55 protein-coding genes and 1 riboswitch (1 of these 56 running past the window's edge) are annotated in these 57,671 nt (G+C 36.3%); of the genes, 34 read left to right on the top strand and 21 right to left on the bottom strand.

From position 1 onward, the window contains the following. The 3 genes in view from FG384_RS13030 to FG384_RS13020 are tightly spaced (at most 13 nt apart) and all read left to right on the top strand, a layout consistent with a single transcriptional unit that may run on beyond the window. Positions 1-399 carry the 3' portion of a DEAD/DEAH box helicase gene (locus tag FG384_RS13030; protein ID WP_142643044.1) on the top strand. It extends 753 nt beyond the left edge of the window, so only the last 399 of its 1,152 coding nucleotides appear in the window; the start codon falls outside the window, past its left edge; its stop codon occupies positions 397-399. Between the two features lie 3 nt (positions 400-402). Further along, entirely contained in the window at positions 403-1,632 is a 1,230-nt protein-coding gene (locus tag FG384_RS13025) for an aminopeptidase (protein WP_142643043.1), read from the top strand. 13 nt (positions 1,633-1,645) lie between these two features. Further along, the gene (locus FG384_RS13020) at positions 1,646-2,515 is read left to right on the top strand and encodes an SGNH/GDSL hydrolase family protein (RefSeq protein ID WP_142643042.1); all 870 of its coding nucleotides are present in this window, start codon (positions 1,646-1,648) and stop codon (positions 2,513-2,515) included. Between the two features lie 671 nt (positions 2,516-3,186). Here FG384_RS13020 and FG384_RS13015 read toward each other — a convergent pair. The 3 genes from FG384_RS13015 to FG384_RS13005 all read right to left on the bottom strand — a co-directional run bounded on the left by FG384_RS13015 (position 3,187) and on the right by FG384_RS13005 (position 6,069). Beyond that, a complete protein-coding gene (locus FG384_RS13015; RefSeq protein ID WP_142643041.1) occupies positions 3,187-3,831 on the bottom strand; it encodes a hypothetical protein in 645 nt (214 codons plus the stop codon). A gap of 777 nt (positions 3,832-4,608) precedes the next feature. Continuing rightward, positions 4,609-4,944, bottom strand: a complete 336-nt coding sequence (locus FG384_RS13010) for a magnetosome magnetite crystal formation protein family (protein ID WP_142643040.1) — start codon at positions 4,942-4,944, stop codon at positions 4,609-4,611. A 57-nt stretch (positions 4,945-5,001) separates the two neighbouring features. After that, positions 5,002-6,069, bottom strand: coding sequence for a M20 family metallopeptidase (locus FG384_RS13005; RefSeq protein WP_142643039.1), 1,068 nt, complete (start codon positions 6,067-6,069; stop codon positions 5,002-5,004). 106 nt (positions 6,070-6,175) lie between these two features. Then, positions 6,176-6,267, top strand: a riboswitch (TPP riboswitch). Between the two features lie 63 nt (positions 6,268-6,330). Between FG384_RS13005 and thiT the strand changes: the two genes are divergently transcribed. Together thiT and map are read left to right on the top strand one after the other, a co-directional pair. Continuing rightward, positions 6,331-6,906, top strand: a complete 576-nt coding sequence (thiT, locus tag FG384_RS13000; protein ID WP_142643038.1) for an energy-coupled thiamine transporter ThiT — start codon at positions 6,331-6,333, stop codon at positions 6,904-6,906. A gap of 54 nt (positions 6,907-6,960) precedes the next feature. Beyond that, the gene (gene map / locus FG384_RS12995; RefSeq protein ID WP_142643037.1) at positions 6,961-7,710 is read left to right on the top strand and encodes a type I methionyl aminopeptidase; all 750 of its coding nucleotides are present in this window, start codon (positions 6,961-6,963) and stop codon (positions 7,708-7,710) included. Between the two features lie 61 nt (positions 7,711-7,771). On the opposite strand, the gene FG384_RS12990 is transcribed toward map, so the two are convergent. Further along, positions 7,772-8,509, bottom strand: coding sequence for a TspO/MBR family protein (locus tag FG384_RS12990; protein ID WP_142643036.1), 738 nt, complete (start codon positions 8,507-8,509; stop codon positions 7,772-7,774). A 154-nt stretch (positions 8,510-8,663) separates the two neighbouring features. On the opposite strand from FG384_RS12990, the gene FG384_RS12985 reads away from it, so the two are divergent. Both FG384_RS12985 and FG384_RS12980 read left to right on the top strand, forming a co-directional pair. Continuing rightward, positions 8,664-10,466: a M3 family oligoendopeptidase gene (locus FG384_RS12985; RefSeq protein WP_142643035.1), complete on the top strand. Its 1,803-nt coding sequence runs from the start codon at positions 8,664-8,666 to the stop codon at positions 10,464-10,466. A gap of 6 nt (positions 10,467-10,472) precedes the next feature. Beyond that, complete coding sequence (locus tag FG384_RS12980; RefSeq protein WP_142643034.1) at positions 10,473-11,018, top strand: GNAT family N-acetyltransferase; 546 nt, start codon at positions 10,473-10,475, stop codon at positions 11,016-11,018. 98 nt (positions 11,019-11,116) lie between these two features. On the opposite strand, the gene FG384_RS12975 is transcribed toward FG384_RS12980, so the two are convergent. The 4 genes from FG384_RS12975 to FG384_RS12965 all read right to left on the bottom strand — a co-directional run bounded on the left by FG384_RS12975 (position 11,117) and on the right by FG384_RS12965 (position 14,752). Next, positions 11,117-11,686, bottom strand: coding sequence for a beta-class carbonic anhydrase (locus FG384_RS12975; protein WP_142643033.1), 570 nt, complete (start codon positions 11,684-11,686; stop codon positions 11,117-11,119). Between the two features lie 342 nt (positions 11,687-12,028). After that, positions 12,029-13,036 (bottom strand): rod-share determining protein MreBH, encoded by a 1,008-nt coding sequence (gene mreBH, locus FG384_RS12970; RefSeq protein ID WP_142643032.1) that lies wholly within the window; start codon positions 13,034-13,036, stop codon positions 12,029-12,031. Positions 13,037-13,293: 257 nt separating this feature from the next. Then, a complete protein-coding gene (locus FG384_RS20310) occupies positions 13,294-13,428 on the bottom strand; it encodes a hypothetical protein (RefSeq protein ID WP_276612765.1) in 135 nt (44 codons plus the stop codon). A 91-nt stretch (positions 13,429-13,519) separates the two neighbouring features. Then, on the bottom strand, positions 13,520-14,752 hold the full coding sequence (locus FG384_RS12965; RefSeq protein ID WP_142643031.1) for an aminopeptidase: 1,233 nt from the start codon (positions 14,750-14,752) through the stop codon (positions 13,520-13,522). A gap of 191 nt (positions 14,753-14,943) precedes the next feature. On the opposite strand from FG384_RS12965, the gene motA reads away from it, so the two are divergent. From motA to FG384_RS12945, 4 genes are all read left to right on the top strand, one after another. Continuing rightward, on the top strand, positions 14,944-15,738 hold the full coding sequence (gene motA / locus FG384_RS12960; protein WP_142643030.1) for a flagellar motor stator protein MotA: 795 nt from the start codon (positions 14,944-14,946) through the stop codon (positions 15,736-15,738). Next, entirely contained in the window at positions 15,731-16,498 is a 768-nt protein-coding gene (gene motB / locus FG384_RS12955) for a flagellar motor protein MotB (RefSeq protein WP_142643029.1), read from the top strand. Before motA ends, motB begins: the two co-directional genes overlap by 8 nt. A 1,428-nt stretch (positions 16,499-17,926) precedes the next feature. Then, a complete protein-coding gene (locus FG384_RS12950) occupies positions 17,927-19,027 on the top strand; it encodes a carbohydrate kinase (RefSeq protein WP_142643028.1) in 1,101 nt (366 codons plus the stop codon). Further along, positions 19,024-19,932 (top strand): pseudouridine-5'-phosphate glycosidase, encoded by a 909-nt coding sequence (locus tag FG384_RS12945; RefSeq protein ID WP_142643027.1) that lies wholly within the window; start codon positions 19,024-19,026, stop codon positions 19,930-19,932. Before FG384_RS12950 ends, FG384_RS12945 begins: the two co-directional genes overlap by 4 nt. A 592-nt stretch (positions 19,933-20,524) precedes the next feature. Here FG384_RS12945 and FG384_RS12940 read toward each other — a convergent pair. Continuing rightward, the gene (locus FG384_RS12940; RefSeq protein ID WP_142643026.1) at positions 20,525-20,746 is read right to left on the bottom strand and encodes a DUF1128 domain-containing protein; all 222 of its coding nucleotides are present in this window, start codon (positions 20,744-20,746) and stop codon (positions 20,525-20,527) included. A 66-nt stretch (positions 20,747-20,812) separates the two neighbouring features. Next, complete coding sequence (locus FG384_RS12935; protein WP_142643025.1) at positions 20,813-22,180, bottom strand: alanine/glycine:cation symporter family protein; 1,368 nt, start codon at positions 22,178-22,180, stop codon at positions 20,813-20,815. Between the two features lie 205 nt (positions 22,181-22,385). On the opposite strand from FG384_RS12935, the gene FG384_RS12930 reads away from it, so the two are divergent. Continuing rightward, positions 22,386-22,763, top strand: a complete 378-nt coding sequence (locus FG384_RS12930; protein WP_142643024.1) for a YtxH domain-containing protein — start codon at positions 22,386-22,388, stop codon at positions 22,761-22,763. Between the two features lie 30 nt (positions 22,764-22,793). Further along, positions 22,794-23,762 carry a YihY/virulence factor BrkB family protein gene (locus tag FG384_RS12925; RefSeq protein WP_240793427.1) on the top strand — a complete coding sequence of 323 codons (969 nt, stop codon included), beginning with the start codon at positions 22,794-22,796 and terminating at the stop codon, positions 23,760-23,762. Positions 23,763-24,492: 730 nt separating this feature from the next. Here the strand turns inward: FG384_RS12925 and FG384_RS12920 are convergent. From FG384_RS12920 to FG384_RS12910, 3 genes are all read right to left on the bottom strand, one after another. Continuing rightward, on the bottom strand, positions 24,493-26,403 hold the full coding sequence (locus FG384_RS12920) for a heavy metal translocating P-type ATPase (RefSeq protein ID WP_142643022.1): 1,911 nt from the start codon (positions 26,401-26,403) through the stop codon (positions 24,493-24,495). A gap of 144 nt (positions 26,404-26,547) precedes the next feature. Next, positions 26,548-28,077 carry a fumarate hydratase gene (locus FG384_RS12915; protein ID WP_142643021.1) on the bottom strand — a complete coding sequence of 510 codons (1,530 nt, stop codon included), beginning with the start codon at positions 28,075-28,077 and terminating at the stop codon, positions 26,548-26,550. Positions 28,078-28,335: 258 nt separating this feature from the next. Next, a complete protein-coding gene (locus FG384_RS12910; protein WP_205961797.1) occupies positions 28,336-28,521 on the bottom strand; it encodes an SE1561 family protein in 186 nt (61 codons plus the stop codon). Positions 28,522-28,914: 393 nt separating this feature from the next. On the opposite strand from FG384_RS12910, the gene FG384_RS12905 reads away from it, so the two are divergent. The 4 genes from FG384_RS12905 (at position 28,915) to FG384_RS12890 (ending at position 32,939) form a co-directional block, all read left to right on the top strand. After that, on the top strand, positions 28,915-30,093 hold the full coding sequence (locus tag FG384_RS12905) for an MFS transporter (protein ID WP_142643019.1): 1,179 nt from the start codon (positions 28,915-28,917) through the stop codon (positions 30,091-30,093). Beyond that, the gene (locus FG384_RS12900) at positions 30,090-31,841 is read left to right on the top strand and encodes a methyl-accepting chemotaxis protein (RefSeq protein ID WP_142643018.1); all 1,752 of its coding nucleotides are present in this window, start codon (positions 30,090-30,092) and stop codon (positions 31,839-31,841) included. Before FG384_RS12905 ends, FG384_RS12900 begins: the two co-directional genes overlap by 4 nt. 169 nt (positions 31,842-32,010) lie before the next feature. Continuing rightward, complete coding sequence (locus FG384_RS12895; protein ID WP_142643017.1) at positions 32,011-32,493, top strand: hypothetical protein; 483 nt, start codon at positions 32,011-32,013, stop codon at positions 32,491-32,493. Positions 32,494-32,510: 17 nt separating this feature from the next. Then, entirely contained in the window at positions 32,511-32,939 is a 429-nt protein-coding gene (locus FG384_RS12890) for a hypothetical protein (protein ID WP_142643016.1), read from the top strand. A 228-nt stretch (positions 32,940-33,167) separates the two neighbouring features. Here the strand turns inward: FG384_RS12890 and FG384_RS12885 are convergent, their stop codons facing one another. From FG384_RS12885 to FG384_RS12870, 4 genes are all read right to left on the bottom strand, one after another. Continuing rightward, positions 33,168-33,593 (bottom strand): SRPBCC family protein, encoded by a 426-nt coding sequence (locus tag FG384_RS12885; protein WP_142643015.1) that lies wholly within the window; start codon positions 33,591-33,593, stop codon positions 33,168-33,170. A 352-nt stretch (positions 33,594-33,945) separates the two neighbouring features. Beyond that, a complete protein-coding gene (gene rlmD / locus FG384_RS12880) occupies positions 33,946-35,322 on the bottom strand; it encodes a 23S rRNA (uracil(1939)-C(5))-methyltransferase RlmD (RefSeq protein WP_142643014.1) in 1,377 nt (458 codons plus the stop codon). A 45-nt stretch (positions 35,323-35,367) separates the two neighbouring features. Further along, positions 35,368-36,174: a polysaccharide deacetylase family protein gene (locus FG384_RS12875; RefSeq protein ID WP_142643013.1), complete on the bottom strand. Its 807-nt coding sequence runs from the start codon at positions 36,172-36,174 to the stop codon at positions 35,368-35,370. Positions 36,175-36,420: 246 nt separating this feature from the next. Beyond that, entirely contained in the window at positions 36,421-37,317 is an 897-nt protein-coding gene (locus FG384_RS12870) for a TIGR01777 family oxidoreductase (RefSeq protein WP_142643012.1), read from the bottom strand. 99 nt (positions 37,318-37,416) lie between these two features. Here FG384_RS12870 and recX point away from each other — a divergent pair, with 99 nt between their 5' ends. The 3 genes from recX to FG384_RS12855 are packed head-to-tail and all read left to right on the top strand — an operon-like array spanning position 37,417 to position 38,819. Then, positions 37,417-38,229, top strand: coding sequence for a recombination regulator RecX (gene recX, locus FG384_RS12865; protein WP_142643011.1), 813 nt, complete (start codon positions 37,417-37,419; stop codon positions 38,227-38,229). Then, on the top strand, positions 38,222-38,551 hold the full coding sequence (locus FG384_RS12860) for a YfhH family protein (RefSeq protein WP_142643010.1): 330 nt from the start codon (positions 38,222-38,224) through the stop codon (positions 38,549-38,551). The genes recX and FG384_RS12860 overlap by 8 nt, the downstream gene beginning before the upstream one ends. Position 38,552: 1 nt before the next feature. Beyond that, a complete protein-coding gene (locus FG384_RS12855; RefSeq protein WP_142643009.1) occupies positions 38,553-38,819 on the top strand; it encodes a YfhJ family protein in 267 nt (88 codons plus the stop codon). 83 nt (positions 38,820-38,902) lie between these two features. Here the strand turns inward: FG384_RS12855 and FG384_RS12850 are convergent, their stop codons facing one another. Next, on the bottom strand, positions 38,903-39,883 hold the full coding sequence (locus tag FG384_RS12850; RefSeq protein WP_142643008.1) for a metal-dependent hydrolase: 981 nt from the start codon (positions 39,881-39,883) through the stop codon (positions 38,903-38,905). A 123-nt stretch (positions 39,884-40,006) separates the two neighbouring features. Between FG384_RS12850 and mutY the strand changes: the two genes are divergently transcribed. The 10 genes from mutY (at position 40,007) to FG384_RS12800 (ending at position 50,575) form a co-directional block, all read left to right on the top strand. Then, on the top strand, positions 40,007-41,071 hold the full coding sequence (mutY, locus tag FG384_RS12845; protein ID WP_142643007.1) for an A/G-specific adenine glycosylase: 1,065 nt from the start codon (positions 40,007-40,009) through the stop codon (positions 41,069-41,071). Between the two features lie 2 nt (positions 41,072-41,073). Continuing rightward, on the top strand, positions 41,074-41,820 hold the full coding sequence (gene fabL / locus FG384_RS12840) for an enoyl-[acyl-carrier-protein] reductase FabL (protein WP_142643006.1): 747 nt from the start codon (positions 41,074-41,076) through the stop codon (positions 41,818-41,820). A gap of 95 nt (positions 41,821-41,915) precedes the next feature. Next, entirely contained in the window at positions 41,916-42,092 is a 177-nt protein-coding gene (locus FG384_RS12835; RefSeq protein WP_142643005.1) for a gamma-type small acid-soluble spore protein, read from the top strand. 138 nt (positions 42,093-42,230) lie between these two features. Then, complete coding sequence (gene ntdP, locus FG384_RS12830; RefSeq protein WP_142643004.1) at positions 42,231-42,770, top strand: nucleoside tri-diphosphate phosphatase; 540 nt, start codon at positions 42,231-42,233, stop codon at positions 42,768-42,770. Positions 42,771-42,832: 62 nt separating this feature from the next. After that, positions 42,833-44,587 (top strand): ABC transporter ATP-binding protein, encoded by a 1,755-nt coding sequence (locus FG384_RS12825; RefSeq protein ID WP_142643003.1) that lies wholly within the window; start codon positions 42,833-42,835, stop codon positions 44,585-44,587. Between the two features lie 230 nt (positions 44,588-44,817). Beyond that, the gene (locus FG384_RS12820) at positions 44,818-45,837 is read left to right on the top strand and encodes an ABC transporter ATP-binding protein (RefSeq protein ID WP_142643002.1); all 1,020 of its coding nucleotides are present in this window, start codon (positions 44,818-44,820) and stop codon (positions 45,835-45,837) included. Further along, positions 45,812-46,795, top strand: coding sequence for an ABC transporter ATP-binding protein (locus FG384_RS12815; protein ID WP_142643001.1), 984 nt, complete (start codon positions 45,812-45,814; stop codon positions 46,793-46,795). The genes FG384_RS12820 and FG384_RS12815 overlap by 26 nt, the downstream gene beginning before the upstream one ends. Positions 46,796-46,822: 27 nt before the next feature. Next, the gene (locus FG384_RS12810) at positions 46,823-48,460 is read left to right on the top strand and encodes an ABC transporter substrate-binding protein (protein ID WP_142643000.1); all 1,638 of its coding nucleotides are present in this window, start codon (positions 46,823-46,825) and stop codon (positions 48,458-48,460) included. Between the two features lie 195 nt (positions 48,461-48,655). Beyond that, a complete protein-coding gene (locus FG384_RS12805) occupies positions 48,656-49,660 on the top strand; it encodes an ABC transporter permease (RefSeq protein WP_142642999.1) in 1,005 nt (334 codons plus the stop codon). 15 nt (positions 49,661-49,675) lie between these two features. After that, positions 49,676-50,575 carry an ABC transporter permease gene (locus FG384_RS12800; RefSeq protein ID WP_420849962.1) on the top strand — a complete coding sequence of 300 codons (900 nt, stop codon included), beginning with the start codon at positions 49,676-49,678 and terminating at the stop codon, positions 50,573-50,575. Positions 50,576-51,320: 745 nt separating this feature from the next. On the opposite strand, the gene FG384_RS12795 is transcribed toward FG384_RS12800, so the two are convergent. Both FG384_RS12795 and FG384_RS12790 read right to left on the bottom strand, forming a co-directional pair. After that, positions 51,321-52,403: an FUSC family protein gene (locus FG384_RS12795; protein ID WP_142642998.1), complete on the bottom strand. Its 1,083-nt coding sequence runs from the start codon at positions 52,401-52,403 to the stop codon at positions 51,321-51,323. A 36-nt stretch (positions 52,404-52,439) separates the two neighbouring features. Next, a complete protein-coding gene (locus tag FG384_RS12790; protein WP_142642997.1) occupies positions 52,440-53,732 on the bottom strand; it encodes a glutamate-1-semialdehyde 2,1-aminomutase in 1,293 nt (430 codons plus the stop codon). A 124-nt stretch (positions 53,733-53,856) separates the two neighbouring features. On the opposite strand from FG384_RS12790, the gene bcp reads away from it, so the two are divergent. From bcp to perR, 3 genes are all read left to right on the top strand, one after another. After that, positions 53,857-54,339: a thioredoxin-dependent thiol peroxidase gene (gene bcp, locus FG384_RS12785; RefSeq protein WP_142642996.1), complete on the top strand. Its 483-nt coding sequence runs from the start codon at positions 53,857-53,859 to the stop codon at positions 54,337-54,339. 2 nt (positions 54,340-54,341) lie between these two features. Continuing rightward, a complete protein-coding gene (locus FG384_RS12780; protein WP_142642995.1) occupies positions 54,342-55,286 on the top strand; it encodes a D-2-hydroxyacid dehydrogenase in 945 nt (314 codons plus the stop codon). 112 nt (positions 55,287-55,398) lie between these two features. After that, on the top strand, positions 55,399-55,842 hold the full coding sequence (gene perR, locus FG384_RS12775) for a peroxide-responsive transcriptional repressor PerR (RefSeq protein WP_142642994.1): 444 nt from the start codon (positions 55,399-55,401) through the stop codon (positions 55,840-55,842). Positions 55,843-56,011: 169 nt separating this feature from the next. On the opposite strand, the gene FG384_RS12770 is transcribed toward perR, so the two are convergent. After that, entirely contained in the window at positions 56,012-56,356 is a 345-nt protein-coding gene (locus tag FG384_RS12770) for a YgzB family protein (RefSeq protein ID WP_142642993.1), read from the bottom strand. Positions 56,357-56,485: 129 nt separating this feature from the next. Between FG384_RS12770 and FG384_RS12765 the strand changes: the two genes are divergently transcribed. Then, entirely contained in the window at positions 56,486-57,352 is an 867-nt protein-coding gene (locus tag FG384_RS12765; RefSeq protein WP_142642992.1) for a nucleotidyltransferase-like protein, read from the top strand. Positions 57,353-57,671 lie beyond the last annotated feature (319 nt).

The following is a 57,671-nucleotide window of genomic DNA, read 5'->3' as shown; positions in this document are numbered from 1 at the left end:
ATGAAAGATTCAAAACTGTCATATCGAGATGCACCGATTGTATCACTTCACTCTGAAATGAAAAAAGAAGAAAGAAAAAAAGCGTTAGATGACTTTAAAAAAGGGAATGTGAATATATTAATTGCTACGGATGTAGCTGCAAGAGGACTTGATATTTCAGGTTTAACTCATGTAATTCATGTGGACGTTCCTCATTCGATCGAACAATATTTACACCGTTCTGGACGTACTGGTCGTGCAGGAAAAGACGGAGAGGTATTAACTTTGTTAACCTACACGGACGAAAAAACGTATAAAAAATGGACGAAAGAGCTTCCAAGCAAACCAGTTCAAAAAATTTGGCATCGTGGAGAACTTATAGAGGGCTCTTCGAAAACCATCGATAAGAAAGGAAAATAAGCCATGAGTTTTCAACAAAAATTAGAAGAGTACGCGGAACTAGTTGTAAAGGTAGGCTTAAATATTCAAAAAAACCAACCGTTACTTATTAATACAACGACTGACACTATTGAGTTTACAAGACTTATTGTGAAAAAAGCGTATGAAGCTGGTGCTAAACGAGTTGATGTAAACTATACAGATGAAGTAAATGCAAGATTGTTTTATGATTTAGCTCCAGATGAAGCATTTCATGAAATTCCAAAGTGGTCTGTTATGCAACGAGATGAGTTAATAGAAAACAAAGGTGCATTACTATGGATTGATGCAGATAACCCTGACTTACTCGAGGGTGTTTCTATTGAACGAATATCAAATTTCCAAAAAGCTAGCGGGAAAGCTTTGGAAAGATATCGTAAAGCTGTAATGAGTGATGTCATTACTTGGTCAATTGTAGCAATGCCATCAGCGAAATGGGCTGCCAAAGTATTTCCACAATTGCAACCGGAAGAGCAAATGCAAGCTCTTTGGGACCTTATTTTCCAAGTAGTACGAATTGGGGAAGGAACAGCCGTTCAAAAATGGAAAGAACATATTGATCATTTAGAGAGTCGTGCAGAACTGTTGAATGCGAAACGTTTTAAAAAACTGCATTACAAAGCTAATGGTACAGATATTCAAGTGGAGCTTCCGAAAGAACATATTTGGCTTTCGGGAGCTAGTAAAAATGCACAAAGTGTTCCATTCATTGCTAATATGCCTACGGAAGAAGTATATACTGCCCCTCTAAAAACGGGGATCAATGGATATGTGAAAAACACGAAGCCTTTCGTCTACCAAGGAAATGTCATAGATAATTTTACGTTAACATTTGAAAATGGTGCGATTGTAAAGGTTAAAGCAGAAACTGGTGAAGAGCTTTTACAAGAACTAATTCAAACTGATGAAGGTGCAAAATTTTTAGGGGAAATTGCTCTAGTTCCTCACGAATCACCAATCTCTGCATCAAACGTTTTGTTTTTTAATACACTTTTTGACGAAAATGCATCCAATCATTTTGCAATTGGTGAAGCATATCCAACATGTTTGGAAGGGGCCCGTGGACTATCTCCAAGTGAACTTGAAAACCTTGGTATTAATACATCCATCGTACATGAAGACTTTATGATTGGTAGTGCGGATATGGATATACTTGGAGAATTAGAAGATGGAACAGTGGAACCAATTTTCCAAAAAGGAACTTGGGCATTTTAAGGGGGCGATACAAATGAAAAAATGGCTTATTACAATAGTCGTTTTATTATTATCCTTCAGCTCCTCAACTGCCCAAGCGAGTAGTAATATTGTGTACATTGCACTTGGCGATTCGCTTGCAGCAGGTCAAACACCTAACAAAGCAATTGATACAGGGTATACTGATTTAATAGCACAAGAATTGACTCGTTCTAAGCAACTTGCTTATTATTCTAAATCTCTTGCGTTTCCAGGGTATACGACTACAGATGTATTGAAAACTGTTAGATCTAAAGAAGCAAAAGAATTACTAAAAAATGCAACGGTTGTTACAATATCAGCCGGAGCGAATGATTTACTGAGGCTTGTTCAAGCAAATCCATCCAATGGTTCTATCGCATTTCAACAAATTTCAGCCGACAATGCTCTAAACAATGTGCGTAAAAACATGACCGAGATCATTCAAGAAGTACAAACGATAGCACCGAAAGCTAAAGTGTATATAATGGGGTATTATTTTGCATATCCTCATGCACGTGATTCACAAAAACAAGGCGTTCAAAAAGAGTTAAATACACTTCATTCTATTTTAAAAACAGTGTCGGAAGCAAACGGAGCAACGTACGTCTCTGTAGAAGAACTATTTGCTCGAAATGAGAAACAATTAGTGCCAAACCGAGCAGATGTGCATCCAACAATGGAAGGGTATCGTTTGATGGCTAATGCATTCTTCCAACAATATAATGCGCGTTTACAAGTGAGTCAAAGCGAACTACCTGTTCCAAATCCTTTAACTTTTGAACAAATATTAAACAAACAAAAAGAAGAAGTGATAAAACCTGTATCAAGAATCGAAGGCTTCGATCGGTATTTATCATTAACAGAATTAAAGCCTTACGTCTAAATAAAAAACGGTCCCTAGTTTGAACTAGGGACCGTTTTTTGAGATAAGAAAGTATAAACTTTTCTACATAGTGATTGTCCGGACTCAATCGTCATGAACCTAAGCGAGCTTGTAGCGCGAGAGTTTAACGCGCGCAGGGTGTTCACTAATGCGCTTGCGCTTTTCTTAAAAGATAAGAAAGTATATAAAATTGATGTACTCTGTCTATCAAATTGCCGCTAAGAGAATTTAGCGCTTTGGCATTCGCTTTCCGCGGGCGAGCGACGAGCCTCCTCCTTCGCTCTGCTTCGTGCGGGGTCTCGTCTGTCTCGCTTTCCCGCAGGAGTCTCATGCGTCGCGCTAAATTCTTTTAATTAAAATACAGCAAATAGTTCTTACTAAAATACTAATTTCAAGTTTTTCAGTGTCTTCCTCGCTTCGCTGCGGGGTCTTCGACTAACGCTATTCCCGCTGGAGTTTCGCCTTTTTAGCAAACGCCACCTGACTCCAACCGTTTCAAGCGGGCGACGGACAAACGACAGCCATAGGATTACTAAAAAGAGGAACGGGAAGTGGCTTGCCACTTCCCGTTCCTCTTAAAGCTTATCCGGAAATAAGATGGACGACATGCTGTCCAAAGCACGCTAGAAACGATGAAGATAAGATGCACTTAAAGGGCGCTCGCGCTTTTCTTATTCGTTTATAATTCCTTCATATCCAGTCATAGTATCCATATGGCTCGCAATCATGGCGATAATGGTACTTGCCTCTTCTTTTTTAAATGACAAGGTACTTTCATCTTCGAAGAGTTCCCCGTCTTCTGTCCAGATCCGATTGACTCTTCGCAGAACGCCATCTCCATTAGCGCTATCTACCCCAAACTGATAGGTTACTTCAAAATTTTCTTCAATTTGGTAAGCCGTGACTTCTGGAGTTTCCCATTCCACATCAATTTCTTCATGAGTAATTTCATCATCTAGAATTTCGTATTCCAATTCATCATCTACATAAAAGACTTCACTATCTTCGTCCATAAATTCATGAAAACTTTCATGAACAGCTTCAACCACATCAGTAATATCATCCAAAATAATTCTTGTAGGTTGTTGAAGGGCAATATCAAAGCTTTCTACGTAAAATTCTTCATTATACGGATCAAAGAGGAGGGTGCAAAAGTAATCCCTGTCGTCATCTTCTGTCGTGATAAAAAATTCAATTCGTGGATGTTTTGAACCTCGATTGATATTCATATGACCGATTTGGTCATATTCTTCGCAAATCGATTTCAAATGATCTTGAAGTTCACCAGTTACTCTGTTAAACCATTCCATAGACATGTCATTACCGCCTCATTTTCTTTTTTATCTGGTCATAATTTTTACGTTAATTCATGCTGATTATATCCATTTATCGTGGATTTTATTCTTAACAACTTAACGTGAGGACCGATTCAAATTACTTACAAGGACTTGTTTTTGCAGAAAATTCCACTTATTGTACTGAATAGTTTTTGTTAAATCGGGACCAGGGGTAAGCATCTTCCGCTCCAATCAACAGGTCAAATAAGAAAGACAGTATGCTTCGTCCAATCAATAACTGGTGTACTTTCCTTTGCTTATCAATATGGCAAGTGGAAGTAGAGAAAAAATAATTAGTACCGATGAATTAATAAGCGAAGCCGCGTCCGAAATTGTATCTTCGGACGCATTTAACAGAGTATGAAAGGATTTTATCTCTCATTATCCAAAGCAAATGCACCATGTCCACTCACATTCCAAGAGAGCGACGGACAAATATCCGCCACAAGATTACCGAAAATAGAGGATTTGGAAGTGACACAGTCACTTCCAAATCCTCTAAATCTAACGATAATAGTGTAGCAGTTTGACTAGTCCAAAGCACTCGGGAATGTAAAGGACAAGATGTACTTAAAGGACGCTTGCGCTTTTATTATTTCAACGTCTTTTTCGATTTTATTATTTTTCGTACTATTGGATAGACAACAGGTGCCCATTTTATCGCGGTTTTTACTATGTTTTTTACTTTCATTGTTATCCGCTCCTAATAGATTATATGTTATGAAATCCATTCCCTTTATTAAGGTAGTATAAACATTATCTTAGTACTTTTACACCTTGGATAATATTCCAAACAAGAATAACAATATAAATGACTAAGTATAACAGTATAAAAAATATCGGAGCTGAAGCCATTAGAAATGATGGCTGATCAAAGGTTGTATTCATTGACATTGTAAAGACGCTTGAAAAGACTGCAATAAATAAAATAATCATAAAAATAAAAGGGATTAGATGCGAAATAAGCGAGCGTTTCGCATGATGTTTTACTTCTGTATCTTGAGAAACGAAGTACACAATAATTGGTAGTATAAATGGTGCAAATAGTATACTAAAATAGGAAAGAGCAGATAAAATTTTATTGTTTTCCATGGAGACAATCTCCTTTTCTTTTTGTTATCTAATGTACGTTTCTTTTCGATTTTAGTTTCAATTTACTATGAAAGAGACTAAAATATTTTTATATTGTTCCATAGAAGAAATAGATACATATTCCATGTCTCCATGCCAATCCGCTCCACATGGGCCGAATTCTATCGCCCCAGCTCCTTTTTCCGAATAGAAACGTGTATCGGCAGATCCATGTTGACCAAACAGATTAGTAGGACGTTTCATCATTTCAGATGTAACATTTTGAAGCTTCATTACATACTTATCATTTTCATCAGTCGTAACTGCGGGAGCAGTGGAGTGTACAAGAATTTCACAGTTGGGGAAGTGATTCTTTCTCATGTTCTGGATCTCTATTAAGATGTCATCTATGTTTTGACCAGGGACAAATCGAATATCATAGCTGAGTACACATTCATCAGGTACAACATTATATCTTTCCCCTGCATGTATTTTTGCCAAATTCAGTGATGGATAATCATAGAAACGATTACTTGCTTTCATAAAGGACAATTTACGCATTTCGTTGTCGAAAGCAAATGCTCGCTCAATTGCATTAACTCCTTCCCATGGTCGACTACCATGACTGGATTTTCCCTTTATTTTAATATCAACTTGTACAATTCCTTTAGCTTGAAGACCAATATGGAGCTGAGTTGGCTCACCACATATAACAAAATCACCGTTAAATCCCTTATTGACTAAATAATTGGACGTATCACCAACTGTTTCTTCATCTGTTACAATATGAAGCTGAACTTTTTTTGTTAGATTTTCAGTAGTTAAAGAAAGCTCATAGAAAGCTTGCATCATAGCTGCCACTCCTGCTTTCATATCAGCAGATCCTCGTCCGAATAATTTATCTCCATCTATAAAAGGGGTAAACTGATCAGGGTTTCCTGGAACTACATCAACATGACCATTCCATATAATGCATTCATCTCCGTCACCTATTTCTGCAACGAGCATAAGTTTGGAGTCATGTTCATATAATTTTGGAGCTATACCTCGGGTTAATAGCCAAGATTGACAATATAATAATGCTTCGTTTGCGCCTTCAATGCTGTCACTTTTAATTCGTATCAAATCTTTTAATAAATCTATCATAGTAGTGATCCCCTCATCTTTTACTATTTTTATAAGTATAGCAATGAAGGATAAGGGGTTGCATTACTTATTTTATTCGGCTACAATGAACTCGAACTAAATAATTCATAACCACAAGGGGCGTCGCTTACGCGGCTGAGATAGTACCCTTCGAACCTGTAAGTTCATGCTTGCGTAGGGATGTGGATGGAAACTGACAATCGCGCGATGTCTGGGTCTATCCCAGGCGTCGTTTTTTTGTGGTCAAAAAAGGGGATTACAATGAAAAATCAACGAGTATTACTGTTAGTAGAAATTGCTATTTTTGCAGCACTTGGATACATTTTAGATATAATCGGCTTTGGAATGCCACAAGGTGGAACCGTTACATTCGTGTTAGTTCCAGTCATCCTAATAGCATTTCGTAGAGGTGTAGTAGCAGGGTTAATTACAGGACTTTTAATCGGTTTACTGCAAGTAGTAACAGGTCGTTTTTACGCAGCACCTTTGTCTTTCGAAATTGTTATTATACAAGTAGCGATCGATTACTTTATCGCATTTATGGTTGCAGGATTTGCAGGTTTCTTTAGACCTGCATTTATGAAGGCTTTCGAAAATAAAGATACAAAGAAAATGGTAACTGCAGTAATAGCAGGAACTTTTGTTGCTGCATTATTACGTTATTTTGCTCATGTTCTTTCTGGAATTCTGTTCTTTGGTGAATTTGCTGGAGATCAAAATGTTATTATCTACTCATTAGTCTATAACTCTACTTATATGATTCCAGTATTTTTACTCGCAGCTTTCATTTGCACAATCTTGTTTGTAAAAGCTCCTCGCCTTGTACTGCCTAACTAGACGTAAATATGATATGATTGTTGTACAGTTATATGGAGAAGGGATCTTGTAAAGATGATTGTACAAACAAATGAAGAGTTAGAAGCGTTAAAAAAAATCGGTCAAATTGTTGCAGAAGTAAGAGATGTGATGAAAGCTGCAACAAAGCCTGGTGTTACAACAAAAGAACTTGATGAAATAGGTGGCAAATTATTCAAAGAAAAAGGTGCTATTTCAGGACCAATGGGGGAATACGATTTCCCAGGTTACACTTGTATCAGTGTAAATGAAGAAGTAGCACATGGTATTCCAGGTTCTCGTGTTATTAAAGACGGAGACTTAGTGAATATAGATGTTTCTGGTTCTTATGATGGGTATTTTGCTGATACAGGTATTTCATTTGTTGTAGGCGAGGGCTATCCGGAAAAAGAAAAATTATGTACTGTTGCAGAGAGTGCATTCAACCGTGCGATGTTAAAAGTTAAAGCAGGTGCACGATTGAATCAAATCGGAAAAGCTGTTGCTAGGGAAGCAAAAGATAATGGTTTACATGTTATTATGAACTTAACCGGTCATGGAATTGGGAAATCATTGCATGAAGCTCCTCAACATGTATTAAATTATTTTGATGCATGGGATCCTACAATTTTAAAAGAAGGTATGGTTCTTGCAGTAGAACCTTTCATCTCTGAAAAAGCAGAGCATATTGTAGAGTCTGGAGATGGTTGGACGTTTGTGACACCAGATAAATCATTAGTGGCTCAGATTGAACATACGATTGTTGTGACAAAAGAAGGTCCAGTTTTATTAACAAAATTAGACTAAAAAAATGCCTCGGAAATTATGATTTCCGAGGCATTTTTTTATCATAAAAACTTACTTCTTTTTACAGTCCGTCACTTACTTCCTTACGCTTTTTAATGAAAAATATTCCTGCTACTAGCACGCTGCTTAAAAATATGGAAGCCGCAGTGATTAACATTTCGTTCAACAGATGATGTACTGCGATTCCGATAAAGGACCATATAAAAACAAGTACGATTGCTGGATCGCTGTAATGGAATCGAAAATGCAATGCAATTGCTGTAGCCACTGTAAGGTAAATAACTACCCAGAGAGATTTCGTAATACCCCATCCACTAAACTCATTGTATGTAAGAAGATAATCTATATTTATAAAAGTAGCTATAAACATCCATCCAATATAAATGGAGATAGGAAGTCTTTTCAGCCAATGTTGTTCCTCTACGGAATAAATTTTATACAATAAAAATAGTATTCCAACTAATGCAAACATATCTAAAAATGAGAGTAAAAATAACTCATAATGCCATAAAATAATCCATACAATATTTAGAATGGAACTACCGACAAATAATAATACTTGTCTCATAGAAATCAATTTATCATTTCGGTATTCTTTCCATATATACCATATCCAACATGCTAGTAAAAAGTATATGGCAAACCAGATGGAAAAAACGTAGTTTGCAGGAGTAAAGAAAGTAGGGAGTCTGTTGGCAATTTCTCTAGTTGTATGATGATTAATCGGTAGGGTATTTGCAAGAATATGTACCATAATGGTAGAGATCAAGCTTATAATCAAAAGGATTATTTTAATCATACGCATACCTCCTTTTATTATAGTATACCTTCCAAATATTCGTTCGACAAATGGCATTTGTGAATGTTTCATGTCAGAAACCGGATAATCGAATATTAGAAAAACATGGTATAATATATTTCGAACTAGTATGAAAGTTTAGGGGGAGAAAATGATGGGTGAAGTAGCATATCCAATTACTTGGAATTTAGATGTCTTTTTTGAAGGTGGTAGTGATTCTAATGCTCTGAGAAGTCACTTAGATGCAGTAAAAGAAAAACAAAAAGAATTTGAAGTGAAGTTGAAATCCTTTTCTTCTCCAAATTCTGTAAATGATGTACATAAAATAGATAGTATTATTAACGATTCAAAAGATATTGCTGTAAATTTATCGGAGGCTGGAGCAGTTATTGGTTGTTTTCTAGCTCAAGATACAACGGATAAGAAAGCGGCACTTTTACAGGGTGAAATTGGTTCTTTATACGCGAAATTTTCTTCACAGATGCTTGTTATTCAACAAGTGTTAAGTAAGACCGATGATTCAGTATGGAGTAAATTACTTCAAACAAAAGAGTTATCTGCATTTTCGTTTGTCTTAAATGAGTGGAGAAATGAAGCAAAGAAAATGCTGTCTGAAAAAGAAGAGGATATGATTACTTCCCTTGGAGTCGATGGTTACCACGCTTGGGGGCAATTATATGATTTATTAGTTGGGGATATTCGCATAAAAGTAACTGTAGATGGAGTAGAGAAGGAACTTTCTGTCGGGCAAGCAAATAATTTAAGCTCACATGAAGATGCAGCTATTCGAAAAGAGTCTTTTGAAGCGCTAGAAGCTGCATGGACAGAAAAAGAAGAGTTCTTTGCAAAAACATTAAATCATTTAGCTGGTTTCCGATTAGCTGTTTATGAAAAAAGAGGATGGGAATCTATCCTGCAAGAACCACTTGATATCAATCGAATGAAACAAGAAACATTGGATGCAATGTGGGGAGCCATTTCTAAAAATAAAGGCCCATTTATCGAATATTTGAATGTGAAGTCGACGATGCTAGGAGAAAAAGAAATGCATTGGTACGATTTAGATGCTCCTGTAAGCTCTTCTACAGAGAAAATGGACTATCAACAAGGTGCTGAATTCATTCTAAAACACTTTAAAGAGTTTGGCCCTAAATTAGAAGCATTTTCAAGAAACGCATTTGAAAATGGATGGATTGAAGCAGAAGATCGTCCAAACAAACGTCCAGGTGGCTTTTGCACTGGAATGCCAGTTTCAGAACAATCACGTATTTTCATGACATACAGTGGAACAATGTCGAATGTATCTACTTTAGCTCATGAATTAGGACACGCATTTCACTCATTTGCTTTAAAGCCAGTGCATTGGATAAATCGTCAATATGCAATGGGAGTTGCAGAAACTGCTTCTACATTTGCTGAAATGATTGTTGCGGATGCAGCTGTGAAAGAAGCAAAAACGGATGAGGAAAAAATTGCATTACTTGAAGATAAAATTCAACGAAGCGTTGCATTTTTCATGAACATTCATGCGCGTTTCCTATTTGAAACAAGATTTTATGAAGAACGTAAGAATGGAATAGTATCGGCAGCCAAACTGAATGAGTTAATGGAAAATGCTCAAAGAGAAGCTTATGGTGGTGCATTGAAAACAACACATCCTCATTTCTGGGCATCGAAATTGCATTTCTACATTACGGAAGTTCCTTTCTATAACTTCCCATATACATTTGGGTATTTGTTTTCGTTAAGCATTTACGCTAAAGCGATTAGAGAAGGAGCAAACTTCGAAGAAAAGTATATTGCATTGTTACAAGATACTGCAGTCATGTCAGTAGAAGATTTAGCAATGAAACATTTAGAGGAAGATATTACGCAGGAAGCATTTTGGATAAAAGGAATTGACTTATGTATTCAAGATGTAAACGAGTTCATTCAATTAACTAATGCAAAAGGGTGAAGGTGCTTGATCTATTTAGAAGGTGATACTTGTTATTTGCGGACTTTAAATGTAAAAGATGCATCAAGCCTAGCTGAACTCGTATATAGAAATAAAGGCTATTGGTCTATTTACGAACCTTTACACCGAGAAGATTATTATACAACTAGCGTTCAACGAGAGAAAATTCGAGAGTCGCTATCATTAATGAATGAAAAAAGAGAATATACTTTTGGTGTGTTTGCTCATGAAACAGACCAAATGATTGGCAGTATTTCATTATATAGCTTAAAAAGGATGCCCTTTTCCAGTGGGTTTGTCGGATATTCTATAGATGAACAATTTACAAGTAAGGGAATTGCTTCGGAATCTGTCCACCTTGTGAAGTTATTTGGATTTGAACATGTTCAGTTAAATCGAATCGAAGCATATGTATCACCTAGAAACTTTGGATCAATTAAAGTGTTAGAAAATAATAAGTTCCAAAGAGAAGGCTTGCTAAGAAAGCTATTATTTATTAATGGAAAATGGGAAGATCATTATATCTATGCTTCTTTAAGTCAAGACTTCTGAAAAGGTAAGAGTATTTTAAAAAAGTTTAATGGAAAAATAAAAAGTTGGTTATTCACTTAATGAATAACCAACTTTTTGTCGATTTCCTGGGAAATAATTCATTTTTGGTCGATAGTTCCGTCTGTCACTAAGTCTAATCTTCCAGAAGTAGGATCAATAATTAATCCATGAACGGGAATATCTTTAATCATAAGAGGATGGTTTCGAATCATATCAACGCTATGTTGAACACTTTCTTTTACATCTGAAAAGCCTTCAAGCCAATTCTCAACGTTTACTCCAGAGTTCTTTAATATTTCAAGTATGCGAGGATCTACCCCTCTTGAATTCATTTTGTCGATAATCTTATCAGTTTGAATAGAGCTCATACCACAATCATAATGACCAATTACATAAATTTCATCTGCCTGAAGTTCATAAACAGCAACGATTAGGCTACGCATAATACCACCAAAAGGATGATTAATAACAGCTCCTGCGCTTTTTACTATTTTAACATCCCCATTTTTAAAATTCATGGATTTTGGTAGCAACTCAACAAGCCTTGTATCCATACACGTTAATATAACAATTCGTTTATCTGGAAACTTCGTAGTTATAAATGGCTCATACTCTTTGTTTTTCACAAAGTCTTCATTGTAGGCTAATATCTCATGTAAACTAGGCATAGAATTCCCCCTTCATAATTTCATCTTTTTATTTTATATGATTGGAGAAGAGATTTCCTCTATTTTGATTGAATTGTTACTGAATGAAACTACTTTTTCGCTAAATTGCATAATCTTTGTTAATGTTGTGGATAGTTAGATATGTAGTAATACTGAATTTCTTTTGAACAAGTGTAACTCCCAAACTTAGCTCGAATTTAGTAGGTGATGTTAGAAAAAGGAGGGGTGGAAGTAGCATAGCCACTTCCATCCCTCTAAAAATTATCCTACGGTAATGAAGTAGCAAACGTGCAGTACTAAGCTCTCCAGGAATGTCGGAGAAAAGGTGCTCTTGCACATTTATTATTTCGCTACTTTTTGTTTTCGATCAGATATAAAAAATGATTTTCCTGTTCCAATCGCAACAGATTGAAGAGGTTCTGGAGCAATATGAACTGGTACATCGATGACGCTAGAAAGCCATTCTTTTAGATCTTTCAGTAGTGCCCCTCCACCAGTTAGAACTACACCATGGTCCACGATATCTCCTGCAAGTTCTGGCGGACATATTTCTAGTGTCGCTCGGATTACTTCTAAAATAGTTTCCAATGATTCTGCTAACACGCCTTGAATTTGTAAAGAAGAAAGATTAATCGTTCTAGGCAAACCAGTAACCACATCTCTTCCTCTAATATCCATTTCTTCTACTGTATGAGGTAATAGTGCATGACCAATCGTTTTCTTAATTTCTTCTGCAGTAGGCTCCCCAATTAATATATTAAACTCTTTGCGGATATAGTGAATAATAGCTTCGTCCATTTTGTCCCCGGCAGTTTTAACCGTGTTGGAGGCAACAACTCCTCCAAAAGAAATTATCCCGACTTCAGTAGTACCGCCACCAATATCGACAATCATACTAGCTACTGGCTCGTTTACAGGAAGGCCAGCACCTATTGCAGCAGCAACTGGTTCCTCCATAAGTTGTACTTCTTTTGCACCGCTGTGTCTTACAGCATCTTGAATTGCTCTTCTCTCAACGGATGTAGCACCTGAAGGAGTACAAACAACTACAGTTGGTTTTCTCAAAGAACTACCTAGTTTTTTACTAGCTTTTTGCATAATTAGTTTTAACAATTGTGTCGTTATATCAAAATCAGCAATTACTCCATCTTTTAAAGGACGAATTACTTCTATAGAAGGCGGAGTTTTTCCGATCATTTCTTTTGCTTTTTCTCCAAACGCAATGATTTCCTTCGTTTTAGTATCTACTGCAACAACAGTAGGTTCATTTATAAGTAAGCCTTTGCTTTTTGTATATACTAATGTATTTGCTGTTCCTAAATCTATTCCAATATGAGTATTTGAAAACATGTGAATTCCTCCAATTCAATCATACTTCCTTAGTATAAAGGATAAAAGTTATGTTGCCATTTGTTACTTTGTGGAAGTTTACGTATATTTCATAAAATAATAGTAATATATACATAAAATAAGCTTATAAAATAATAAAATAGTACTCGATTGTCATTGTTTCGAAATATGATTGTTTCACAATTGAAAGGAAAAAGAGAAGTAATGACAAACTATTAAAATAAAAAAACAACCGCATTTTCTGCGGTTGTTTTGTATTAGTTAGAAGTTTTTGGATCAACTTGGATTGAATCGTGTGAGTTCATTGATTTACCGAAGTAATGCATAATTGTATACCCAGTAATTCCGATACACACTACAAAACCAAGAACTGTAACTGTGAATAAGCCCATTATTAAACACCTCACTAGTCATGTTAATATTATTATAGCCTAAATTCAGATAGAAAGTAAGTAGAATAATATAGAAATTCAGGAGTTGTGATTAAAATGCCCAATTTCCTTTACGGAAAATAGGTTCGATTGATCCATCTTCCTTTATACCGTCGATATCCATTTGGTCTGAACCAATCATAAAGTCTACGTGCGTAATACTTTCATTTAATCCATTCTCATTAAGTTCTTCTCGACTCATTTTTTTTCCACCCTCTAAACAAAAAGCGTATGCACTACCAATTGCTAAGTGATTGGATGCGTTTTCATCAAAAAGTGTGTTATAGAATAATAAATTAGAATTTGAAATAGGTGAGTCGTGTGGAACTAGTGCAACTTCTCCTAAATAATGAGAACCTTCATCAGTCGCAACAAGATTTTCAAGTACTTCCTGACCTTGTTCTGCTTCTACTTGAATGATACGTCCACTTTCAAAAGTAATCTTAAAGTTATCGATGATATTCCCACCGTAACTTAATGGTTTTGTGCTTGCTACGTACCCATCCACACCGGTTTTTAAAGGAACTGTGAATACTTCTTCGGTTGGCATATTAGCCATGAAGTCTTCTCCTTTTTCGTTCACACTGCTTGCTCCACACCATAAATGACCTTTTGGAAGTTCGATTGTTAAATCAGTTCCAGGTGCAGTATAGTGAAGCTTTTTATAGTTTTTATTGTTTAAATAATCAACTTTAGTATGCAAAAGTATATCATGCTCTTTCCAAGCTGCTACTGGATCTTCTAAGTCTGCACGCACTGCTTTAAAAATAGCATCCCAAAGTGCAGAAACTTGTTCTTCTTCAGCAACATTCGGGAAAACCTTTTTAGCCCATTCTTTTGAAGGTGACGCAATAACTGTCCAGCTTATTTTATCTGATTGGACATATTGACGGTATTTACTAAGTGCAGTTCCAGTTGCTTTTTGGAATGCAGCAATCTTGCTCGTATCCACACCTTTTAGAAGATCTGGACTTTGACTCATAATGCTCATAAAAGCAGCTCCTTGCTCAGCAAGTTGCTCTCTTTCTTGAACCTTCCATGAAGGGAAGGACTCAAAGGATTCTTTAGGAGCTAGATCATAACGTAAACGAGTGATTTCATCATCTGAAAAATCGACGAATACTTGATTTGCCCCAATTTCATACGCTTTTTTTGTAACAAGTCTAACAAGTTCTACACTATCAATAGATGCAGCAATATATAAGTTTTGACCAGGCTGTATATTTACCCCTACTTCTACAGCCAATGCAGCATACTTTTCTAGTTTTTGATTAAAAGTTGACATTCTCATACTCCCTTTCTGTAATTAATTTCATAATATCAGTTTTAGGGACGGTTTATCAATCAGCATTATTCAAGAAAAATCAGATATTGTTCATATTTCATGAAATTATATTGGAGGAAAGATAGTTTGTTATTAAAATCTGAATAAAATAGCCGAAATAAATCAAAGAAATAGAATGTGGGGGTAAATGAATGGATAAGTCTACAGTTATTGGTCTAATCGTTGGGATTGTTGCTTTATTGGTCGGGATGTTTCTAAAAGGAGTAACTCCAGATGCTCTTTTAAATCCTGCTGCTATATTGATTATCATCTTTGGAACTGTTGCTGCTGTTACAATTGCATTTCCTATGAATGAGTTGAAAAGAATACCGAGACTTTTTGGAGTTCTTTTCAAAGATAAAAAATTAGTAGACGATGGAGAAGTTATTAAAATGTTCTCGAGCTGGGCAGATTTGGCTCGAAGAGAAGGTTTGCTTGCATTAGAAAGTAAAATTACAGATGTAGAAGATGAGTTTTTGAAAAACGGTTTGACATTAGCAATTGATGGACAAAATGCAGATTATATTCGCGATGTATTAACGGAAGAAATTGAAGCATTAGAAGAAAGACATATTGGAGGGGCTCAAATTTTTTCTCAAGCGGGTACATATGCTCCTACTCTAGGAGTACTTGGAGCTGTTATTGGTTTGATCGCTGCTTTGTCGAATTTAAATGATATTGATGCACTAGGACATGCCATTTCAGCTGCCTTTGTTGCGACACTAATGGGGATTTTCACCGGATATGTTATTTGGCATCCATTTGCAAATAAATTAAAACGTAAATCTCAACAAGAGGTTCGTCAAAAAATGATGATGTTAGAAGGAATTCTTTCTGTTTTAGAAGGAGATGCACCAAGAGTTATTGAACAAAAGCTTGCTTCATATTTGTCCATGTCAGATCGCAAGAAAATTTTAAGCGAAAGTGGGGAGGCTGGCCTTGGCTAAGAAGCGTAGAAAGCATAAGGGAGAAGAGCATATAGATGAATCTTGGCTTATTCCCTACGCAGATATATTGACATTATTGTTAGCGCTGTTTATTGTACTTTTTTCTACTAGTACAGTAGATCAGCAAAAACTTGAACAAATGTCACAAGTTTTTAACCAAATTTTTGACGGTGGTACGAGCTTTATGGAGAATCCTTCACCAGTTGATGTTCCAAAGACTCCAAATAAGACAAATGAGACAGAGCAAAGTACTGCCTATATTGAAGATCAGAAAGCATTATCTGAAATACAAGATAGTGTAGATGAGTATATAGCTGTTAATGAATTAGAAAAACAGTTTGCTACTAAATTAACAGACGAAGGATTACTAGTAACTATTCGAGATAGTATTTTGTTCGATATGGGAAAAGCAGAAGTGAAGACAGAATATCGCCAAATTGCGGAGGATATAGCTGAACTTTTAGTATTTGACCCCCCAAGAAACGTAGTAATAACTGGACATACCGATAATATCCCAATTTCAAGCAGTGAGTTTTCTTCGAACTGGGAACTAAGTGTCATGCGTTCAGTGAATTTCTTGAAAATTTTAGTTAGCAAAGAAACGATAGATCCACTTTATTTTAGTGCAAAAGGTTATGGTGAATTTAAACCAGTAGCTTCTAATGACACCGAAGATGGTCGTGCTAAAAATAGACGTGTGGAAGTTTTAATTCAACCTCGAGTATTAGAAGATGGAACGTTAAACGATTCCCCTCAATAAGAGGCTAAATGGCTGACAATAAAATCGTCGTCAGTTCAGACTATAGACAACTCAAAAAAATTGAGTTGTCTATAGTCTTTTTTTTATTCAAAATTAAACCAGTTGATTTCCTCTACGGGCGAACGCTTTCCGCGGGTGCGGCTTGATCCTCCTCAGTTGCTACGTTAGAGGGCACTGAAAAACTTTCTATTTTTTAAGGTAATACTTTATCATTTCTAGAAAATCGTTGAAAAAGGCAACACTCCTGCGGTAATAGCGTTAACCGAAGACCCTGCAGCGAAGCGATGGAGGGCACTGAAAAAGTGTCATTCAAATAAATTATCTATCAAATAGTCCTAAGAGAATTTAGCGCTTTGGCATTCGCTTTCCGCGGGCGAGCGACGAGCCTCCTCAGGCCAACACGATGTTGGTCATGAAGGCGTTGCCTCAGGAAGAGGCGCCCTTAGCCTTCCTTCATCTCTGTTGCTTCGTGCGGGGTCTGTCTCGCTTTCCCGCAGGAGTCTCATGCGTCGCGCTAAATTCTTTAAATGAAATACAGCACATAGTTCCTATAAAAATAATAATTTTGAGTTTTTCAGTGGCCTCGAAGCGAGGAGGCTGAGGTAACGCCCGCGGAAAGGGAGGCCACTGAAAAACCAAAATTCAGAAAATAAAGTCACCACTTGAGAAGTATATTTGTATCAAAATTGGCATGACGTCCCCATAAACACCCTAAAAAGTGAAGGAATTATGGGATTTCGTTTTTATTTTTTGAAAAAAAGTGACTTTTTCAGTGGCCTCCGGAAAGGGAGCCATTTCAACGATTTTCTTATTTACTGGGGTTATTATACAACTACGTCTGACAAAGCTGATTATAAGGACTAGACTCCGGAAAAAAGGAGTCTCCAAGATCCCGTGTAGTGTAAAGCGGGCATTGAAAAATTTCTATTTTTTAAGATAATAAATACTATTTCATTTCTAAAAAATCGTTGAAAATGGCGACACTCCTGCGGGAATAGCGTTAGCCGAAGACCCCACAGCGCAGCGAGGAGGCTAAGGCAACGCCCGCGGAAAGGGAGCCATTTCAACGATTTTCTTATCTATTAGGTTATGCACAACCCTGTCTGGCAAAGTTGGTTATAGTGCCCTCGCAATGCTCCCAGCAGGGTCTCAAGACTCACGCTACTCCCGTAGGAGTCATCGTCTCTGCCCCAATCAACTAGTGCTCTTCGACTCCAGCGGGGGCATATTGACGACGAATCGGCTTGGTATTTCTCCCGCGATAAGCTTCGGAAACCTAACTTTAAAAAAAGATTGTAGCCATTCTATTTTTTAGAGTTAGCCGGTAATCTGCGCTAACAACAAAATTGTTGTCAGTTTTTCTTTTGACTTTTTCAAACAAAAGTTTATAATTAAAACAAAAGTTTGTATTGAAAGGAGGGTAAGATTTTGCAACCAAAGGAAATACAAATTTTGCAGTACCTTAAAAAAAATCCATACGCGTCTCAATTAGAAATTGCTAATGATCTTAATATGTCCAGGCCAGCAGTTGCAAATATTATTTCCCAATTAATAAAAAATGGAAAGATTACAGGTAGGGCATATATACTTCCCGAAAACAAAGAAATTATTTGTATCGGTGGTGCAAATGTAGATAGAAAGTATTTAGTGAAAAATCAATTGCAGATGGGCACGTCCAATCCGACAACCAGTATGCAAAGTGTCGGTGGAGTAGCTAGGAATATTGCCGAAAATCTTGGTAGACTTGGTCATAGTGTGCGACTATTATCAGTCGTAGGTAATGATATGGAGTATCAAATTATTGAAAAAACATCTAGCCATTGGATGAACTTATATTCGGTAGAAAAGCTCGCAAATTATTCAACTGGAACATATTCGGCAGTTTTAGATACACATGGTGAGATGCTATTTGCCTTAGCTAATATGGAAATATATGATCAGTTAACCGTTGAATATATGAAAAAACAAGAATCTCATCTAACGAATGCACAGTTATTAATCGTTGATATGAATTGCCCTAAAAATGTAATTGAATATTTACAGACGCTTGCTGTTGGAAATAATATCCCGCTTGCAATTATCCCTGTTTCGTCTCCTAAAATGGAAAGAATGCCTGAAACATTGATTGGAATCGAATGGCTCTTTATAAACAGAGATGAAGCTGAAACGTATTTACAGATGAAGATGGCTGATAATAAAGCTTGGGAAAAAGCAGCGGAAGCATTCGTGCAAAAGGGTGTAAAGCATGTCATTGTAACAAATGGTAGTAAAGGCGTTATGTATGCTAGTGAGTCTCTACCCCCTACATTTGTCCCTGCTATTAAAGTTGATGAGGTTGTGGACGTTACGGGTGCAGGAGATGCTTTTGTTTCAGGAACTCTTCATGCCTGGACAGAAGGAACTGACATGAAGTTAGCAGTAAATGCAGGAATGGTGAATGCAAGTAAAACATTGCTATCATCAGAAACGGTTCGAACAGAACTTTCAAAAATTACTTTAAATAACGAATTGGAGGAATATATATTATGAAAAACTATTTAACATATTCAACAGAAGTAGCAGAAGGAATGGCGGCTGGAAAAGCAATCGTAGCATTAGAATCAACGATTATTTCACATGGTATGCCTTACCCTCAAAACGTCGAGATGGCAAGAAAAGTAGAGCAAATTATTCGTGATAATGGTGCTGTTCCAGCAACGATTGCAATTATGGATGGAAAGATTAAAATTGGTCTTTCTGAAGAGGAACTGGAAACTCTAGGAACAAGTAAACATGCAAGAAAAACTTCTAGAAGAGATTTAGCATATGTAGTTGCTTCGAAAGAAATTGGTGCAACAACAGTTGCTACTACAATGATTTGTGCAGAACTTGCTGGAATTAAAATGTTCGTAACGGGTGGTATCGGCGGTGTGCATAGAGGTGCTGAAACTACTATGGATATTTCAGCAGACTTAGAAGAGCTAGCTTCAACAAATGTTGCAGTAGTATGTGCTGGAGCAAAATCTATTTTAGATATTGGCTTAACTTTAGAATATTTAGAAACAAAAGGTGTTCCTGTAGTTGGATACCAAACAGATAAATTCCCTGCGTTTTATTCTGCAACTAGTCCATTTGAAGCAAACTTCCGATTGGATGAGCCACAAGAGGTTGCTGAAATGTTAAAAGTGAAATGGGAGTTAGGATTAAACGGTGGAGCTATTATTGCAAATCCAATTCCTGCTGAGTTCTCAATGGATGAGGCGTATATTACTACTATTATTGAAAAAGCTTTACAAGAAGCAGAGGAGAATGGTATTAAAGGTAAAGATGTAACACCATTCTTACTTGGAAAAGTGAAAGAGTTAACAGAAGGAAAATCATTAGAATCGAACATCGAGCTAGTTTATAACAACGCAAGAGTTGGAGCTAAAATTGCGGTAGAATTAAATAAATAAAATAAACAACAGGGCTGTCCAATAAGTAAGGAAATCGTTGAAACGCCTCCCTTTCCAGAGGACACTGAAAAAGTGTCATTCATATAAATTATCTATCAAATAGTCCTAAGAGAATTTAATGCTTTGGCATTCGCTTTCCGCGGGCGAGCGACGAGCCTCCTCCTACGCTTCGCTTCGTGCGGGGTCTCGTCTGTCTCGCTTTCCCGCAGGAGTCTCATGCGTCGCGCTAAATTCTTTGAATGATATACAGCAAATAGTTCCTATAAAAATAATAATTTTGAGTTTTTCAGTGGCCTCCCTTTCCACGGGCGTTGCTTCAGCCTCCTCGCTTCGCGGTGGGGTCTTATGCTAACGCTATTCCCGTAGGAGTATCGCCTTTTCAACGATTTTCTAGAGATGAAAAAGTAGTATAGAGTGAGGGATTGTTGAAGTTCCTGTTTTTTTACCTCAACTAGACAGATACTGATAAAGCAAGAAGGGAAGTGACTCGGTCACTTCCCTTCTCGATTGATTTACTGTAATAATGTAGCGATCATTTCGTCCAAAGAGAACCGAAAGCGAACAAGCGAAGAATACGACATTTTCACTTCTCTTATTTTCGTAAGTTACCTAGCTCAGCAGCAATCGCTTGCATTTCACTAGGACTAAAGGAGTCTCTTTTTTGAACCATTTCGTATAAATAAACAAGATCTTCATACTGCGTTGCATTAAAATCCTCAGATTTCATAGCATCTACATTTACCATACGAAGCTTTTCTTTTATAGTTTCAATCATATACGTAATATTTTCAACAGACGGTTGTGATAAATTCATTTATATGTTCCTACCTTTCATACATTAGAAGTTTATCATTTCACGCTACAGATGGATTGTCAATTATTAATTAGATTTAGCTGCTTTTGCAGCTTCTTTCTCCTCTTTTAACTTATCCGAAATTCGTTTTGTTTCATACACAATTACACCAGAAAGTCCGAGTAATCCGATTAAGTTCGGAATGGCCATTAAAGCATTTGTAATATCTGAGAACGTCCAGATTAAGTCTAATGATACAACAGAACCGATGAATACCATAATAACGAATGCAATACGATATATAATTAATAAGGATGGATTTTTAAATAAGTATTGGAAACACTTTTCCCCATAATAAGCCCAACCAAAAATAGTAGATGAAGCAAAGAAAATTAATCCAATTGCTACAACATATGGACCAAAGTCTCCTAGGAAATGTCCAAATGATGCAGAAGTTAACTCATTTGCTGCTAGACTAGTATCTTTATACATTCCAGACATTACAATCGTAATACCTGTAATCGAACAAATTAGGAATGTATCTAAAAATACTTGTGTCATCGAAACAAGTGCTTGACGTCCTGGAAGATCTGTTTTTGCAGCAGCAGCAGCAATAGGTGCAGATCCTAAACCAGCTTCGTTGGAGAATACCCCACGAGCAATACCATAACGGATAGCGGCACCAATTGCACCACCTGCAGCAGCTTCTCCGGAAAATGCCATTTTAAAAATGGTTGCAAATGCATCTGGAATTGCAGTAATGTTCATAACCATAACGATTAAACCCGCTAATAAATAAAATAATGCCATAATAGGTACAAAAACTGCGGTTACATTACCAATAGATTTAATTCCACCAAGAATAACAAGTGCAGTAAATATAGTAAGTACAGCTCCAGTAATCCAAGTATCTAATCCGAATGTCGATTTTACTACACCAGCAACCGAGTTAGATTGCGTTCCATTTCCAATACCAAATGCTGCAATTGCACCGAAAACTGCAAATAACACAGCTAACCATTTTTGCTTCAGTCCATGTTCTAAATAATACATTGGACCACCAGCCATTTGTCCCTTTGCATCTTTTACACGAAATCTTACTGCTAAAATAGCTTCACTATATTTAGTTGCCATACCGAAGAAAGCGGAGAACCACATCCAAAATACTGCACCTGGTCCACCAAGTACAACTGCAGTAGCAACACCTACGATATTTCCAGTACCAACTGTTGCAGCTAGCGCTGTTGTAAGTGCTTGGAATTGAGTAATATCTCCTTCAGCAGTTTTATCATGCTTTTTAGAGAATACTAGTCTTAAAGCTGTAGGTAATAGTCTCACTTGTAAAAAACCTACACGAATAGTTAAATATATACCTGTACCAACTATTAAAACAAGTAGTGGAATACCCCACAAAAAAGATGAAACACTTCCTAAAAACTCATTCAGTTTTTCCATTCATTCCTACCCCCAATAATATATTTCTAATAAACTACAACGTGAACATCTCTACCCTTTCTATTTATTTTCCCCTTGTTACTAATATTCATAAAATTCCGTCATATAGTCAAGACTATTTTGTCGAATTTGAAATAATTTGTTTTATTCCGTCAAGTCACGGGTATAATTATATACATATACAATAAAACATGGAGGTTAGATGATGAGTGAAAGTAAGTTATTAAAGGGTATTGTATATGGCGCACTTGTAGGTGGTGCATTGACTATGATGGATAGAAAGACGAGAGATTCTGTAGCTAGTAAGACAAGATATGTAGGTAATCAAATACAATATTACTGTAAAAATAGACAAGAGTTAAAAACTACAATAGAAGAGCAAGTAACAAAATGGAAATCTCTGTACGATCAATTTGCCTCAGATGCGACATACTTATCGCAAAAAGTAAATGAAGTGAAAGAGATTACACCTCAAGTTAAGACGTTGCTAACTGAAACGAAAGATGCATTTGTTCAATCCAAAGAAGAATACAAATCGCTTGTAGTACCTGATGCTGATGATAGTTCAATTGTTAAGCAGTAAGTAAACAAAATGAATAAAGGAGGGGATGAAGTGAAAGATAAAAGTTCAAAAGAACAATTACAAGAACAAAATGCTTCATCCTCTATTAGTTGGTACGACAGACTAAAATTTTTACATATAAAAAAGAAAGAGATAAATACTTCTGAGCATCAAGATTTAACTACATGGACAGGTTATTTTAAACATTTAATTTTACATATTCAGAAAACCGACATTACAGGTCTAGGTGCACAGTTGGCTTATTTCTTTCTTTTATCTTTATTTCCAATGATTATTTTTATCTTTACTTTATTGCCATATTTAAATTTGGACGAAGCACAAGTATTTCGCTTTCTTGAAAATTATGCTCCAAAGGATGTATATATTCTTATTGAAGGAACTATTTCAGATACTTTAGCTAATCGAAATGGGGGACTATTGTCCATTGGAATTATCGGTACAATCTGGTCCGCTTCAAATGGAATGAATGCGATAGTGAAGTCTTTAAATAGATCGTATAATTTGGATGAAACACGGCCAATGTTTATCGTCAGAGGATTATCAATAGTTTTTACATTACTAATGATTATATTGCTTATAGTAGCATTAGTGCTTCCAGTGTTTGGTAAACAAATCGGTACAATACTATTTTCTTATTTTGGTTTTGAAGAAGGATTTGTTAGATTATGGAATAGTTTAAGGTGGACAATCAGTCCCCTACTTATTTTTCTAATCTTATCTGCTTTATATTGGATTGTGCCAAACAAAAAGTTGTTTTTAAGAAGTATTTTTCCAGGAGCAGCTTTTGCCACATTAGGTTGGATCATAGTATCTCTTGGATTCTCTTATTATGTTAGCAACTTTGCAAGTTATTCCTCTACTTATGGAAGTATTGGAGGAATAATCGTTCTTATGTTATGGCTATATCTTACAGGAATTATTTTGTTAGTTGGTGGACAAGTAAATGCAGTAATGCAAGAACGAAAGATTGCATTGGAAAAAAAAGAGCAGAGAAGCTAGGTTAGCTTCTCTGCTTTTACTGTTTAGACACGCTCGAAAAAATAGTGGAAAGAATTTAGTGCGTCGCATGAGACTCCTGCGGGAAAGCGAGACAGACGAGACCCCGCACGAAAGCGTAGAGAAGGAGGAGGCTCGTCGCTCGCCCGCGGAAAGCGAATGCCAAAGCGCTAAATTCTATCACCGACTATTTGGGAGAAATTTATTAGGATGAATTTTCTAATGTATTGGATATTGGACAACCTCATCAGGCAACGTCGAATTATAGGGACTTTTTCATTTCTAGAAAATCGTTGAATAAGGCGACGCTTCTGCGGGAAAAGCGTTAGTCGAAGACCCCGCAGCGAGCGAGGAGACTGAGACAACGGGAAAGAAAAGCAACTGAAAAACTAGAAATTAGTATCTTTTGTAGGAACTATTTGTTGTATTTTATTTAAAAGAATTTAGCGCGTCGCATGAGACTCCTGCGGGAAAAGCGAGACAGACGAGACCCCGCACGAAAGCGTAGCGAAGGAGGAGGCTCGTCGCTCGCCCGCGGAAAGCGAATGCCAAAGCGCTAAATTCTTCAGCGACTATTTGAGAGAAAATTATTAGGATGACAATTTTTCTGTGACCTCGAGCATAGCGATCAAGGACGCTCAAGCCCTCCGCGGAAAAAAATATAGACAAACTTAAATTTCTTTAAGTTTGTCTAGAGAGTCTGAGCAGAGAAGCTAGTTTAGCTTCTCTGCTTTTATATATTTCTATTAAGCATTCTTAATCCATTTAAAATTACTAGAATTGTGCTTCCTTCATGACCTATAACTCCTAAAGGTAAATCTACGGCTTGAAGAAAGTTTGAGATTATTAATAAAGCAATGACCGAGAGAGAAAATACAATATTTTGTTTTACAATTCTCTGCATTTTACGAGACATTTTAATTGCATATGCAATTTTAGATAAATCACTCTTCATTAGAACAACATCCGCAGTTTCGAGTGCCACATCCGTACCTTCTCCCATAGCAAACCCAGTAGTAGCAGTTGCTAGAGCAGGAGCGTCATTTATCCCGTCTCCGACCATTCCAACGAATTTATACTCTTTTAATAATACTTTCATATGTTCAACTTTAGTTTCAGGTAAACATTCTGCAATGTACTGGTCGATTCCTGCTTCTTTCGCGATTACACTAGCTGTCTTTTCATTGTCTCCAGTTAGCATGACTGTTTTAATCCCTAGAGATTGTAGTAGCTTAATTGCCTCTTTTGCTTCTTCACGTACTGTATCTTTTAAAGCTGCAGCCGCTGCTATACCAAATTCATCTCTCATAAAGATAATTGTTTTCCCTTCATCTGCTAGTTTAGTAGCAATACCATCATGGAAAGTAAAAGCATCTTCTTTATTGACGAAGTCAGGTTTACCAACAAGGATTGTTTGGTCGTTTATCGTTGCTTGTAAGCCGAATCCAGGTTTATCCTCTATATGAATAAGAGGAAGCTGACCAATACCTTCAGACCTAGCGTACAATGAAATAGCTTGCGCTAATGGGTGATTCGACTGTGCTTCCATTGCAGCTAAAGTGGTAAGAGTTGACATTCGATCTAACCCTTCTCGAACAAAGAAATCTGTAACTACTGGCTTCCCTTGTGTCAAAGTACCTGTTTTATCAAGCGCGATGGCTCTCATTTCACTTATATTTTCTAAATGAATGCCGCCTTTAAACAAAATTCCGTTTTTTGCTCCGTTCGAAATGGCTGCTAATGTTGCTGGCATAATAGATGCTACAAGTGCACATGGAGATGCTACAACTAATAAAACCATTGCGCGATATAATGTCGTAGTCCAATCCCATCCAAGCAAATAATGAGGGAGGAACATCATGATAGCAACGCCTAGTAAAACAAATTTTACATAAGTTCCTTCAAATTTTTCTATAAATTGTTGTGCTGGAGATTTTTCATCTTGAGCGGTTTGAACAAGATTAATAATTTTCTGGAATAGTGATTCCTCATTAGTTTTTGTCATTTCCATTGTAATAACGCCACTTATGTTTACAGTTCCAGCATATAGTTCGTCATTTATTTGTTTATTAACAGGTATGGATTCACCGCTAATTGCTGATTCATCGATAGCAGTTGTACCACTTAGAACGACTCCGTCTGCAGGAATTCGTTCTCCAGGTTTTACAACTAACTGATCTTTTAATGCAAGTTCTCTTATAGATACACGAGTTGTTGACCCATCTTCATTTAGTCTCCAAGCTTCTTCAGGCTGCAATTTCATAAGAGAAGAAATTTCTTTTCGACTTTTATTCATCGTATATGTTTCAAGTGCACCACTGACAGCGAAGATGAAAATCAGAATAGCGCCCTCTGTCCAATATCCGATAATGGACGACCCTACAGCAGCTAAGATCATTAGCATTTCTACATTTAACTCTTTATCTTCAATCGTAGCTTTAATTCCTTCTTTTGCTTTAGCAAATCCACCGATAACAAATGCCATTAAATAAAAAATGATGGAGACTGATTCCTCGCCCTGTTTGCCGATGAACCAGGCGATTAATATGAATACTCCAGATAAAAGAGCTGCTAGTAATTCGATATGAGAAACTAAAGATTGGTAGAAAGATTGTTTTCCTGGCGAATTTCGAATTGTTGACATGTCATTCCCTCCCTGATAATGAATTTCACTATTAATAACCCTATAAAACAACGAAAATGGATTCCCGGTAGGAAATCCATTTTATATTCGTTACTACTTTATAATTATTGTAATTTAGAAGTGATTACAAGTCAATTAATTCGATTAGTTAAAAACACGCTCTTTATAGTTAGCTAATTTTTCTAATGATGATTTATCAACATCTGCATGTAGGCTGTTACCATGAGAGTCCATTGTTACTACAGCTGTGAAGTCTTCTACACGTAAGTGCCACATTGCTTCTGGAATACCAAACTCCATTAAATCGACGCCATCTACGCCTTTAATACAGTCCGCATAATATTGAGCTGCACCACCAATTGCATTTAAATATACTCCACCATGTTCTTCTAATGCAGCAAGTGTTTTTGGTCCCATCCCACCTTTACCGATAACCGCACGGATACCAAACTTTTTCATAATATCTCCTTGGTATGGTTCTTCTCGAATAGAGGTTGTTGGCCCTGCAGCTTTTACATGCCAGTTACCTTCTTCATCTTTTTGCATAACTGGACCACAGTGATAAATGATTTGACCATTTAAATCAACAGGTGCATCGTTACTCATTAAGTGATGGTGAATGGCATCACGGCCAGTAAACATTCGACCAGTAATAGAAACAACGTCACCAACTTTTAATGAACGAATTTGTTCCTCTGAAATAGGAGATTGTAATTCTACTACTTTTTTAGGAGCTTCTTCATTCGTATTTTCTTTAAATTCGATTTTTTCTCCATCTTGGTAATGCCATTCGATTATTTCTCCAGAAGTAGGATTAATATTAATAGCCATACGACGGTATGCCCAACAATTGTACGCGACAGATACATAGAAGCTAGCAGGAATACGGTGCATTACGCCAATTTTACATCCAAGTAAAGTTGCTTCTCCACCGAACCCCATTGTTCCGATTCCTAATGTATTTGCTTTTTCTACAATATACTCTTCTAATTTAGCAAGGTCTGGGTTAGAATTTGTATCTTCCACATGACGGAATAGTTGTTCTTTTGCAAGATCGTAACCAGAAGAACGATCTCCTCCAATACCTACACCGATGAAGCCTGCCGAACAACCTTGTCCTTGTGCTTGGTAAACAGAATGTAAAATACATTTTCGGATACCATCTAAGTCACGACCTGCACGACCCAAGCCTTCTAGCTCAGTTGGTAAACTATATTGAATGTTTTTGTTTTCACATCCGCCACCTTTTAAGATGAGCTTCATCTCAATATAGTCTTTTTCCCATTGATCGAATTTAATCACAGGGATACCTTCACCAAGATTGTCTCCACTATTTGCTCCAGTTAATGAATCGACAGAGTTAGGACGAAGCTTAGCATCTTTTGTAGCAGTAACAATTGCTCTTTTAATAGCTTCTTTTATCTCTAGTTGGTTTACGCCAACTGGTGTTTTAATTTTAAATGTTGGTAAACCAGTATCTTGGCAAATAGGTGATACTTTGTCATCTGCCATTTGAATATTGTTCGTAATTGTATCTAGACTCATAGCCGCACGTGTACCGGCATTTTCTGCTGCTTTCGCTTTTTTAATAGCACGTCGTACGTCTTTTGGTAAATTAGTAGATGTTTCAGTAATTAAGTCATAAATACTCTTTTCTAACTGCTCCAATTGCATGGTGTAAACGCTCCTTTAGATATGTAAGTAATAAACATTACAAGTATACTATTTTCTTTACATGAAAAAAAGAGCAGCTCGTAAGCTGCTCTTAGATTGAATCGATCTCTATTTACAAAGGTAACTGTTTGTGACAAACATAGAAACGCTTGTTTCACGAGGTGGAAACGAATAGAACTGTTTTTTCAACAGTTTACATGAAGGCACACTATTCGTGCGTATACTCATCACAAAAAAGTTTTGTTAACCGTTTGAAAGCTACTCTTTTGTGTTTTTAAACTGCTCCATTTTTAATTCTAAATCATCCATCATTTGAATAAGACGGTCGATATCTTCTAATTCAGTCGTTTCAGGTTCAATTGTTTCTAGTACTTCTAAAAACATCTGTAATCGATCTTTTAAATAAGATACTTGTTGTTCTGGATTTGAAATTTGTTTACCCACAGAATAACACCTCACTTTATATAATAAGAATAATGGAAATGACATAGAAAAGATAGGTCTAAAGAGTTATTTTAATCATTTGTTTATTTTGAATATTTACTTTATTTATAGTATGTGTTAAAGTACTAATAACCCATACATAGAAGGGAGGCCGTAGTGAATAGTCGAAACCAATTCAATCAATAGAAGGAGGGGGTTCAGACATTTCACCGGCATAGTCGCCGCAAATGCAATTATGAGTACTCTAAAGGATAATAGTTATGTATAAAGGGCTCAGTCAAATCTCATGTAGATCCGACTGGGCCTTTTGTTGATGAAATTTCTATATAAAGTAAAGGGATTGTTTGATACACTACTTGTTATAACGATATTGAAATAGTAAAGAGGTAGTGTATGAAGCAATTTACAGAAGTTGAAAGAAGAAGGTTTTGGATACTAGTCACTATTGTATCAATTTCTGGGTTTTCACAAGGAATGTTATTACCACTAATCTCCGTTATATTTGAACAAGACGGAGTAAGTGCTACGTTGAATGGATTAAGTGCGACTGGTCTCTATGTCGGTACTTTATTGATATCACCATTTATAGAGCCACCACTACGAAAATTTGGATATAAGCCGATTATCATAATAGGTGGTCTAATCGTAATTGTATCATTATTACTTTTTCCTCTCTGGAAAAGCATCGCATTTTGGTTTATTTTGCGGTTATTAATTGGGATTGGTGATCATGCGCTTCATTTCTCTACACAAACATGGATAACTAGTTTTTCTCCACAACATCGATTAGGAAGAAATATTGCCATTTACGGTCTTTCTTTTGGAATTGGATTTGCAGTTGGTCCTTTGTTTGTTCAACTAGTAGAAATTTTTGAAGGCTTGCCTTTTATTATTTCTAGTCTTCTTTGTTTAGGTGCATGGGTTCTTGTTTTCTTCGTAAAAAATGAAAAGCCAGAGATAGTTAAAGGTTCTCCTGTTTACGAAGGGACGTGGAAACGTTTTGGAGCAGCTTTTGCTGTTGCTTGGGTTGCATTTATACCACCGTTTAGTTATGGATTTTTAGAATCATCTTTAAATGCAATATACCCTGTTTATGCGCTACGAAATGCTATTGAAATAACGAGCTTGTCATACATATTAGCAGCATTTTCCATAGGAGGGGTTGTCTCACAATTACCTCTTGGTGTATTAAGCGACAAAATAGGAAGACGAAAAGTGTTGATCATCATGTTAGGCTTAGGTGCGTTAACTTTTGGTACGGCTAGCTTTTTTGAGACATCAGCACTAATTATCGGCACTTTATTTTTCATAGCAGGAATGTTTGTAGGATCAACATTTTCACTTGGAATTTCTTACATGGCTGATTTGACGCCAAAGGAACTACTCCCAACTGGCAATTTGATGTGCGGAATTTCTTTCAGTATTGGAAGTCTGTCCGGTCCATTTTTCGGAGGACTCTTTATTCAATTATTTGATGAGATAAGTTTTTTAGTATTAATAGCTATCCTTTTAGGAATTCTTTCTTGTATTATTCTTTTCGCTAATCCTCAAAAGAAGGGTCGACTAATATGAACAAAAAATCTTCGAAACTAGGAAATAAAATTGTCTTTTACTTAATGTTTGCGATTCTGTTGCTTGTTGTTTTTTTCAGTGCCGTGATTATTTATAGTACAAATAAAACAGTCGAAAATACAATGGGTAACAATGGGATGCATATCGCTCAAAATATAGCTTCCTTAATAGACGTATCTGCATATGAAGAATTTAAACAAGATCCAGAAGAGAATGATTTATACTGGGAACTTCGAGCAGAGTTGTATGATCTGTTAGTTCAAAATGGAGTCATGTATGCTTATGTGACAGATGTACCAGTAAAAGGTAAAACTGCAACAATATTAGTAGATGCTGGGGATGTAAACGACTCTACAGTGTATATGCCTGGAGAAACTAGTGTAGGGACAGAATATGAAAAAGTAGAAGGCGCTATCAACGGAGAAGGTAGCTATGCAGATGTTATAGTGGATGAGGTTTATGGGGAATATATATCTGCGTATGCACCGATAAAAAACAATGCAGGTGAAACAATTGCAATCGTGGGTGTTGATACAGCTGCTACGGAAGTTAAAGAAGCCCAGCAAGATATATTAAAGACAATACTACCATTTGCATTAGTATCAATTATTTTGCTAAGTGCTTTCCTCATATTCTTTCTATATAGATATGTTAAAAATGCACTTAAACCACTTACTTTTATGCAAGGTGCTTCTATTGAATTTGCTCAAGGAGATTTAAAGAGTGCTGAGAAAACATTATCTAATATTTCTCACAAGCAAGAAAATGAAATTACTGACTTTGCTAAATCGTTTAGGAAATCGATTGAGCAACTAAAAACAATATTAGCAAATATGAATGGAACAGCAATTTCACTTGTAAAAGTTTCTAGAGATTTAGATGACGTGATGAAAACAGTCCGGGTATCAAATGATGAAATTGCCGAAAGTATCTATAAAATTGCATCTGGTTCTGAAATTCAAAAAACAAATAATGATGAAGCTTTAAGTGCAATGGAAGAAATGACAGTTGGAATTCAGCGCATTGCCGATTCTTCAACGACGGTAGCTTCTTCTTCTAATGATATGACGAATTTAGTGAACTCAAGTGTTCGTGATTCACAAACAGTAGTACAACAGATTAAAAACGTTGAAAATTCTGTTTTAACAACTGAAAAACATGTAAAAGAATTAGGAGAGAAATATCAATCGATCGAAGAAATGGTTTCCGTTATTACAGGAATTGCAGATCAAACGAACTTACTTGCGTTAAATGCTGCAATTGAAGCTGCTAGAGCAGGGGAGTCGGGGAAAGGCTTTGCTGTAGTTGCAGATGAGGTTAGAAAACTTGCAGAAATGTCTAGACAATCAGCGGAAGAAATACGCAATCATATTCTAGGATTCCAAACAATAACCGTGCAAGCGTTAGAAGAAATGACGAAAAGCGCGGAAGATGTCCAATCTGGGTCAAGAGCAGTAGAATCCATTGGAGACGATTTGAATAGAGTGCTTGAATCTGTTCTAAAAGTAAATGAAGAAATTCAAGACGTTTCTGCTGTTACAGAGCAAATGTCTGCTAGCTCGGAAGAAGTACTTGCCTCGATGGAGCAAGTAACTTCTATCGTAAATGAATCAGTGGAGCAAACAAAAATCGTTGCTACTTCGGCAGATGACCAAGTTGCAACGGTGGAAAATTTAGAACAAACGATTAATCAATTGCAACAATCAGCTGAACAACTGAACAAAGCAATTGGACAGTTTAAGCTATAAATAGGAATAGCACTACATATCTATGGAACCCTTTTAGTTAAGGTGTACAAAGGTGTAGTGCTTTTTTTAGATTATAAATTCTGAATATTGCAACTTATTAGGTATACAAATGTATCCAATTATGTATATGATAATCAAAAGGGAATATTTAGTGAAGGGGGGATGTATTTTGCGAAAAAACTGGTCTTCGTATGTTTGGAAGTTATTATGGGCTGTTGGGTTGATTGCTTTATTGATTATCAGTTACGATCTGGAAATAAAAGTGAAAAATCATGTTGCAACTACATTTCGTCCGCTCCCTTATATTTGGTTCCAATTTATTGCTAGTTTTGTATTAGGTATCTATCTTTCTTTACTCTTCATCAAAGTATGGTTAGTTAAATGGAACTGGGCATTAATTCTTTGTGTGACTCTACCACTTCTAATCATCGCTAGTTATTTTCCAATAATTGTAACGACATTTGAAAGCACTTCATTAGATCCTAATAATTATTCAGTGCCATTTCCATATTGGATGATGAAAGTAAACCTTCATGGAATTCCATCAATTGTAGCTGGGTTAACACTGATGGTAGGTTTATTTAGTAAAACTGCAAAACGAAAAATCAATGAACTAAGAGCTTTAAAATCATCGATAGATTCTTATAAATAGGATAAAGGGGGGAGATAATGCGCCAAAACTGGTCAAAGTATATTTGGATATTATTTTGGGTTATTGGTTTAATTTTATTGGCATATATAAGTTACACCTTGGAACTGAGGATAAAAAATCATGCTCAGACAGACTTTAATATGCTACCTATAGTTTGGTATAAATCTATTGCACCTTTTATATTTGGAATTTATATTTCTTTGATTTTCGTAAAGGTATGGTCGTTTAGATGGAGTGCGCCCTTAACACTGTGCGTGACTGTTCCATGTCTAATAATTGCATTATATAATCCTGTTATATTTACAATTGCTCAAGATATTCCATTCTTACAAACTAATTATTTTGCGGCCACCTCATTTTGGATGCTTAATGTAAATTCTCTTGGAATTCCATCAATTGTAGCTGGGTTAACACTGATGGTAGGTTTATTTAGTCAGAAGACATAAACGAATAATGTCTAGAGCTTAAAAAGTGCCTGTAAGTCAGGAATGGATTTACGGGCCAATTTTTTGGTCGAATTAAGGATAGAGAGGATGGAAAAAGTGATTCTGAAAAGGAGGGAGCATAGCAATTTATTAGTGAAGGTATAATAAAAACAGAAAATGAAACTCTTTATTTGAGTAAGTATATAGAAGGGTAGTCAAAACGATGAAGTTTTGACTACCCTCGGAAAATTATTGTTGCTCAGCGTATTTTTTAAAATTATCTAAAATTGACTGCCAGCCTGCTTGTTGCATCTCGGTAGAATTAACCGTTTCTGCATCAAATACTTCTATAATCTTAGTGTCATTATCTTGTTTGATAAAAGTTATCTCTACTTTTCTTTCATCTCCCAAAGTATAAGAAATGAACTCATTTAATTTCACTTCATCATACACTCCACCAAAATCAAATCCAAAGCTTCCATCTTTAGCTTCCATTCTGGAAAGAAATTTGCCTCCAGGTCTTAGATCATTTTCAGAAATTGGTGTGTGCCAATCATCTGAAGCACTGTTCCATTTTTTGATATGTTCTGGCTCTGTCCAATATTTCCACACTTTTTCTACCGGAGCATGAACTGTTGTTTCAACTGTTATTTTGGAATTGCTTTCACTTGTCATTCTATTTCCCACCATTCTGTATAAGATTTTTTCCATATTTCACATTTATAATATATCAGAAGAGTTTATTAATCAAAAATTTTTCTGAAAATTAGTAGTATTTTTTGGGTGAAGTGTAGAAAAATTGCTCCCAACTTGTAATTTGGAATTTTAATCCTCTTCGAGAGAAACCGACAACTATCCGAGAGAATCCTCACCTTATCCGAGAGAATCCTCACCTTATCCGAGAGAATAAACAGTTTATCCGAGAGAATCCGCACCCTATCCGAGAGCAATCATGATATCGTGAATAATTAGAAGATGAAAACGAACATAAAGCCCGAGAAACGGTCATCGATTCTCGGGCTTTGTTTTATTTCTTCAATTCCAACAATGTAACAGCTTCAACATGAGATGTCTGAGGAAACATATCTACTGGTTGAATGTATTTCACGTTATATACCTTTGTCAGCTGTTGCAAATCCTTTGCTAAGGTAGATGGATTACAGGATGTGTAGACAAAACGTTTTGGTTTGATCTCAAGAATGGTCTTTAATAATTCATCATCAAGGCCAGCACGTGGTGGATCTACTGTTAATACATCTGGAACGAAGCCTTCATTTTCCCATTTTCGGAGCCACTCTTTTGCAGTACCGTGTACATATTTAGTATTGCTGTAGCCATTTCGTTTTGCGTTCCTTTTTGCATCTTGAATTGATTCTTCGATAACGTCCATTCCACGAACTTCTTTTGCATTTTTCGCAAGCCAGAGTCCAATAGTTCCGACTCCACAGTAAGCATCTACTACAGTTTCTTTTCCAGTAAGTGCAGCTGCTTTTTCAATTTCATTATACAGATGCTCCGTCTGTTCTGGGTTCAACTGGAAAAACGCACGAGCAGATAAGTCAAAAGCAAGTTCTCCTAGCTTTTCATGAATCGTTTCTTTTCCAAATAAATTGAATGTTGTTTCACCAAAGACAAGCGATGTTTTTTCTGCATTAATGTTTTGGCTAATGGACACAATATTAGAATCGATCGCACGAATGAATTGTACTAATTCTTCCTTATGTGGCATTTTCTTTTTTGTCGTAACAAGTGTCACTTGAATTTGTCCAGTTTTCATACCTGTACGAACAACAATTGTACGAACAATGCCTTGTGGATTTTTTTCATCATAAATAGGAATGTTCAGGTGTTGTAATTGTTTTTTGATTTCATTTGTAATATGGGTTGTTACAGGGTGTTGCACGATACATTTGTTAATATCTATTAGCTTGTTTGAGCTTTCAGCGTATAAACCCGCTATGACTTTATTGCCAAGCTGTCTAACTTGAAATTGGCTCTTATTTCGATAATTCCATGGGTCTTCCATCCCGATAGTATGCTTTACTTCAATCGTTGGAACTAAATCTTTTACGTAACGTTCTAGTGCTTGAATGACTAAATCTTTTTTCTCAATAAGTTGTCTCTCGTATGTCATATGTTGCAATTGGCAGCCGCCACAAGCTTCATAAATGAGGCATGGGGGAGTAACTCGGTCGGGAGAAGCTTGGCGGATTTTCTTTATCATTGCTTCTGCGTACTTAGGTTTAGCTTCTGTCACTTGTGCTGTAACTACTTCTCCAGGAAGAGCACCTTTTACGAACACAACATTTCGTTTAAAGAATCCAACACCTTCTCCGTTTATTCCGAGCCTTTTTATCGTTAAAGGGAATTCTTGTCCTACTTGAATCACTGCTTGTTCTTTCATTTCTTCACGTCCTTTATAATCTTCCTTCTATTATAAAGGAGTTAATCAAGGTTGGAAAGAAAGCGGAATATCCAGATTATTCATGTTTAGTTCATCGAGTGTTCCAAAAGTATAGCCCATTTTTCTTGCTTCTTTTATGAACATTGGGAGACCTTCCGCATTATCAGGTGAAACAGTATGCATTAAAATAATTGCCCCGGGATGAATTTGAGATATAAGTTGGTCATAAGCGTATTTGCCACCTTTTTTCTGATCTCTATGCCAATCAATAAAGGCTATAGACCAAAAAATATGTTGATAACCAATTTCGTTTGCTGCTTCTAAAACTTGTTCGTTAAATATACCTTCAGGTGGTCGCGTAACTGTCGTTCTTTTAAGAGAGGTTAATTCACTTAATCGTTGGTCAAACTTTTGTAATTCTTTTTTTACACCATCTTTAGAAAGCCTAGCTAAGTTTGGATGCCCGTATGAATGATTCCCAATTTGATGACCATCTTCAATCATTCTTTTTACTAGTGGGGTGGCACTTTCTAAATAATGCCCTGTTAAGAAGAAAGTTGCTTTAATATTTTCAGCCTTTAGTGTATCTAAAATACTTTCTGTATAACCGTTTTCATAACCATTATCGAAAGTAAAGTAAATGATTTTTTTATCCGCATCTCCTTTGTAAATAGCTCCATGCCTTTCGAGCATTGTATCTAGCTCTGCACCAGCTTCTGCTGGTTGTTCATTTGTTGCTTTTTTCAATCCCCAATGGATTTCTCCATTTTGTGCAGAGAACGGTTGATAGAAGAATCCCATACTGATTACAACTGCTGCAAACAATAAACCGAAAACATGATATTTCCACATAGAAACGCAACCTTTCTTTTTAGATAGGTTGCGCCAGACTGTTGACAAACGCTTTCATTCTTCGTTGCTTGCACTTCGTTGTAAGCTCATGAACTTAAGTTCTATTCGCTTCCGCCTCATGCTGGCGCGCCTCGACTGACAAGCGTTTTCAAGACAGTCTGAAATGCCACTTTCGAAATCTGATTTTGTCTACAACCTGACGCAACCTTTCTTTTTAGATAGGTTGCGCTAGAGTGTTTTATTTATTCATTTATAAATATCAGTTAAAGCGTTTAACAAGTTAGGATATTGAAAGGTAAAACCTTTTTCCAATAAAGTTTCAGGAATAACGTGTTGTCCTTCTAAAACTAATTGGCTTTTGTCTCCAAGTGCTATTTTAAGTGCAAGTGCAGGTACTGGTAAGTAGTGAGGACGCTTTAAAACTATTCCAAGTGTTTTGCCGAAATCCTTCATCACTTTTGCATTCGGAGCCACTACATTGAATGCACCGTGTATATCATTTTCAATTGCAAACAATAAAGCCCTTGCAACGTCCTTTACATGAACCCACGAAACCCATTGTTGACCTGATCCAACAGTTCCACCAACAAACATTTTATATGGAAGTGCCATGAGAGGTAATGCACCTTCCTTCTTTCCAAGGATAATACCAAATCTCCCATAGGCTACGCGAATGCCTAGTTGCTCTGCAGTTGCGGCTGTTTGTTCCCATTCGTGAACTGTTTTAGCTAAAAAGTCTGATCCAATCTCAGTAAATTTTTCAGTATAGGTTTTTTCGTTTGAGGCTGGATAAATGCCTATTGCGCTTGCATTCACAAGAACTTTTGGTTTAAGGTGCATCGATTGTATAATGCGAAGCACTTCGTTTGTAGATTGCAAACGACTATTAAAAATCTTTTGTTTTTGATTTTCTGTCCATCTGCCATTATTAATCGATTCACCTGCAAGATTGACTATGGCATCGATCTCATCAAGGTCTTTTTCAGGATTAGCATCATCTGTTAGCCATTTAATATATTTCGCATCCATACTTGTTTTATTATCAGTACGAGACAATATAAATACTTCATGACCATTCTTTACTAAAAGCTTTGTTAATTCCCTTCCTACAAAACCTGTACCACCAGTAATGGCAATTTTCATTATCCAAACCTCCCTTAAAAGTATAATAGCATGCTAAACGGTTATCACCTATGAACTTATACGTTATAATAGTAGGAAGATGAATGGAGAGGTTTATTTGTGCCGATTATTACAAAAATAGGTCGTCAAAAAAACAATAATGAAAGATACAATATATACTTAGATGAAAAATATGCATTTAGTGTAGATGAAGCAGTTCTGATAAAGTACCAACTTACAAAAGGCAAAGTAATTGAACGGTTTACGCTTGATGAAATCGTCTTTGATGATGAAGTAAGAAAGGCTTATAATAAAGCAATTCACTTTTTAAGCTACCGAATGAGAAGTGAACATGAAGTAAAGAAAAAATTACTAATGAGTGACTTTGGTGAAGCAGTTGTTTTGGAGGCAATTCGCAAACTATATGAGCATGGGTTTTTAAACGACGAAAGCTTTACAAAAGCATTAGTAGCAACGCAAAAGAAAAATAGCAAAAAGGGACCTGCAGCAATCCGCCAAGAATTAAAGAAAAAAGGGATTGAAAAAGATCTCCAAGAAGAAGTGTTAGCAACTTACTCGGAAGACGAGCAATTGATAATTGCACGAACACTTACTGAAAAAATAATAAATCAAAACCAAAGCAAAACACCAAGACAAATTAAACAAAAAGTGCAGGATGCTTTACAAAGAAAAGGATATAATTTTACGATTATTTCTCAGGCAATCGATTCTTTTGAATTGGAAAAAGAACAGGATGAATGGGAAACAATTATTGCCACGCAAGGTGATAAGATTTGGAGAAAGTATTCAACTAAATATTCGGGATATGATTTGAAAAAGCGAGTGAAACAAGCGTTATATCAAAAAGGATTCCCCTCAGAACATATTGACCTTTATATAGAAAAGAAGGAGATGGAACAGCAAAATGAGTGAAAAAAAGTATAGTGATATGAACGAACAAGAATTGAGAACAGAAATTGCAAATTTAAAAGAGAAGGCCCGGAAAGCGGAGCAACTAGGGATTGTAAATGAATATGCAGTATATGAAAGAAAAGCCACGATGGCACAAGCTTATTTAACAGATCCAGGATCCATTAAACCAGGGGAGATGTATCAAATTACTGGTGACCCAGGAATGTACTTTCAAGTGGAATATTTAAAAGGAAGATTTGCTTGGGGATATCGATTAGGTGGAGATAAATATGAGGAAGCCTTACCGATTTCTTTATTAATGCCTTTGAAGGAAGGGAAATAGAATGCAAGATAAAATAGACGAATTAACAAAACAATTAATAGAAAAAAATGAACAATTGTCTGCCGCTAAAGCTAGAGCTTGGATTGAATTGCTCTGGTCAGACTTTGAATCATCTTATGCACGTGCTGGCTATGACTACAAAGGGGCAGCGGTAACTGAAAAGGTTATTAAAAAGTGGATTGAAGGGTACGGCCATCAGTTACATGAATTTGCTAGCACGAATGAAAAATATAAACATCTACTCGAAGTGGACGACTTTTTAAATTAATGAAAAAACGCTAGGAATCTAACTGTCCTAGCGTTTCTGCATTTAGTTATATCTAGCTATTCAAGTTAGTTTGCCTATTCGGATTAATTAGGCATGAAATCTAACTTTTTACGTAGTTTATCTTCACTAAAAATCCAACCAGTGTACGAATTAACTATTTCAAGTTCTTCATTTAGATGCGCTACTGCAACGAAAGGATAGAAGTCATTACTTCTATACCTTAAATCGATTAAGCGTACTTCGTATAATTGATCAAATTTCGTGATTTCCCATCGATAGATAGGAGAAAAAGAAATAAATGCGCTTAAGTTTACATCTAATAAAGCTGCCTTTACTAAATCCGATTCTGGAAGAGGAACACGTTCGAATTTGTCATAAATCGTAATAGACCGACCGTATGCTCGTCCAACATAATGATGTGATTCTGATAAAGCTGCCACTCGCCATTGGAAAAACTTCATTGTTGGTGCGATGATGATTTGTTTTGCATCTGGAATCGTATGTTTTACTGCGTTTCTAACCGCAGCCTGTACCGCAAATCGTAAAATATAATAACAAACGATGACTGCGTACATAATAAGAAAAGTTGTCACTGGATTTGCACCAAACATCCAAAATAATAATCCGACAATATGCATACCAAAAATTATAGGATCGAATGTATTAATAACACCAAGTGCTACCCATTTCCTGGAAAAAGGTCGTATTGCTTGGGTTCCATATGAATTGAAAATATCTACAAAAACATGAAGAAAAACTGCTAAAAATGTCCAAAGCCAAAGATGTAGGAAGTTCACATTCGGTATGATTAACCACAAAACAGTTGAAATAAGTAAAGGCCATAGTATAACGGCAGGTATGGAATGTGTTATTCCACGATGATGTCGAATATATACTGCATTATTTCTCAATTTTAAAACTGTATCTATGTCAGGTGCTTGAGATCCGATTATAGTACCTGCAATAACTGCAGTAGTAGTAAGAGAACTACTAGCAACTACGGGATCAGCAAGTGCTAATCCTCCGAGTGCAATTCCCATAACGATATGTGTACCTGTATCCATGCTACCAGCTCCTTTTTGGACAACAAGTTACTTTCATCTTAAAATAAAATCATTAAAATAACAAAGTACATACTATTATATACCCGATTATTATTGACAATAATCGCAAGGAAGGAATTTACAGTGAACGATTTATATAAAAAAGAAGTTAGAACTGCATTAGTTTCTTGGTTTGAAGAAGAGAAACGTGACTTGCCTTGGAGAAAAACAAAGGATCCTTATAAGATTTGGGTTTCAGAAGTAATGCTTCAACAAACAAAAGTAGATACGGTTATTCCTTATTATGAGAGATTTATCGCAAAATATCCTTCGCTTGAATCACTTGCGAGTGCGGAGGAAGGTGAATTACTAAAAGAGTGGGAAGGTTTAGGTTATTATTCAAGAGCAAGAAATTTACAAGCTGGGGTAAAAGAAGTCGTTGAATCGTATGGGAGTGTTGTTCCATCCAACCGAAAAGAAATATCTAAACTAAAAGGCGTCGGACCATACACTGCGGGAGCTGTGCTAAGTATTGCATACGGAGTGCCAGAGCATGCAGTAGATGGGAATGTTATGCGCGTACTTTCCCGTCTACTTTTAATAAAAGAAGATATCGCGAAGCCTAAAACGAAAAAAATATTTGAAGAGGCAGTAATGGAGTTAATTGATAAAGAGAACCCATCGGCATTTAACCAAGGATTGATGGAGCTTGGAGCAGTAATATGTACACCTACGAAACCAAAATGCTTATTATGCCCAGTAAGAGAATATTGCACCGCGTTTTTTGAAGGAAAGCAAGAAGAGTTGCCAATTAAAACGATTAATAAAAAAACGAAAATACATAAAATGAAGGCAATTGTTGTAGAAGCGAAGGATGGACGAATTCTCCTTGAAAAGCGTCCTTCGAAAGGTTTGCTAGCGAATCTATGGCAGTTTCCGATGGTAGAGCTTCCAACAAATTCTCATTCAGTAGAAGAAACTATTGCGCATTATTATGGAATAAGTATGATAAAGTCAGAAGAAATTATTGCTTTTAAACATATTTTTTCTCATTTAGTATGGGAAATGGAGAGTTATGAAGCTCTTTTAATAGAAGAAAACAACCTTCCCGCTAACTGTAAATGGTTTACGAAAGAAGAAATAGAATATCAACCGATGCCTGTTCCAGTGTTGAAAATTTGGAATGCATGGAAAGAAAGGAATTTGTAAATATGGCGACAAACAAAGTAGCATTAGTAACTGGAAGTAGTAGAGGTTTAGGAAAAGCAATTGCGATTGAGCTTGCTAAAAGTGGATACGATATTGTTGTAAACTATGCTAGAAGTAAAGCAGCAGCACTCGAAACAGTACAAGAAATAGAAGCGCTTGGAAGAAAAGCGCTTCTTGTTCGAGCAAACGTAGGAGACGTTGAAAAATTACGAGCAATGTTTCAAACAATCAAAGAAGAATTCGGCAGATTAGATATTTTTGTTAGTAATGCTGCTTCTGGAGTATTACGGCCGATTATGGAACTAGAAGAATCGCATTGGGATTGGACAATGAATATTAATGCGAAAGGAATGCTATTTGGTGCTCAAGAAGCTGCGAAGTTAATGGATCAAGGTGGAAAAATTCTTGGCATTAGTTCTCTTGGATCAATACGCTATTTAGAAAATTACACGACGGTCGGTGTTTCAAAAGCTGCCATTGAATCGATCACAAGATATTTAGCAGTAGAATTAGCACCAAAGGGAATTGCTGTCAATACTGTTTCTGGTGGAGCGTTAGATACAGATGCATTAAAACATTTTCCAAACCGTGATGAATTGTTAGAGGATGCTCGAGTAAATACTCCAGCAGGAAGAATGGTGGAAATAGAGGACATGGTAAAGACTGCAATGTTCTTATTGTCTGATGACGCTTCCATGATTCGTGGTCAAACGGTAATTGTAGATGGCGGAAGATCAATAAAAATGTAAAAAAATGGATTATAAGTCGTGCAGGAGGCAACCTTTACCTAAGGTCTAAATTTAAAAATTTTAATGAATAGATCTTATGGTTGTGCACATGATATATGTGTACGGAGGTGAAATCCATGAAAAAGAATAACAGTAAAAAACCAAACCAAAACCAAGAGTTTGCTTCAGAAACTGATATTCAACAAGTAAAAGGACAAAACCGTCAAGCGGAGTTGAAAAAACAACAAGCTAGCGGACCAAAAGCAAATCGTTCTTTTAATGAAACAAAATAATTACATGGATTCACCAAAATCAGCGAGGGCATTTTGCCTTCGCTGATTTTTTTTACTACAGTTTTTTGGTATGGATTGCTATAATAAGAAAATAAGTTAAAAATTCAATCTTGCGCTTGATGAAAAGGTGGCTAAATCATGGCGATTCCAACAGAAGGAGAAATTATTCAAATTCACAGCTACAAGCATAATGGCCGTATCCACCGTGTCTGGCAGGAAACGATGGTTTTAAAAGGCACCAAAAATATTGTCATTGGAGCAAACGAACGGACACTTGTAATAGAGGCGGACGGTAGAACCTGGGTTACAAGGGAACCTTCTATTTGTTACTTTCATGCTGAACATTGGTTTAATATTATTTGTATGCTTAGGGAAGATGGTGTCTATTACTACGTTAATATGAGTTCGCCATTTGTCTATAAAAATAAGAGATTAAAGTACATCGATTATGATTTAGACGTAAAGGTTTTTCCAGACATGACCTATACGATTCTAGATGAAGACGAATATGACCAGCATAAAAAAGAAATGTGTTATCCAAAAGAAATTGATGTTATTCTTGATAGAAATTTGGAAAAACTAATGACATGGATAAAGCAAAGAAGAGGTCCATTTGCTCCCGATTTTATTGAGGCATGGACAAGTCGTTATCATTTTTATAAACAGTTAAATGATTAGACAAAAAACCTGTTGAATATATTCCAACAGGTTTTTCCAGTTTTAGAAAGGAAGTAATAAATATGAGTTCGATGAAAAGATATATGCAATTCGTTAAACCGTACAACGTACAAATAATATTAACGATTGTTATTGGAATTATTAAGTTTGCAATCCCTTTATTTATCCCAATCCTCATTAAAATTGTTATTGACGATATCGTCGGTGAGGAATCATTAACAGCGGATGAAAAAATGAAACAATTATTTTATTGGCTTGGAGGTACTGTATTAGTCTTTTTAGTAGTTCGTCCACCAATCGAGTATTATCGACAATATTTGGCACAACTTGTGAGTAACAAAATATTATATGATATACGTCAAAAATTATATATTCATCTACAAAAACTAAGTCTAAAATACTACTCGAATACTCGAGCTGGAGAAGTTATTTCAAGAGTCATCAATGATGTAGAGCAAACGAAAAACTTTGTCATGATCGGTTTAATGAATGTTTGGCTAGATTTAGCGACCATAGTTATTGCAATTGCCATTATGCTTACGATGAATGTTAAGTTAACCCTTGTTACATTGCTAGCCTTTCCGTTTTATGCATTTAGTGTGAAATACTTTTTTGGAAGGCTACGTGATTTAACGAAAAAAAGATCGCAAGCATTAGCAGGTGTCCAAAGTTACTTACATGAACGTGTACAAGGAATGAGTATTATTAAAACATTCACCTTGGAGAAGCATGAACAAAAATTATTTAATAAAACAAATGAAGAGTTTTTAGATAAAGCAATCGATCAAACTGTTTGGAATGCAAAAGCATTCGCAGTAGTTAACACAATAACAGATATTGCACCACTGCTCGTGATTGCATATGCAGGATACGAAGCCATTCATGGAAGATTATCCGTAGGAACGATGGCAGCATTTATAGCATATATTGAACGATTATATAGTCCGTTAAGACGATTAGTTAATTCTTCGACTACGTTAACTCAATCTTTCGCTTCCATGGACCGTGTTTTTGAACTTATGGATGAAAAATACGATATTATCGACAAAAAAGGCGCTATTCCTTTAGAAAATTCTACAGGAAATGTCACTTTTTCTAATGTATCTTTTCAGTACGAAAAAGATGGACAAACAATATTAAACAATGTCAACTTCCATGTAAGTGCGGGTGAAACTGTAGCATTTGTTGGTATGAGCGGAGGCGGAAAGTCAACGATTATTAGCCTCATACCAAGGTTTTATGATGTAACAAGTGGTAGTGTGCAATTGGATGGAAAGGATATTCGAGAAGTAACTATAGAATCTTTAAGAAAACATATAGGAATAGTATTACAAGACAATATACTATTTAGCGATTCGGTGAAATCCAATATATTAATGGGTAACCCTGAGGCATCCGAAGAACAGGTGATTGAAGCAGCAAAAGCTGCTAATGCACATGATTTCATCATGGAGTTGCCAGAAGGCTACGAAACAAAAGTCGGAGAACGTGGAGTAAAGCTTTCTGGTGGTCAAAAACAACGTGTAGCAATTGCTAGAGTATTCTTAAAAAATCCAACAATATTAGTTCTAGATGAAGCGACTTCTGCATTAGATTTAGAGAGTGAAGCTTTAATACAAGATTCCTTAGAGCGATTAGCGTCCAATCGTACAACAATAATCGTTGCACACAGACTTTCAACCATAACACATGCAGATAAAATATTCGTAATTGAAAATGGTGAACTTGTTGAAGAAGGTAATCACAATAAATTAATGAATGATAAAGGTGTATATTATAATCTATTCCAAATCCAACAATTAGATACTGAAAGCTAAAAAAGCACTCTATAAGTGATTGACAAACTTATAGGGTGCTTTTTGGTTAAACAAGCATTGAATGACTATTGAAGTAGTTGTATGAAAATACAGTTAATAATGGCTAATATTTGTGAGAAAAGACATATGAATTTCATAAAAAGTATTGCATATAAAAAGAATATGTGTAAAATATCAATTATGATAATAATAGAGTGAATTTTCTAATTTTCGTGAAAAGGAGGAATATTATGACGGAAAGCAAACTAATTTTAGAAGTAAAAAATCTTCAAACTTCCTTTTTCACTGATGATGGCGTTATTCCATCCGTGGACAATGTTGATTTTCATGTTAGAGAAGGTGAAATACTCGGAATTGTTGGCGAATCCGGTTGTGGCAAAAGTGTCACTTCATTGTCCATAATGGGCCTTGTACCTAGTCCGCCAGGCAAGATAACGAATGGGCAAATTCTATTTAGAGGAAAAGATTTGACAAAATTATCCGAGCGAGAAATGAGAAACGTTCGTGGAAATGATATTGCGATGATTTTTCAAGAACCTATGACATCTTTGAATCCTTTATTTACAATTGGAAATCAACTGATAGAAGCTATTACACTCCATAAAAAAGATTGGAGTAGAAAACAAGCTAAAGCAAGAGCGATTGAAATGATGAAGCTCGTTGGACTACCTAGAGCAGAAGAGTTGATAAAAGAGTATCCGCATCAGCTATCTGGGGGAATGAGACAGCGTGTAATGATCGCGATGGCACTAGTTTGTGATCCGCAACTATTAATTGCAGATGAGCCGACAACCGCGTTAGATGTAACGATTCAAGCTCAAATATTAAAGCTTATGCGTGAACTAAATGAAAGACTAAATACAGCAGTCATATTAATCACTCATGATTTAGGAGTAGTTGCTGAAACATGTGAACGAGTGGTCGTAATGTACGCAGGAAAAGTTGTCGAGGAAGGATTAGTTGAAACAATTTTCAATAATCCACAGCATCCTTATACAAAAGGGTTAATCGCTTCTGTTCCAGATATGCGTTATAAAAAACAACGTTTATATTCCATTCAAGGAAATGTGCCAAAGCCAGGCACAGTTAAAGAGGGATGCCGGTTTGCAGCTCGTTGTGAATCTGTGTTTGGACGTTGTACGGAAGAAAATCCTCCGCTATATGAAACATCCGAAGGTCATAAAACGAGATGTTTTTTATATGATGAAAAGGAGATATTGGTTAATGACAAAACCGCTGCTACAAGTTGAAGGGTTAAAAAAGTATTTTCCTATTCATAAAGGTTTATTAGGTAAACAAACTGGTTTTGTAAAAGCTGTGGACGATGTTTCTTTTTATGTAAATGAAGGCGAAACTCTTGGAATTGTAGGAGAGTCTGGATGTGGGAAATCTACTACAGGTCGAATGCTTATGAGATTGCTAGAACCTACAGAAGGTAAAGTAACTTTTGAAGGGAAAGAGCTGACGAATCTTTCGAGTTCAAATATGCGGAAAGTACGAAGAGAAATTCAAATGGTTTTTCAAGATCCGTATGCTTCTCTAAATCCACGACATAATGTGGAAAAAATATTAACTGAGCCACTTATTGTTCATAATATTGGGGATGCCAAAAGTCGAAGAAAGAAAGTATATGACTTTTTAGAAATCGTAGGGTTAAGCAGCTATCATGCAAAGAGATACCCACACCAATTTAGTGGGGGACAACGACAACGGATAGGCATTGCAAGAGCATTAATGACGAATCCAAAGTTAATCATTGCGGATGAACCAGTTTCTGCTCTCGATGTTTCCATTCAAGCGCAAGTTCTAAATCTCATGCAAGATTTACAGAAAGAATTAAAGCTAACGTACATTTTTATCGCACATGACTTAGGGGTAGTCCGCCATATTAGTGATCGCGTTGGTGTTATGTATTTAGGAAGAATGGCTGAACTCGCTACAAGTGAATCACTTTATGCGGATCCGCTTCATCCTTATACGAAAGCGTTGCTCTCAGCAGTTCCTGTTCCTGATCCAGAATATAAAAGAGAGCAGATTATATTAGAGGGAGATATTCCAAGTCCTTCCAATCCTCCTACTGGTTGTACTTTTCACACGAGATGTCCTTTTAAAATGGATGCTTGTACAACCATTGTACCGAAATTGGAAGAAGTAAAACCAGGTCATTTTGTTGCCTGCCATTTATATAATGAGTTGGCGCAACATTGATAATATATTTTTTACGGAGGGGTAAATTTGGGGAAAAAGAAAATATGGTCATTTATAACTTTGATGGTATTTGCTTTAATTCTAGTACTAGCTGCATGTTCGTCGGATGACACATCCAGTGAACAACCTAAAAAAGAGGATGAAGGAACAACAGAAAAAGAAACTTCATCTACTGGAAATAAGGTGTTAATCTTTGGTCGTGGTGGAGATTCAGTTTCTCTAGATCCTATTGCAGTTACAGATGGGGAATCTTTTAAAGTTACGCAAAACGTCTTTGAAACGCTTTTAAACTTTGGAGAACAAGATACAACAATTCATGAAGGTTTAGCAACAAAATGGGAACCATCAGAAGATGGGCTTACGTATACATTTACCCTTCGTGAAGGAGTAAAGTTCCACGACGGTACTGATTTCAATGCTGAAGCGGTTGTAAAAAACTTTGAACGTTGGGCTAGTGGTTCTGAAGATAAATTCCCTTACTATGCTTCGATGTTTGGAGGGTTTAAAGATGATGAAGGTCATGTAATCGAGTCTGTTACTGCAGATGGTGACTATACAGTTGTATTTAAACTTAAACGCGCACAAGCTCCTTTCTTAAAAAATATTGCGATGAGTCCTTTCGGTATAGCTAGTCCAACTGCATTTGAATCTGCAGGAGAAAAATTTGGCGACAGTCCAGTAGGTACTGGGCCATTCAAATTCGTTGAATGGAAACGTAATGATTCTATTACTATTGAGAAATTTGCAGATTATTGGGCAGATGGTTTACCGAAGCTAGATAAAATTATATTCCGTTCGATTCCAGATAATTCAGCTCGTTTAAACGCACTACTTACTGGTGAGATTGATTTAGCAGATGGTGTAAACCCAGCGGACGGTAAGACTGTAGAAGGTGATTCTAACCTACAATTGTTTGAGCGTCCATCTATGAACGTGGGATACCTAGGTTTAACAACTACTCGTCCACCATTTGACAATGTAAAAGTACGTCAAGCGATTAACTATGCAATTGATAAACAATCGATTATTGATGCTTTCTTTGAAGGTCGTGCAGAAATAGCGAAAAACCCAATGCCACCTTCGATTAGTGGTTACAATGAGGATATTCCTGGCTATGAATATGATCCTGCAAAAGCAAAAGCACTTTTAGCAGAAGCTGGATTTGCTGATGGATTTGAAATGGAATTATGGGCAATGCCTGTACCACGACCATACATGCCAGATGGAACAAAAGTTGCTGAAGTTATTCAAAAAAACTTGGAAGACATTGGAGTAAAAGCAAAAATCGTTTCTTATGAGTGGGCTACTTATTTAGAAAAAGCTCGAAACGGAGAAGCAGATGCATTTATGTTAGGTTGGACTGGTGATAACGGGGATGCAGATAATTTCATCTATGTATTACTGGATCAAGACAATATTGGAAGCAATAACTACACTTACTATAGCAACGAAGACTTACACAAAATCCTAATTGAAGCACAAACAGAAGTTGACGAAGATAAACGTAATGAATTGTATAAGCAAGCTCAAGAAATTATCTATAAAGATGCTCCTTGGGTACCACTTGCTCACTCAACTCCATTACTTGCAGGTAAGGCGGATTTGACAGGTTTCTTACCACATCCGACTGGATCTGATAAATTAACTAACGTTGACTTTAAGTAATAAGCTTGAAGGGGAGAGGTCTTCGTGATTTCTCCCTTTTCTTTATTTAACTTGACTCAGCAGTTGTTTTTTGCTGATTCAAGTTAAGCCTCCGGCGGATGTCACAGATTTTGAAGGGAGTTAATTGCGCAAGCGCAATTCAAAATCTGGACGCAATTACGGAGGCGCAATTGATTAAATGGAGAGGTGAAGACAATGCTTCACTATATCGGAAAAAGACTATTACAATTGATCCCTGTTTTGCTAGGAATGACATTCATCGTTTTTATGATTATCCGTGCAATACCTGGAGATCCGGCACAAGTTATTTTAGGACAGCTAGCTTCAAAAGAGGCAATAGAAGCATTACGAGGAAAGCTTGGATTAGATAATCCTTGGTACACGCAATACTTCGATTATTTAATCGGTCTATTTAAAGGAGACCTAGGAGAGTCGATGCGAACCGTTCAGCCTGTCGCGGATGAGATTTGGCCATATTTAGCTGCAACTTTTGAGTTAGCTTTGTTTGCAATTATTATTGCAGTCATTATTGGAGTGAATGCGGGTATTATCTCTGCATGGTTTCAAAATTCTTGGTTTGATTATTTGGCGATGGTAATTGCTTTAATCGGTGTATCGATGCCTATATTTTGGTTAGGGTTACTGGAACAATGGTTTTTTGGTATTGAACTTCAATGGTTACCTACATCAGGTAGGGAAGAGGTTCGGAATCCGGTTTCAGCTGTTACAAACTTATATGTATTAGATACAATCATTAATGGTCGTTTTGATCAGTTAGGCCAAGTGCTGAAGCATTTAGTGTTACCAGGGATAGCACTTGCAACTATTCCAATGGCTATCATTGCTCGTATGACAAGATCCAGTATGCTAGAAGTAATGCGTGCTGATTTTGTTCGAACTGCTAGAGCAAAAGGGCAAAAGATGTTTTGGGTTGTATACAAACATGCTTTAAAGAATGCCATTATCCCCGTGTTAACTGTTATTGGGCTTCAAACAGGTTTGTTACTTGGAGGAGCAATCTTAACAGAAACAATTTTTAGCTGGCCGGGAATCGGAAGATACATTTATGAAGCCATTCAATTCCGAGATTATCCAGTTATTCAATCAGGGATTCTTGTAGTAGCATTTATTTTCGTAATGATTAATTTATTGGTAGACATTTTATACGGTTTGATCGATCCAAGGATTAAATACGACTAAAAGGAGGAAATGGATATGACCGAAATGGTACCGAATTCGACAATTAAAACAGTTGCTGTGAAAGAAAAGTCGACCGGTCCTTGGCTCGATGCATGGCGAAGCTTTCGTAAAAACAAAGTAGCGCTCGTTGGAGCAGGGATTGTTCTTTTCTTCGTATTTTTAGCGATTTTTGGTCCTTTATTGGCACCGCAAGGGATTAATGAGCAATCGATTAAAGACCACCGTTTGCTTCCCCCATCTAGTGAGTTCTGGTTTGGTACAGATGATTTTGGTCGCGATATTTTTTCGCGGATTATACATGGGGCACGCATTTCGCTTGGTGTCGGATTTTTCTCGGTAATCGGGTCTGTAATTGTAGGAAGTATTTTAGGTATTATCGCTGGCTATTACGGAAAATGGGTGGATATGATTATATCTCGTGTTTTTGATATAATGCTAGCGTTTCCTAGTATCTTACTTGCAATTGCAGTTGTTTCTGTATTAGGACCTTCATTGCGAAATGCATTAATCGCGATTGCTATTATAAATGTTCCTAACTTTGGTCGACTCATTCGTTCGAAAGTGTTGAGCATTAAAGAAGAGGAATACATAACTTCTGCAAAAGCGATTGGTATGAAGGATATGCGGATACTGTTTTCTCATATTCTTCCGAACTCAATGGCGCCTGTCATTGTTGCAGGCTCTTTAGCAATTGCATCAGCAATTATTGAAGCTGCAGCTCTAGGATTTCTTGGACTTGGGGCACAGGCACCGGCACCGGAATGGGGGAAAATGTTAGCAGATGCCCGTGTTGTTTTACGTAATGCACCGTGGGCGATGATTTTTCCGGGACTTGCTATCATGTTGACCGTTTTAGGCTTTAATTTAATGGGGGATGGTCTCCGAGATGCGTTGGATCCTCGAATGAAAAACTAAAAACATACTAAATTAAATAAAATGGCACGTTCAGACTGTAGAAAAACTCGAAAGAAAAATGAGTTATCTACAGTCTTTTTGTTGTTGCTTTGATAGATTCTGGTTTTCCGAAGCTTACCGCTCGCTAGGAGATCCTCCACAATCCACACTCTACTTTTTAGTTCTAGAAAATCGTTGAAAAAGGCGACACTCCTGCGGGAATAGCGTTGGTCGAAGCCCCTACAGCGAAGCGAGGAGGGCACTGAAAAAGTGTTATTCTAATAAATTTTCTATCAAATATTCGTTAAGAGAATTTATCGCTTTGGCATTCGCTTTCCGCGGGCGAGCGACGAGCCTCCTCCTTCGTGTGGGGTCTCGTCTGTCTCGCTTTCCCGCAGGAGTCTCATGCGTCGCGCTAAATTCTCTTAAATAAATACAGAAAAAGTTCCTACAATAATACTAATTCGAGGTTTTCAGTGCCCTAGAAGCGAGGAGACTGAGGCAACGCCCGCGGAAAGGGAGCCGTTTCAACGATTTTCTTATTTATTAGGAGATTGAACAACCCCATCTGATAAAGTCAATTATAAGGACTTTTTCAGATCTTCTCTACGCTACTGCAGGGTCTCGTCTGTCTCACTTTTTTAGCACAGTTAGTAAAAATTTTAAAGGCAGTTGGAATGAGCTCATTCCAACTGCCTGTTGTCTTCAATTTGAAAGTGCTACCTTAAAAAAGGTGGCACTTTTTTTGGATGAATTATGGTTTTTCTTAGTATGGTGTTTCTTCTATTTGAACAGTTAGTTCTTTGCTATGGAAGTTTTGATAGGAAGTGATAAGAGTATCCACATGTTCTAATTGTTCTTCGTATTTTAATATAGACGACAATATATGAAGTAAGTGATATGTTGAAAACTCTTGCTCTTCTTTAGTTAAATTGATTTGTTGGACAAAGATATCCATAACTTCTTGCCTCTGAAGAAAAGCCTCTGATTCGTTCCATTCCATATGTTCTGGCTTTAACTTTCCAATAAACTTCAAATGTAACTGTTCATGATAGGTTAGAAGTGCATCTAACCGTTCTTTAATCATCATTCGAAAATGTTCTGGAAGTTCTAATAGTTCATTTTCGTAGAGATGAAGTCTTTTTAGTACATCTAAGCTTTTATAAGAAGTAGAAATCAATTCTCTATAAACAACTAATTTTCTACCTTTTGTATAGATTGCTTTTTTTGAATAGCCGCGTTCTTCTTTAAAAAATGAATACAATTGATCAATTCGACTTAAACGGTCTTTCATTTGACTGATCGCTTGTTTAGTAGCGCTATGATCGGACGCATGCCTAACTGCAATTCGAATCCAACGAATGATTTCATCTTGTGAATAGTGAATAGCATTGAATAGTTTTGTTTCGAATTTAGGTGGCAAAAATATTAAGTTAACGACAAATGCCGATATGACACCAACAAGTATGGTAGAAAATCGTATTAATGCAAACGTAAAGAAATCATCGCTTTGTACTTCCATAATTGCAATAACAGTTACTAGCGCTAATGAAATCGTTTTTTCTAACTTGAATTTTAACATTATCATTATTGCAACGATTGCGGCGAATCCAACGGCAATAAAATGATTGCCAAATACTAATGCAAAAATGACCGCGATTGCCGCTCCAATTAAATTAGATTGTACTTGCTCTATAACAGTCAAATAGGATCTATAGATAGAAGGCTGAACCGCAAAAATTGCAGCTATTCCTGCAAATACAGGAGAAGGAAGCTGGAGTAAATCAGCTATAAACAATGAGAAAACAATAGCTACTCCAGTTTTAAATACTCGAGCTCCTAATTTCATTTAATCCTATCCTTTCATAACGTGCGATGTATGTAACTATTGCTTGAGTTTAGCAAAAGCATTATCGACCGCAACTATTGTGTCTTTAATATCATCTTCTGTATGAGCGGTCGTTATAAACCAAGCCTCATATTTAGAAGGAGCAAGATTTATGCCTTGTTCCAGCATAAGTTTGAAAAATTTACCGAATAGTTCTCCGTCACTTGCTTCTGCTTGGTCGTAGTTTTCTACTTTTACATCGGTAAAATAAACGGATAATGCACCTTTTATTCGGTTAATCGTAATAGTTATATTATTTTTTTTAGCAGACTCTAAAATGCCGGATTCTAAAAGTGCTCCAAGTCTGTCTAATTCTTCATATACACCTGGTTTTTGTAACACTTCTAAACAAGCGATACCTGCTTGTATAGACGCAGGATTTCCTGCCATAGTTCCTGCTTGGTAAGCTGGACCAAGTGGTGCGACTTGCTCCATGATTTCTTTTTTACCACCATAAGCACCTATTGGAAGACCACCACCAATAATTTTTCCTAGTGCAGTTAAGTCAGGTGTCTCATTTAACATCGTCGATGCAGCACCATAGTGAAAACGGAAAGCAGTGATTACTTCATCATATATAACTAAAGTGCCTTTCTCTTTTGCTAATTTATGAACAAGAGGTAGAAATCCTTCATTTGGCTCAACCATACCGAAGTTTCCAACAATCGGTTCTACCAAAATACAAGCTAGTTCTTCTCCCCATTTTTCCATAGCTTCTTCATATGCGTTAGGGTCATTAAAAGGTATCGTTATAACTTCTTTAGCGATTGACTGAGGTACTCCGGCAGAATCAGGTGTTCCTAATGTAGCAGGACCAGATCCAGCTGCAACTAACACTAAATCTGAGTGACCATGATAACAGCCTGCAAACTTCATTACTTTTGTTCTTCCTGTATAAGCACGGGCAACACGTATAGTTGTCATCACTGCTTCAGTACCAGAGTTTACGAAACGCACTTTATCCATTGAAGGGATTGCTTCTTTTAACATTTTAGCAAATGTCACTTCATGTTTTGTTGGAGTACCGTACAATAACCCAGTTTGTGCAGCTTTTGTGATTGCTTCTGTAATATGTGGATGTGCGTGACCTGTAATGATTGGTCCATATGCAGCTAAGTAGTCAATGTATTTATTTCCATCAACATCATAAAAGTAAGCTCCTTCAGCTTTTTCCATGACAGTTGGAGAACCGCCACCGACTGCTTTATACGACCGAGATGGGCTGTTTACTCCACCTACAATATGTTCAAGAGCTTCTTCATGTATTTGTTCTGATGTTGTTCTGTTCAATTGTAAAACCTCCGCCTATTTTGTCTGTATCTATTGTAGACAAAAATGGAGAAAAACGCTAAAGAAAATTGAAACTGTTTGACTAATTCGATACGATGGAGGTAGAAACAAAGGAGGTTCCTATATGCAAACACTTGAAGGAATGATAGCACCAAAGTTTTCATTGAAAAATGAAGCAGGAGAATCAGTGTCACTTGAAGATTATGCTGGAAAGAAATATGTAGTATTGTTTTTCTATCCAAAGGACTCTACCCCAACTTGCACAACGGAAGCATGTGATTTTAGAGATACTCATGAAGCATTTAATGACTTGAATGCGGTCATTTTAGGAATAAGTGCAGATAATGAAAAAGCACATTCGAAGTTTATCCAAAAACATGGTCTACCATATTCGTTGCTAGTGGATGACACACACGAAGTATCTGAAGCTTATGGTGTATGGAAGTTAAAAAAAATGTTTGGAAAAGAGTTTATGGGTATTGAGCGTTCCACTTTCTTAATTGATCCAACAGGAACTGTCGTTAAGGAATGGCGTAAAGTAAAGGTTAATGGTCACGTAGAAGAAGCATTAGAAACTTTAAATACAATTACAAGACACGGAGTATAAAAATGAAGATATTATTTTCTTTTTTACCTAAGCCAGAACAACAAACTAATTTAATAGAGAGATTTCCAGAAGCAGAGTTTATTTTTCAAAAACCATTAGACGAAGAAACGTTAAAATCCGCAGATGTATTTGTAACGTATGGAGAAGACCTACATGCGTCACATATCGAAAACGCAGATCGATTGAAATGGATTATGGTTGCATCCGCTGGATTAGAGAAAATGCCATTGAAGGAAATAGCAAATCGCAATATTTTGATGACGAATGTAAGAGGGATTCATAAAACACCTATGGCAGAATCGATACTCGCTCATATTTTATCTATTAAAAAATCCCTTCCAACAGTAGCTGAAAATCAGCGAAAAGGTGAATGGTCTAATAGAGTGAAATCTTCCGAACTTTTTGGTTCAACGGCATTAATTTTAGGACCTGGAGCAATTGGTGGAGAAGTAGGCAGAATTCTTCAAGCTTTTGGTGTACATACAATTGGCTGTAATCGTAGTGGAAAGATATCGAATTACATGGATGAAATGACATCTTTTGCCGACTTGAAAGCAGTACTTCCAACAGCTGATATAGTACTTTCGATTTTGCCAAGTACAGATGAAACACGTGAGTTACTGACATATAAGCATTTTCATTGTATGAAACGATCAGCTATCTTTATGAATTTTGGTAGAGGTGATGTTGTAAAGGAGGAAGTGCTAGTTCGGGCGCTAAAAGATGAATGCATCGCTCACGCTGTTTTAGATGTTTTTGAAAAAGAGCCACTTCGAGAAGGACATCCATTCTGGTCGATGAATAATGTAATTGTTTCCCCACATATGTCTAGTCACTCTTCTCAATATGTAATACGAGCACTAGATATTTTCTCGAGAAATCTATCAGCTTGGATGAGTGGGATTGAAAAAATGGAGAATATTATCGATTTGGAAAAAGGATACTAAAGGAAGTACTTGTTTTCTATCACTATAAAAGTTTGACAGGTAATGCTTTTCTTCCTTATACTTATTATAACAATTACAAATTAATAATAAATATGAAGAGAGGTGCATTGCGATGACGGAAGTACATTTAAGAGATGCTTTAGATACATTAAAATCAACTGGTGTACGAATTACACCTCAGCGCCATGCGATATTGGAATATATTATCCAATCCATGTCACATCCCACAGCGGACGATATATATAAAGCACTTGAAGGTAAATTTCCTAATATGAGTGTTGCAACCGTATATAATAATTTACGTGTATTTAGAGAAGCTGGACTTGTAAAAGAGCTCACATACGGTGATGCTTCGAGTAGATTCGACTTTATCACAAATGATCATTATCATATGATCTGCAATTCATGTGGAAGGATTGTTGACTTTCATTATCCAGGACTTGATGAGGTAGAGCATTTAGCCTCGCATTTAACTGGCTTTGAAGTTAGTTCACACCGTATGGAAATCTACGGAACATGCCCATCTTGTAAAGAACATTCAACAAAAGTCCAATAAACAAACCAAGCGTATTTTATTTACGCTTGGTTTTCTTATGCTTTGGAAGTTGTATTTCCAAATGTTCTTTAAAAAAAGAACGTGTCACTTCTTTTTGATTTTGCTCCATCGATTAGTGTAAGTACATAGAGAATTGAAAAAACACCTTGCTAAAAAGCAAGGTGCCAGGTTATCTTTTTCTATTTAGAGATTCATCGAACTCTTGTCCTTCTAATGATGGATCAAGTGTTAATGGTTCTTTGCAATACATACACATATCAACTCTACCTAAAACCTTAGTGTGTTTTCCGCAATTTGGACAAACAACTTGAACAGCTTTAGTTGAAAGTAAACCAATCCAACCATAAACAACAGTACTTCCTAAAATAGAAACCAATCCAAGTACCATGAAAATAGTTACTAGAATTGCACTTTCACGAAAGAATATTGCTCCATACATAATGATGAATCCAAAGAATACCAGTCCTAATGCAAAGGAACGTATTCTATTTATTTTGTTTTTATAAGGCTTCATATTTTTACCTCCTAATTACTAAATACACTATATCATATTTTCATTATAAGTAATGTTTTTATATAATTACGGGAGGAAAAACAAAGACACTGTCGAAAAACTATATAAGGAAATAAAGGAGGAGCCATTTTGGAAGCATTGTTAAGACCAATTTATCAAGAACGAGCAAGTGAGGCAAATACGTTAGGAATAATATTAGTAGAAAAAAGAGAAGAAGTTAGTCCGATAACAGATACTTTCGATTCTATCTTATTTGTATTAACTAAAGATGCTGACCAACCGATTTTCACAAAACATTATACGTTTAATGATAAGAAAGCAGCTATGCATATCATTACGGAGAAGCAGTTAAGGAAATGGTTATTGCTTGGGAAAAATCCGAAATTAGTAGATTGGTTAATTAATGGAAGAGTAGTTTTTGATCGCAATGAATATATTGAGCAATTAAAAAGAGAATTACACGAATTTCCTATCAACGGAAGAAAAGCAAGAATGGGTATTGAATTTGCAAAGTTAAGTAGAAGGTATTTAGAAGGTAAGTTATTTTTTGAGCAATTGAATTATTTAGATGCATATAATCACATAGTAGACTCTCTCCATCATTTAGCACGATTAGCAGTCTTCGAACGAGGAATGCATCCTGAAGTTATGGTATGGAAACAAGTAAAACAATTAGATCCTTCTATATATAAACTTTATGATGAGCTTATTTCTAGTCAAGAATCGTTAGCGAAGAGGTTAGAACTTCTATTTCTAGCGAGTGAATTTTTAATACATTCAAGGACGAAAGATGGTGCTCAACACATTTTAGAAGTATTAGCATTGAAAGAACATTGGACAATTCAAGAGATTCACGAACAAGAAGAACTAAAAAATTACTCAGTCGATTTGGAAGTATTTATTGAGTATCTAGTAGATAAAGGATTTATCTTTATTGAAAAACGATCTACTAAAGGTAATGAAATCATGCATAGATACTATAAAGTGAAGAGATAAACTCGATACACAAAAACGGACGAATATTTTGTTCGTTTTTTTTGTTGACAATAATGTTTAATCTGTTGTATTATAATAAGCGTCGTCAGAAACGACACAGAAAAAATAGCTGAAAAAGTTTTTTGAAAAACTTCTTGACTCGTTAGTTGTAAAATGATAAATTAGAGAAGTCGCAAAAAACGACTAAGCAATATGAACATTGAAAACTGAACATGCAAAACGTTAAGACATATAGCTTGATAGACTAACTTCGGTTAGTCCGATAGCAAACAATTTTGACATCATTTAATGATGATGCCAGCAAAACAAAATGAGCTTT

This window comes from Psychrobacillus vulpis, assembly GCF_006861825.1.
Taxonomy (GTDB): Bacteria; Bacillota; Bacilli; order Bacillales_A; family Planococcaceae; genus Psychrobacillus; species Psychrobacillus vulpis.
Note: the sequence above shows the minus strand (reverse complement) of the source record. Positions and strands in the feature narration are given on the sequence as shown.

Bases quoted from the DNA above. Each gene is read 5' to 3' on its own strand.
- FG384_RS12990 (WP_142643036.1), bottom strand. From the start codon at position 8,509: ATGATTAAAATAATCCTTTTGATTATAAGCTTGATCTCTACCATTATG.
- FG384_RS12795 (WP_142642998.1), bottom strand. From the start codon at position 52,403: ATGAAATTAGGAGCTCGAGTATTTAAAACTGGAGTAGCTATTGTTTTC.
- FG384_RS13025 (WP_142643043.1), top strand. From the start codon at position 403: ATGAGTTTTCAACAAAAATTAGAAGAGTACGCGGAACTAGTTGTAAAG.
- thiT (WP_142643038.1), top strand. From the start codon at position 6,331: ATGAAAAATCAACGAGTATTACTGTTAGTAGAAATTGCTATTTTTGCA.
- FG384_RS12890 (WP_142643016.1), top strand. From the start codon at position 32,511: ATGCGCCAAAACTGGTCAAAGTATATTTGGATATTATTTTGGGTTATT.
- FG384_RS12870 (WP_142643012.1), bottom strand. From the start codon at position 37,317: ATGAAAATTGCCATTACTGGTGGTACAGGTTTTGTAGGAAGGGAATTA.
- FG384_RS12860 (WP_142643010.1), top strand. From the start codon at position 38,222: ATGAGTGAAAAAAAGTATAGTGATATGAACGAACAAGAATTGAGAACA.
- FG384_RS12915 (WP_142643021.1), bottom strand. From the start codon at position 28,077: ATGCAATTGGAGCAGTTAGAAAAGAGTATTTATGACTTAATTACTGAA.
- motA (WP_142643030.1), top strand. From the start codon at position 14,944: ATGGATAAGTCTACAGTTATTGGTCTAATCGTTGGGATTGTTGCTTTA.
- FG384_RS13010 (WP_142643040.1), bottom strand. From the start codon at position 4,944: ATGGAAAACAATAAAATTTTATCTGCTCTTTCCTATTTTAGTATACTA.
- rlmD (WP_142643014.1), bottom strand. From the start codon at position 35,322: ATGAAAGAACAAGCAGTGATTCAAGTAGGACAAGAATTCCCTTTAACG.
- FG384_RS13020 (WP_142643042.1), top strand. From the start codon at position 1,646: ATGAAAAAATGGCTTATTACAATAGTCGTTTTATTATTATCCTTCAGC.
- FG384_RS12835 (WP_142643005.1), top strand. From the start codon at position 41,916: ATGTGTACGGAGGTGAAATCCATGAAAAAGAATAACAGTAAAAAACCA.
- FG384_RS12935 (WP_142643025.1), bottom strand. From the start codon at position 22,180: ATGGAAAAACTGAATGAGTTTTTAGGAAGTGTTTCATCTTTTTTGTGG.
- perR (WP_142642994.1), top strand. From the start codon at position 55,399: ATGACGGAAGTACATTTAAGAGATGCTTTAGATACATTAAAATCAACT.
- ntdP (WP_142643004.1), top strand. From the start codon at position 42,231: ATGGCGATTCCAACAGAAGGAGAAATTATTCAAATTCACAGCTACAAG.
- FG384_RS12975 (WP_142643033.1), bottom strand. From the start codon at position 11,686: ATGCCTAGTTTACATGAGATATTAGCCTACAATGAAGACTTTGTGAAA.
- FG384_RS12820 (WP_142643002.1), top strand. From the start codon at position 44,818: ATGACGGAAAGCAAACTAATTTTAGAAGTAAAAAATCTTCAAACTTCC.
- mreBH (WP_142643032.1), bottom strand. From the start codon at position 13,036: ATGTTTTCAAATACTCATATTGGAATAGATTTAGGAACAGCAAATACA.
- FG384_RS12885 (WP_142643015.1), bottom strand. From the start codon at position 33,593: ATGACAAGTGAAAGCAATTCCAAAATAACAGTTGAAACAACAGTTCAT.
- FG384_RS13015 (WP_142643041.1), bottom strand. From the start codon at position 3,831: ATGTCTATGGAATGGTTTAACAGAGTAACTGGTGAACTTCAAGATCAT.
- FG384_RS12815 (WP_142643001.1), top strand. From the start codon at position 45,812: ATGACAAAACCGCTGCTACAAGTTGAAGGGTTAAAAAAGTATTTTCCT.
- FG384_RS12965 (WP_142643031.1), bottom strand. From the start codon at position 14,752: ATGTCAACTTTTAATCAAAAACTAGAAAAGTATGCTGCATTGGCTGTA.
- FG384_RS12805 (WP_142642999.1), top strand. From the start codon at position 48,656: ATGCTTCACTATATCGGAAAAAGACTATTACAATTGATCCCTGTTTTG.
- bcp (WP_142642996.1), top strand. From the start codon at position 53,857: ATGCAAACACTTGAAGGAATGATAGCACCAAAGTTTTCATTGAAAAAT.
- FG384_RS13005 (WP_142643039.1), bottom strand. From the start codon at position 6,069: ATGATAGATTTATTAAAAGATTTGATACGAATTAAAAGTGACAGCATT.
- FG384_RS20310 (WP_276612765.1), bottom strand. From the start codon at position 13,428: ATGGGCTTATTCACAGTTACAGTTCTTGGTTTTGTAGTGTGTATCGGA.
- map (WP_142643037.1), top strand. From the start codon at position 6,961: ATGATTGTACAAACAAATGAAGAGTTAGAAGCGTTAAAAAAAATCGGT.
- FG384_RS12850 (WP_142643008.1), bottom strand. From the start codon at position 39,883: ATGGATACAGGTACACATATCGTTATGGGAATTGCACTCGGAGGATTA.
- FG384_RS12945 (WP_142643027.1), top strand. From the start codon at position 19,024: ATGAAAAACTATTTAACATATTCAACAGAAGTAGCAGAAGGAATGGCG.
- FG384_RS12770 (WP_142642993.1), bottom strand. From the start codon at position 56,356: ATGAAGCCTTATAAAAACAAAATAAATAGAATACGTTCCTTTGCATTA.
- FG384_RS12800 (WP_420849962.1), top strand. From the start codon at position 49,676: ATGACCGAAATGGTACCGAATTCGACAATTAAAACAGTTGCTGTGAAA.
- FG384_RS12930 (WP_142643024.1), top strand. From the start codon at position 22,386: ATGAGTGAAAGTAAGTTATTAAAGGGTATTGTATATGGCGCACTTGTA.
- FG384_RS12780 (WP_142642995.1), top strand. From the start codon at position 54,342: ATGAAGATATTATTTTCTTTTTTACCTAAGCCAGAACAACAAACTAAT.
- FG384_RS12875 (WP_142643013.1), bottom strand. From the start codon at position 36,174: ATGTGGAAATATCATGTTTTCGGTTTATTGTTTGCAGCAGTTGTAATC.
- FG384_RS12900 (WP_142643018.1), top strand. From the start codon at position 30,090: ATGAACAAAAAATCTTCGAAACTAGGAAATAAAATTGTCTTTTACTTA.
- FG384_RS12985 (WP_142643035.1), top strand. From the start codon at position 8,664: ATGGGTGAAGTAGCATATCCAATTACTTGGAATTTAGATGTCTTTTTT.
- FG384_RS12905 (WP_142643019.1), top strand. From the start codon at position 28,915: ATGAAGCAATTTACAGAAGTTGAAAGAAGAAGGTTTTGGATACTAGTC.
- FG384_RS12940 (WP_142643026.1), bottom strand. From the start codon at position 20,746: ATGAATTTATCACAACCGTCTGTTGAAAATATTACGTATATGATTGAA.
- fabL (WP_142643006.1), top strand. From the start codon at position 41,074: ATGGCGACAAACAAAGTAGCATTAGTAACTGGAAGTAGTAGAGGTTTA.
- FG384_RS12920 (WP_142643022.1), bottom strand. From the start codon at position 26,403: ATGTCAACAATTCGAAATTCGCCAGGAAAACAATCTTTCTACCAATCT.
- FG384_RS12855 (WP_142643009.1), top strand. From the start codon at position 38,553: ATGCAAGATAAAATAGACGAATTAACAAAACAATTAATAGAAAAAAAT.
- FG384_RS12825 (WP_142643003.1), top strand. From the start codon at position 42,833: ATGAGTTCGATGAAAAGATATATGCAATTCGTTAAACCGTACAACGTA.